Below are 56762 nucleotides of genomic sequence, written 5' to 3' on the forward strand. Positions count from 1 at the left end.
GATAGCATATTGCCTCACCAGAATGCTCCCTAAGCCCTGCTGAGCGCTGGTAGTTGTTCATCTTCGCCAGACTCGTTTCCGAATATCATTCTATGCGCGCGATCGCGACGCCAGGCTTTCACCCGTCGTTGCACCGTACGGATTAGTGCATCAGGATACTCGCCGGGATAAATGCTTTGAAGTCGCTCCAGTAGCTCCCGGCCGGTTCTCCATGGCTCAGCTTCAAACCAACTGTAAAGATCATTCGTGACGTTAACCAGCGGGTCAGGCCGCCGTCGCTCGCGTTTCAGTTTTGGCTTTGCTTTCGCGGTCGGACGAACTTCGCCCTCCGTCCACGCGATACGCAGGCTTCGCAAAAAGCTCTCGATATCGGGAGCCTCGCTTGAGGGTGCTCCCTGATGCGCAATGTCGGCAAGCCGCTGTTGTCCTGCACGAATGTTTCGGAGGAGCATCACAGGGTCGAGTTGCTCACTCATGCGCACCAAGGGGTCGCGTACCTCGACCGCCGTCCTTGCATCCGACAATAGCCGTTGATGTGGCGTCGCGGGAGAAGAGTAGAGCTTCTTGACCATCGCTCCATTTCGCTGCTTCTCGAGCAATTTAAACGACGGTTGAAAGAAGTTCACGAACAAGCGTACCGAACGATAAAGCTCCGCAAGTGTTGCTGCAGCTTCAACACCCTCATACCGATGATAGCCAACAATTCGGCGGACGACCGATCCGTTTTTCTGCTCCACATAAGCCTGATCATTTTTGCGATATGGCCGACAGCGAGTGAATTCGATATCTGAATGAACGCAATAGTCCCTGAGGGTCTCGTTGATGAATACGCTATCGTTATCCGTATCAAAGCCAAGCAGCGGGAACGGCATCATGCGGCGAAGCTCGGTCAAAACTTCCGTCAAGAGCTTCTGTTCGCGAACAATCAGAGGCGCGCACTCGGTCCAACCGGTCGCAATATCCGTAAGGACAAGAGTATGAATAAAGCTGCCGCGTGCGTTGGGACCGGAGTGCGACACAAGATCGGCCTCGATGAAGCCAGGTGCGGGATCACCCCAGTCGGAGAATTTTCGAATTGGGATACTCCGCTTCAATGCCGATGAAGCAACGGAACGTCGGCGTCGACGGCCGCCTGCTGTTTCTCGCACGCTTTTCAATGCACGGTCGATGGTAGCCGCACTCATCTGTAGCAGAAGTGTGCGGACCTGATCGTCTAACTTCAAATGGCCATGTTGTTCCATCGCCGAGATCAGAATTGGCAGCAAGGGCTTCAATCGTTTGCCGCAGATGCGGTCAGAGGCTTCCCACAGAACAATAAGAGACTGTCGGGTCGCCTCGTTATAAATCTGCGCCCGCGTTCGCGATTGCGGTTGCTTATCTGCCCCCCGCAATAAACGCATCGCGTGTTTTCGATGCATCCCACTGATCGATACGAACTGATCGAGGATCTGCGATTTTTCCTCCCGCTTTCCGGCCGCATAGCGCTTTGCCAGAGCAGCAACCAATTCCTTCTTCGTCGTCACGCTGATCAGCCTCATCTGATTTGCTCCGCACCCACAAATGCTGGGAGCAAATCAGATGAGGCAACGGCCAACAATCAGGGAACATTTCTAGTGAGGCAATGCGCGTCTCATCCTGATTGTCGCGCTATAGCCATTGCCTTCATCGCTGGATTGAAGCGCCCATCTTTCTCGCTTTTTCTTCTTCCCATCGCATTAATTTGCGCGTGGGGCCAAGTCGATGAACTCCATGATCCCTTTGTTGGTCCCGCGATCCGCGCTGAACTGGGCGGTGCATATTTCACTCACGGATACCTGTCAGCGATAGCGGGGATAGTTGGCCCTCTAATCGTCTGGGCGGTAATCCGGTTGTATCGGGTGAGAGCCAAACACTGACCGCCGCATTATCCCGTGTATCGGTTCAAGGCCTGGCTTTCTCGTGCGTGCACTCCCAAACGAATTTTCATTTAATGCAAAACGCGTGTTCTGATTGCCAGGTGACAAAAAGAGGATCGGCACCGGTCTGGATCAACGGACCCACTAAGTACTGGTGCTATTCGAAACGACGCAAACTCATCCGTTTTTCTCATTTGCGTCAACCCGTTGTCGACCGCATAAGCCATGGATGGTCGCCGCAAAAGATCGCGGGAGAATAAAGGCTCGTGCTGGTTTACGAAGGCAGAGACGAGCAACAAGTGCAGCGATTTAACAGTGGAAATCAAATCGACAGTCTATATAGGTGAAAGCACACAATTTCACGTATCATCATGACATCGGCAGCCATGCAGATAGGTTTTTACGCACCACTGAAGTCTCCCGAGCATCCCGTTCCCTCGGGAGACAGGAAAATGGCCCGCTTGCTGATCCAGGCACTGGAAACCGCCGGGCATGAAGTGGAGCTGATCTCGCAACTACGCAGCTTTCATGGAGCACCCAACGGCTACGCGGGATTGCACGACGAAGCAAATCATGAATTGAACCGGCTTCGCCAACGATGGAACACCGGGTGCAAACCAGATGTCTGGTTCTCATATCATGTCTATTACAAATCACCCGACCTGCTCGGGCCGGTTATTTGCAGGGAACTGGACATACCCTACGTGACGGCCGAAGCCTCCTATGCCCCAAAGCGCGATCGTGACGGCTGGCAAACCGAACAGCAAATTGTCCGGCAAGCGGTTACCACAGCCGCCCTCAACATCTGTTTCACTGAGCGTGATCGAGATGGCCTCGCAAAGCTCTTACCCAGCACCTCGCTGGTGCTCTTTCCTCCATTTATCGATGTGGCTCCCTATCGGCAGGTGCTGCCCGACCGCAATCCTGCGCGGCTCATAACCATCGCAATGATGCGAAGCGGCGATAAGCTTGCTAGTTATGACATGCTTGCTTCGGCTCTGGAACGGTTGAACAATCGAGACTGGACCTTGAGCATTATTGGTGATGGCCCGGAAAAAGAGGCCGTAAGAAAGCTTTTCGCACCGTTCGAAGGAAATATCGAATGGCTGGGTCAGAAATCCGAAGCTGAAATCGCCGCCCTGCTTCAGGCGGGGGGCATTTTTGTCTGGCCTGGCACGGGTGAAGCCTATGGCATAGCATATCTCGAAGCGCAGGCAGCCGGTTTGCCCGTGGTCGCACAGTCAACGGCAGGCGTGCCAGCGGTCGTCATGTCGGGAAAAACCGGTCTCCTGGTCGAGGAAGGCGACTTCAAGGCCTATGCCGATGCCATTCAGTCATTGCTCGATGACCCGAAGAAGGCTATGGCGCTTGGACAGGCCGCCCAGCGGTTCGTCCACAGCGAGCGGTCGCTCGAGCCAGCCTCGATCAAATTGAATGAACTCTTAAACGGTCTCTTACAAAGGCGTGAGAAAGGCGACAATGGTGGATGACCCCATATGGGCCCCCCTTCGGTCCGAGATGAAGCGATGGTCTCGTGCCGGACGTGTCGCTCAGTTCTGGCTGCGTGATGACGATGCTGTTGAGCCCACCCCTATGCTCGACCGTCTTGTCGAGCTCTCCAGCCATTATCATGTGCCGGTTACCCTGGCTGTTATTCCAGCACCAACGGGCGAAGAATTGGCCCAAAAGCTTTCAGGGATGGATCTCGTTACAGTCACCGTGCATGGCTGGTCACATGAGAGCTATGCAGGCCCCGGCCAGAAGAAGCAGGAACTCGGGCTTGAACGGCCACTCGCAATGGTTCTCGATCAGTTGAAAGCCGGACTTTCCAAACTGGAAACACTCTACCGCGGACAATTTTCGCCAGTTCTGGTTCCGCCCTGGAACCGGATTGACCGCGGCATTCGCATGGAGCTGACAATGACAGGCTTCCGCGCACTTTCAGTTTTCGGCATGGCCACAACGAGGCCGGGCGAAATCCAGTGCATCAACACCCATGTCGATCTAATAGACTGGCACGGGACGCGCGGTTGCCGCCCTCACGGTGATCTTGTGGCTGATATCGTAACCCAGATGAAACAGCGCTTTGATGGCAGTAACGAGCCGATCGGTATTTTGACCCATCATCTCGTACACGATGAAGTAGCATGGGCTTTTTTGAACCAGTTGTTCGAGGTGACCAGAACTATGCAGGGAGTTGCATGGAAGAAACTATCCGATCTCCTCGACTGAGCTGCCTTCGCCCTTAGAAACGTTCAGATCATTACGACTTGACGGTCGCGGGCCGCAAAAGCCATGGGAAACAGTTCTTGCGTTGCCCGCTCGCATTCGTCCAGCGCTTGATCTGTACGGTTCGGGGCATGATGAAACAGCGCGAAGCTTTTCACAGCTGCAGCCTTTGCCAGCTGAACGCCGTGACGCCAGGTTGAATGCCCGTAGCCAAAGCAGCGTTTCATTTCATCATCAGTATAGGTGCAGTCATAGACCATTAGATCGACATTCCCTATCAGAGCGAGCACATTTGGATCGAGCCGGTCACCGACATGCTCCGTATCATAGATCAGCGCCACCGATTTTCCCGCCCACTCGATACGATAACCGACGCAACCGCCGGGATGATTAAGATCCCCCGTGCGTATAATCACGCCGTCGCACGGGATCAGATCGTCGCCAGTTTGAAAATCCTGAAACTCGACATTCGCTTTCCATACATCTGGTGCAATAGGAAAGAACGGCGGGCGCATGAACTCATTGAGCAACTCTCTCGTTGTCTTCAGACCGTGCAGATGGCCGGACCAGAATTTCACTTGCACCGCCGGATTATAAACTGGCGAAAAGTAAGGCAGACCCATGATGTGATCGTAGTGGGAATGCGTGAAGAACAGATTGCACTGCGATACCCCCTCCGCGACCATCGCCTCTCCGGCTTCCCGGATTCCCGAACCGGCATCGAAGATCAGCCTGTGCTCACCACATTGCAACTCTATGCAGGGCGTATTTCCACCATAGTGCTCAAAATCAGGTCCTGAGACCGGAATACTGCCCCGCGTCCCCCAAAACCTGACCCTTATCCCTTTATCCGTCATCGTACCCACCACCCGGTTCTGCTGCCAGTATGCCCCATCTTAAAATGCCACGCTTGCATTTGGACGCACAATGGATCTCAGAATATATATCGATCAGTCTCGTGGCCGTTCCCCAATGTTCTAGCATCTCCACCAGAAACCAGGTTCAGAATGTTGAATTTATTCCGATACCCGTCAACAAGACCATCCGTCGAATTGCGAATCTAGCAGATTTTTCGTGTTGGACGTTTGAACACGCATATTTGTCCGACCGGGTTCAAGCCTCACAATCAATCCAGTATTAGTCGATAGCAATTTGTTTTTTAAGCTTTATGACATCTAATATCCTTTACCGACCGGAATAGGAATCTCCCGTTCATGCCCCTTGCAGAAATGCCGACCATAGCCGTCATCGCTGACGCCCACTTCCACGATCTGTACGGCGACTATGATTTCAAGGGAATTGAAACCGAACACGGTCACATGACCGCAAGGCGATTAACTGATACCGTCCGCTCAACACGCGTTTTCAACGAAAGCCATCATGCTTTGCACGCCGCGCTCGATGAAGTCGCCAGACAAGGGATCAGACATGTTATCCTGCTTGGCGATTATTCCGACGACGGCCAGGTCTCGACGCTCGCTGCTCTTCAACGCGTACTTGGTTTCTACCGACATGCTTACGGAATGATTTTCACAGCCGTTCCGGGAAACCATGATATTTTCGGTCCGACCGGGCGCCATCACGGCAAACGCCTGTTGAATGCAGATGGTAGCTACACCTTTGTGACCAGCAGTGCAGGGTTCATCGACCGGGAAGCTGACGGCCTTGTTCTCACGCCGAAAATGTACTGTCAAGGTTATCCCGAGGGCTTGCAGGCCATAACCGATCTTGGCTTCTTTCGCCGGAATAACGATCTCCACTGGGAGACACCCTTTGGAACAGACGACACGCCAGAGAGCCGCCGTTATAGCGTGACCTCACCAGATGGCAGCAATCGCTACGCCCTGATGGACGCTTCTTATCTGGTGGAACCCGTACCAGACCTCTGGCTGCTCATGCTCGATGCCAATGTCTTCGCGCCACGCGATGGAAGCTTTGAGGAAGGAGAAGCGCAAGCGTTCGTGGATAGCACGAATGCCGGCTGGAATGCCGTGGCAGAACATAAGCACTTCCTGTTCCAATGGATGCAGAACGTAGCCCGACGAGCACGTGAGAGCGGGAAAAGCCTGCTTACCTTCTCGCATTATCCAGCTATCGACATGCTGAACGGTACAAGTGCGGATGAATTATCGCTGATCGGTTCGACCGGGGCCGTAGAACGAACCCCTGCTCCGGCAACAGTGCAGGCAATTGCACGTACGGGAATTGGCGTTCATTTCAGCGGTCACCTGCATATCAACGATACGGCAAGGGCAACCATCGACGGGGACTGGCTGATTAATGTCGGTGTGCCTTCGCTCGTGGCATTCCCGCCCGCGTTCAAGATCGTCAGAATGGACGCTGACAGCATCTCGATCGAAACCGTAATGCTTGATGGGCTCGCCAGGGATCCCGGCCTCGATGCACAGTACAAAGTGGAACTGGCGCACACGCGAAAGGATGTCGGTGAAATTCTCGTTGCGCCGGACTATGGTTCGTTTCTCTCCGAACACGTGCATCAACTTGTCATCCATCGCTATCTGCGCAAGGAATGGCCGAAAGATCTTGCCTCCGTCGCAAGGGTTCTCAGGCTTACCGACCTGGTATTTCTTTTAAAACAGACCTCGTCCATGAGCATGAACGAGGCGACCGGTGTATTCACGACTATGCGGAATGATCGTGCTTCAGAAGATGACGTAAACGCGTTCTGTGCCGAAAATGCTCTCCATGGCGAGACGCTTTACGCCGTTTCGTTTCTGGAACTGCTGGGCGACTGGTACCGTCTGCGCAAAGCAAGCGAGCTGGCACTTGGATGGATATGTCCGAAACGGCTGCGCATCTATCATACGTTTATTGCGGTTTTTGCGTCCAGAACCGACGAACCCGGGAGCCTCCAGGAAAAAATCGGTATTCTGTTTCGCATGATGGGCTCTTATCTGGGCGGTCTGCCCTCGCGTAACTTCCGCATTGGACTTGCGGACGGCTCCGTTCACTCAATCTAGTGTCGACTCCGCTCCTGTGTTAGTTCCGCCGTTGTCTGGCTGAGCCTGCTTGCCAGAACCCGCATGATCTCGATCGTCATTTCGGGATAGTCGGTCAGGAGTTTCAGGAAATGTTCCTTGCTGATGCGCAGCGCTTCAAGTGTCGTCGAGGCTGTCACGGTTGCCGTACGAGACACGTCACAGAGAATGCCGATCTCTCCAACGATTGAATCATGCTGTGCCTCCGCGATCTTGATTGATCCGCCAGGCGTATCGACAAGAATATCGGCATTGCCCGAAAGGATGACATAGGCCGCGTCCGCAATATCACCCTGATGGAACAGCGACTGGTTCGCCTTGTAACTGACACGGTCAGACGTAAACGCCAGAAGCTTCAACTTTGCCGGCGCCACACCGGCAAAGAGAGGAACGCGTCGCAACAGCTCCACTTCGTCTTTTAGTAGCATGTACCCACCATTTCCTTCGCCCTGCCCTCTGTCCCGGTGGAAACCGATCGAACAAACTTATTGTGCAATCAATTCCTTGAACACGCCTTCCTCCTTGAGCAACGTCTCGTAAGTTCCGTCCTGAACCAGACGCCCCCCTGCAAATACGATAACGCGATCAAAATTACTGGCGAGTGGAAAATTGCTCAGTGTCCATATTATAGCAGGAGTATGTCCTTCTTCGTGAAGGTTTTGCATTATATTCTTTGCGATTTGAATTTGCACCCTTTGGTCCAATGCTGGCAAAGGTCTATTGAAAATCACATAATCCGCATGCTTGAGTAAAGCACGCGCGACATTGATCTTCTGCCGCTGAACACTTGTCAGTCGTTTCCCGCCTGAACCCACATCGAAATCAAGCCCGATCGAAAGAATCGCTTCCGATTGGCCCAAATCCTCGAAGAGGTCGATGAGGACCGTCCGGATACGTTCCATCGCATCGGCCTGACCGTAACTGATCTTGCCAAAAAGAAGGTTGTCGAGGAGGCTTGCGCTGGAAATGAACCTGTCTGGATGATATGTCTCGATCACAGCGCGCAGGTCGGGCGGCATATCCTTTGCGACCTGCTTTCGTGCCGCGACAATTCTGGCCTTGAGTGCATCGGTCAGCAGACCGAAACGATGGCGCGGTTCGATATACGCAAAGCTAAGGCGGGTGATACTGCCCCAGTCCTCCGGTGAAACAACCCCGACCTTGGAATCTTTCAATTTCTGCAGAAGCAGCTGATACGTCGGGATATCCTCCGGATGCATGAAAGTAAGCTGCTGGAAGAAGGGGTGGTCTGCCGGCAGATCCTGGAAAAGCTCGATCGCATTCTCCGCGATCTCAAGACCCATATGATAAAGGTCTCCGTAGAGATCGTTTTCGATCATGATTTTTTGAAAGAAGGGGTGCGCAGCCAGTTGCCTGATTGGCATTGTCGAACGGTCGAGCACACCAAAAAGCAGGTTTTCGCCAATGGTTGCCTGAGGGTTGTACTCGTCCGGCTCAAAGGGAACCACGAGGTCATCCAGGTCTTCCTTACCCAGTCTGTCACGCAATGCCTGCCGGAGTTCTACGATGTGTTCCACAAGCTCAGGATGAGCGATCGTGTCAACCTGCGACCGTAGCGCCAGATCAATGATGTCCTGCTTGATCAGAACAGCTTCCAGTACTGGGCGAACGACCTTATAGAGTTCCGTCGCATCCGATATTCCCATCGACGCATAATCGACCCAATCGCTGTTCAGGTCGAGATCCGGGTTCTTCGCCCTCATAGCTTCCTGAACCTGCCAGCGGCGCTGTGTAGCCGCAGCTCCCTCGTATCGGACCTCGGTCAACGGCGCATGCTTGAGGCCATATAACAGATTATCGCGCAGTGACCCGCTGAAGAAATAGGCGTCGGACGAGGCATAGGCAATACGACGACCAGTGATAGATTCCGGCAGCGAGAGAATATCCTGACCATCGATGGTAAGCCGTCCTGAATCGGGCCAGACAAACCGGGCCAGAAGCTCGGCAAAGACCTCACTGCCACTACCTGCCGGTCCAATGACGGCAACCGTTTCGGTCGGGCGGATTTCAATGTTGAGATGTTCCAGCAGGCGTCCGCCGCTGTCATCCAGAACGGTCACATTGGTGGCGACAAACGATTGGCCAAGGGGCTGAGTCGTCTTGTATTCGACAGCATGAATTTTTGGATCGATGAGATTGTCGACGCTGAACTGCTCAACGACCTGCGCATATTTAACCTGCACATCCTGCCGCGACTGATCCCAGTCGATCAGCTCCTTCAAGGGCCCGGGAAGATCCTTGTAGGCATTGATCACCGCCACAAGCTGGCCGATATCGAGACGGCCCTGCAACGCAAGGATGCCGCCAATCATGTAAAAAAGGAATGGCGTAACCTGTGCCAGGAAGTTATTGATGAATTTGACCAGAAACTTCCACTGATAAAGATCGTAGCGGATAGTGAAGATGCGTCCCAACCGCTCGGCGATATCTGCGCGCTCGAAATTGGAAGTATCGTTGCCATGGATGGTATTGATACCATCGACGATCTCACCCACACGACCTGAGAGCTGGCGGGCCGTGAGCTGGCGCTGGCGCCCTAGTTCGAGCAGGCGCTTGCGCATTCTGGGAATGATAATGCCTTGTGCCGCAACGATGACTGCGGCGATCATACCGAGCCAGAAATTTTGCATCAAAATAAAGATCAGCGCTGTCAACGCCTGACCACCCAGCAAGGCTGGCTGAACGAATGCGTCACCGGTGAAGCCGCCCATCGGCTCCACCTCATCCTTGATCATCGTAGCGATTTCCGCCGAGCGGACCCGCTTGAAATGATAGGGCGGGAAACGGAGAACCCGATCGATCAGCTCGAAACGGATACGCCGCAGCATACGCTCGCCAAGGCGCCCCTTATAGGTGTTGATGTAGAGCTTGAAGAGACCGTTGATGACGACGAGCAGGAGAAAAACCAGGCTAAGAGCCACAAGCATCTGAATACGGTTGAGCTGCAACCCGTCAAAAAATACCACCTCTCCAAAATAAGGGAGGTTGTAGGTCAGGCGCATGAACGCCTGTGTCGCACCCGGTGTTTCGAATCCTCCACCCTGGATCGGCCCGTTGATAATCTGCTTTGGCAGGTCAAATGACAGAAAATAAGGGATCATCGATAATGCGACGACCGCAAGAATCCAGACCTGCTGTAATCGCGTAGAGGACCAGATATAGCGGGCAAGTCTCTTTTCCATGAGTCACCATTTGTCAGAGCGACAGACTGCTTCTTTCTTCGTATATGCGATTAATGAAAAGTGCTCTATCTTTTTGTTTGTACCGATAAAATTGTCTGCTTCGCATAACGCATACTGGCTTTTCACATCATTGGACACAGGCAGCCTTCATACCAGTGAGGCGGCCTGCTCAGCTGAAACCACATAAACCCGATGCGGATTTGAACGCCCGCGAATCAAGATTTCCTCCGCGTCCAGACCTTCCACATGCATACCGGCAAGGACTGCGACCGGCTCCGATAGGACGATTGCGGCCTGTTGTGCCTTGGCGACACTTTCCAGCCTGCTGGCAACATTGACAGTATCTCCAACTGCCGTCAGCCCCTTCACCTTATCATAACCCATGGTTCCGACGATGGCGGGACCGACATGCACGCCGATCGCAACCCGCAACGGCAGCGAAAGCTCGTCGGCCATCTCCTCGTTCAGGAGCTCAATCTCCCGCACGATCTGCACCGCCGCCGCAAGGGCATTCCGACAGCCCTCCTCACGTGATCCCCGCAATCCGAACAACGCCATCGCGCCATCCCCGATAAATTTGTCCAGCCTGCCATTGGCCTGCTGAACTGCTTGACCGACAACTGCAAAGTAGCGGTTGAGGAGAAAAACGACATCATAAGGTAATTTGGTTTCCGCCAGTTGTGTAAAACTGCGCAGATCGCAAAACAGCACCGTAATTTCCCGCTCCTGCCCGGAAACCGTCAGCTGCGCTGCGTCTTCTGATGCTATATCGGGGTCGGGCATGAGCAATGGCACCACACTTACATTCCTTGCAGGACGCAACTGGCAGCCCAGGCGGACATCACGGTCGGCGCCGATGCGACGCAGCGTTTCTTCTTCGATCGAGCCGGCTAAAGGCAAATCATCACCGCCCTTGATCACCCGGACACGGCAGGTCGAGCAGCGGCCTTTACCACCACATACAGAGTAATGCGGGATCCCTGCAATCCGACTTGCCTCAAGAATGCTGAAACCCTGCGGAACGGTTACGATTTCACCGCTCGAATAGGTTATCCTGATCTGGTTCGCCCGTTGCCGCCAACTGCGCAAAGCACGAAACAGCAACAGCATTCCGAGACCAACGATGAATAGGCCATAAAGTGCCACCCTGATTTGAAACTGGCTTTTCTCATCGATGGTTCGCGAAAGCCGCATGTTTTCATCGCCGGACAACGAAGCCGCCTCGACAGGAATACTGGCAAGGTAACGACCAGAATTCGCAAAGCCCAGCAGTGCAAGAACCGGCAATAGAATGGCCAGACTCAAGAGAAGCGGTGCTGCGCGAAGAAACCAGCGACGCGGGCGAAGCCAGAAATAGATGCCGATGCATCCATGTACCCACGCCACAAGAAGAGCCACAGTCTGTTTCACGCCGTTGAAAGGAGAGGCCACCCACAGCGTATGGATGATATTTCGATAGGTATCACTATAACCGACCAGTTCGTGCCGAATACGCGTGCCGATCACATGCTCCATGATCAATAGCGGGATCAGCAGGCCGAAGAAAATCTGCATGGTTTCGCCAAACGGCAGCTTCAGCGAGCGCCGGTTGTATAGTGAGCGAAATACCAGGCTCAAATGGACGAAAATAGCACCATAGAGAAGCGTCGTTCCAACCGGATTGCGCCAAAGAAGCAGAAAGAGCAGCCTGCCCTTTTCCGCCGAATTCAGCGAGATCAGATTCAGCGCATGATTGCTCATGTGCAACGCGAGGAACGTTACCATGACAAGCCCTGATGCCAGCCGAGCTTTTCGCAACAGGCGCTCGGATGGAAAACGGGCTTTTGACGGTGCTTTCATTCAGGCTTTGAACCGGTTTCTGGCAGGCTGCTCATGTCAGCACTAATCTTATAACATCTCTCATGAAGAGGGTAATCCGCTTTCGCGAATATCTTATCGGAGTGACCGAAGATAGCAGGCCGTTTTCCGGGCTCCGTCGAGATCAAGCGCCGTCATCGGCGGTCGTGGATTTTCAAGCGCCGCAGAAATTGCATCGCTCAGAACCTGAACATCGAGGCAATCCTCGGAAATGGTTATGGCAAGCCCCATTTCCTCAAGCCGTTGGGCTCGCACCGCCTGTTCAGTCTCGCCACCCCGGGTGAAAGGCACCAGAATAGCCCGGCATCCCGCCTGCAACAGATCGCAGACAGTGTTATACCCGGCTTGCGATACAGAAACTTCGGCCCCTCGCAAAAGCGACGGGAAATCATTGCGGAACCGTACCACGTCTACATTGGGCGGGCTGTCTTGCAGGAGTTTCTGGAAATCGGTCTCTGGAAGATTGGGGCCAGCAATAACACACCACTTGTGCCGCGCATGCTGACGGGCAGCGCCAAGCGCAGAATGAACCAACGCAGCCCCCACTGCACCGCCACCTGCAGAAATGACAATATCAAATTTTTGCGTGATCGCCGGTGCTGGCGGAGCCGCGACCAGACCCGTATGCACAATTCGATCGGCAATCTCTTCCGCCAGCGGAAAACTACAGGACAACGGCACAAAATTCTCATCGCCATGCACCAGAACACAATCGAAATGAGCCCTGATCAGGGCTACCGTTTCCTCGTTCCGACCCGGTTTCGTCCGCTGTTGAACGATATCGCGCACAGATGTGATGAGCTTCGGGCGCGGCAGGGAGCTTTCGATGGCCTCGATCAGCGGAATGAGCTCAAACCGCATTTGCCGCCTTCCGAAAGGAAAGGCCTCGATGATTACCATATCCGGCTTTAACCGGTGAAATATTTCCAGCAGCCTGTCCCGGCGACAGGATAGAAACGTTTCATTCGCCGGTTGCCCCTCGCTATCTGCAAGGCCGGAAAAACCCGCATTACTCGCAACGACCGGAGGCAATGCGATTACTGAAATGCCATCTGCCGGGAAGCCGGGAACAGGAAGTCCTCCTGTAATCACGGTCACGTCGAAACCGTCGTCCTTCATCGCCGATGCTATACGGCTTGCCCGTGCAATATGCCCTATCCCCAAAAGATGCTGGACATAAAATAATGCTTTCGGTGCCAAGCTTCCGGACCTGCCACTCATGCCTTCGTCCATTCCCGTTCAAATAGTTCCGTCAACTGACGAATGCTTGCGTGGTAATCGAAATGATATCGGACACGATGTTCCGCCGCATTGCCCATCCGATGACGCAGCTGTGGATCATTGGCGAGCTGCGTTAGTGCAGCGGCAAGGGCTTCCGGATCTTCGGAAGGTACCAAGATGCCGTTGTCACCATCGCTCAACAGTTCCGGAACGCCCGAAATATTGGTCGAAACACAAACAAGGTTCTGGCTCGAAGCTTCAACGATCACATTGGGCAAACCGTCGCGGTCGCCATCTGCGGTGATACGACACGCAAGGGCAAAGATATCGGATTGACGATAGTGCTTCAGCACCTCTTCCTGCGCCAGAGCACCTTTCCATTCAATTCGATCAGCCAAGCCAAGGGCATCGGCGAGCGGCTTCAGACTAGCAAGCTGATCGCCACCGCCAATATGCGTGAAACGCCAGTGAATACTGAGCGGTAGGCGTGCCAGGGCCCTGAGAAGCACATCATAGCCCTTTTTGGGTACCGCCCGTCCGACACTGAGGATCCGTAACGGATCACGGGGATCGGTGCCATCCCTCAATGAACGCGGCTCCTCAAAAAGACCGAAGCGGTCGAGATCGAGCCCATGATAACTCAGATGAACCGCTTCCTCGCGCTCTGTCAGGCTTCGCATGTGCTCGTAGCCGGTTCGTGTACAGGTGACGCTCCAGCGCGCGCGACTGAGTTTCTCCGCCAGCTCCCAGTCCGGCGACGTCCAGATGTCCTTGGCATGAGCAGAACACGTCCATGGCACGCCGGTGAGAAGACTTGCGTAAGCCGTAACCGAGGCTGGCGTATGGATGAAATGCGCATGCAGCCACTCGGCCTGATCCGGCCATTCGTGGGCAAGCACCATGGCCTGTCCAAGGCGCCTTACGCGGTTTGGTGTAAAATCCCGCCGCAAGTCCTTCAGGAACTGGCCCAAAAGCGGGCGAAAGCCGGGGCGACGCAATGCCGTCCGCAAGCCACGCAAGACCCGCAGTGGCTCCTCATAAAGATATTCCGGCAGGTACACGACGCGAGCCTTGATCTCCTCATGAACTGGATGCCGCTTTTTGTCTGTGGGACGGCGCATGGAAATGAGTGTCAGGTCGAAACCAGCGCGTTCCAGTCCCAGGAGTTCTTGCGCGATGAAGGTTTCTGAAAGACGCGGATAGCCTTTCAACACGACAAGCAGTTTTCGGCGAATGGGCACCGGGGCCAGACTATTTTGCGGCAATGAGGGTCTCCGGGACGGTTCCCGAAAGCTGCACGCTCTCATCCAGCCATTCTCCGACAATCTGGGAAATATGTGGCAATCCCTCCAGACGCATCTCGCTATGGCTTGCCGACGGCGGCAACCGGTCTGGCAAGCGTTGCAGTACTTCTGCCAGACGTCGAGGGTCTTCTGCTTCGTGAGGAAGCAGAATTTCGATCAGATCGAGTTCTGCAGCGCGGCGGGCGCGGATGAGTTGTTCTTCACGTGGCTCGACGCGAGGAACGATCAGCGCCGGTTTGTCGAACGACAATATCTCGCAATAGGTATTATAGCCTCCCATGGAGACAACTGCTTTTGCGCCGGCGATCAGATCTTCCATGCGGTTGTCGAATTCGATCACCGCCAGATGAGGAATTTTTTGCGCACTTTTGCGCAACTTCGCCCGCTCTTTTGCAGGCATATATGGCCCCAGAACAATGAACGCACGGTGTTGGAGCTCCGGCACTTTTCGATAGGCATTGATTACATTGCGCACCAGATCCGCACCGTCACCGCCACCGCCAGTCGTGACCAGGATATAGTCGCCACTCGGAACATGTGGCGATAATACCTTATCGTGGGCAAGACTGCGCTGGAGGAAACCAACAAAATTCATCTTCCGCCGCACACTATCGGGCACATTCATGTCAACGAGCGGATCATAGAAATCAGGTGGACCGTACACCCAGATATTGTCGTAATACTGGTCCATTTTCTCAATAATGTTGTTCTTCTTCCACTCGGTTTCCAGAAGCTGCGGCGCGTCCATCACCTCGCGCAGTCCGAGAATAAGTTTCGTGCCCTGTGTCTTGAGATATGACAGCGTTTCTTCAACTTCACCCTTCAGCCCCATCGGCTCCTTGTCGACGATGAAAATATCAGGCTGGAAGGTCTCTGCCGTGTGCCGAATGATCGACCGGCGCATCTTGAGTGTGTCGTGTAGATCAATATGGCTGGCCAGCGAAGTATATTCGCCGTTGCGCAACTTGATCACGCTCGGCACTTTCACAAAATCAACACGGGCGCGATAATCGAAAGCCCCGGCAATCGTGGCACCCGATATGATCAGGATGTTAAGTCCACGATAATCCTCGACCAAAGCATGAGCGATAGTCCTGCAACGCCTTAAATGTCCCAGCCCGAACGTATCGTGGCTGTACATCAGAATACGCGCATCTTCAAAACGGCGCATCATGTTCAAAACCTTTCCGGTGCAGGGTGCGCTTGCAGCTCATTCGGGGCGAAATATCCAGATTTTTTAAATACGGCGATGCCTGAAAATTGCACGCGGTGTAGCCTCTTAGTTCCGTTTATCTGTAAGGATCCGCTGCATCGCGCAAGCCATCTCCCAAAAAATTGAACGCGAGAATGACAAGAATGACGGGAACCATGGGAAGCAATAGCCAGGGATAGAAAGCGATGACACTTACGTTTCGGGCCTCGGTTAGAAGAATTCCCCAGCTTGTAACAGGAGGTCTAAGCCCTAGCCCCAAAAAACTCAACGCTGTTTCCCCAAGAATCATTCCCGGGATCGAAATCGTTGCCGCGGCGATCAGATGCGACATGAAGCCAGGTACAAGGTGCAGACCGATAATGCGCCGACCGCTCGCCCCCATCAACTGAGCGGCCAGAACGTAATCTTCCTCGCGAAGTGCCAGAATTTTCGAACGAACGGCACGCGCGAGTCCGGTCCAGTCGAGCATACCCAGAATGATGGTAATACCGAAATAGATCAGGATCGGGCTCCATGAAACCGGCATTACTGCCGATAGGGCCATCCAGAGCGGCAGGCTCGGCAAAGCCTGCAAGACCTCGATTATCCGCTGGACGATCAGATCAAACCAGCCGCCGCGATAACCCGCAATACCACCGATGATAATACCAAGCACGAAACTGATGGTGATGCCCAGCAGACCGATAGTAAGTGAAATCCGGGCGCCATAAATGATCCGGGACAGTACGTCCCGACCGAGACGGTCGGTCCCGAGGAGAAACATCTGCCCGCCTGGAGCGGGACAGACGAGGTGAAGATTGCCGTTGAACAGTCCCCAGAAGCGGTAGTTGTCACCCCGGCAGAAAAAGCGTAGCGGCTGCACATCTGATCTCTTTTCACTATACACGCGCCGCAGCGTATCCATATTGAGCGTCATTTCGCGCCCATAGACGAATGGTCCGACAAGCTTTCCTTCGTGAAACAGGTGTATTCTTTGCGGAGGGGCATGGATGAAATCGACGTTTCGTGTGTGCAGATTGTAAGGTGCCAGAAACTCGGCAATGATGATGGCGCCATAAAGCAGGATCAGGAAGATACCGGATGCAAGCGCAAGTTTGTGACGCTTGAACTTCCACCACATCAGCTGGCGCTGCGACGCCAGATGAATTTTCGCCTGCGCATCCGTCATCTTCTCGACGGAATAAGGATCGAACGGCGTATCCGAAACGAAATGTGGAAGAGGTGCACCCGGAGGCGGAAGCATGGCACTCACTTTCTGTACCCCCCCTGCAGACGGATCCGCGGATCCAGGATCGCCAGTGCGATGTCGGAGATGAGCATTCCGATGACCGTGAGAAACGCAAGAAACATCAAGAACGAGCCTGCCAGATACATATCCTGGCTCTGTAACGCCTTGATCAGCATGGGCCCCGTCGTTTCCAGCGACAGCACGATCGCCGTAATTTCAGCACCTGATATGATAGTCGGCAATATGGAGCCGATGTCGGCCACGAAGAAATTCAGTGCCATGCGAAGCGGATATTTCACCAGAGCGCGGAACGGATGCAGCCCCTTGGCTCGCGCGGTCATGACATATTGTTTCTGCAATTCGTCGAGAAGATTGGCGCGCAACCGTCTGATCATGCCAGCAGTTCCGGCGGTCCCGACGATGATCACGGGAATCCACAAATGCTCCAGAATGGATTTTGCCTTCGCCCAGCTCATCGGTTCCGCGATGTATTTCTGGTCCATCAGGTGACCTATGGATGTCCCAAACCAGATATTGGCGAAATACATGAGTATCAAAGCCAGCATGAAGTTCGGAATGGCGATGCCAAGCAGGCCGAACAGTGAAAACCCGTAGTCACCCCAGCTATATTGATGCGTCGCCGAGTACATGCCGATTGGAAAGGCAATCAGCCAGGTTAAGATAATCGTACATACCGAGACCAGGATCGTGAGCCATAGTCTGTCACCTACGACTTCGCTGACCGGCAGCTGATATTCAAACGAGTATCCGAAATCCCCACGTAACATCCCGCCCAGCCAGTAGAAGTAGCGTATGATCGGCGGCTTGTCGAAACCGTACTGACGGCGCATTTCCTCGATTTCCTGAAGATTGACCGTCTCGCCCTGTGCTTGCAACTCGGCAATCTGGCTTTCGAAGAAATTTCCCGGTGGCAGTTCTATGATCGTGAAAACAAGCGCAGAGATAAGCAACAGGGTTGGGACCATGGCGAAAATGCGCCAGAGGATATAACGCAGCATGTCAGCGCCCCCTCTGTGGTGTGTCCGCCAGCCAGAAAGTATCCGGCATATACACGCCCAGGAAGGAGGTCGGATTGAAACCCCACAATCCTTTTTCCGGTACGTTACGCAGATACGATGTATGAAGGATCGGCTGCGGTGTGGAGTTAACGAGGCCGATTGAGAACACCTGATCGGTGAAGATGGATAGCATCCTGTGCCATATTTCGGTTCGCTCGTTCAAATTGACCGACGATCGCCATTGCTCCTGCAACGTACAAAGCTCCAACACCTCAGGCAGGTCGGGCGCCGTGCCCTTCGATCCAAGCGATAGCTGATACATGGCCCAGAGCGGCCACTGCAGCTGATCGTCCGAGCTTGGTGCCAGTTGGGCGGGATTCATGTCTGCGGTGGCAACGCCGTTCTCGATTCCGAACCATATGGACATCATAATCCGCCCGCCCATAGCGCGAGACCGGAAAATATCGCGCTGGCTGGTACGGGTAAATAAAGCGATGCCAATGTTGCGCCAATGATCGGTGACCAGCTCCAGCACGTCCGTATCCAGTGTGCTTTCGCCGGCCGATTCGATGGTGATCTCTGCGGGCCGCCCATCCGGCAACAGGCGGATACCGTTCGCCCCGCGCCTTTGCAGTCCAGCTTGATCGAGCAGTGCATTCGCCTGATCAGGGTCGTGCTGGATCCAGGCATTTGCATATTCAGGCCGATAGAGCGGGCTTTCCGGCAGTAAAGTGTCGGCGCTGGGCTTACCCAACCCATAGAACACCGCCATATTGATCTCGTGCCGGTCAATACCAAGCGAAAGAGCTCGTCTGACGCGGACGTCTTTGAAAAGGTTGCGCCACCCATCGTCCGCACAGTTTAGATTGGGAAGGATCGCAAGGCGCGATCCACGCGTCATCGTCCACAGATTGACTTTTACGGGATAACGTTTCTCGGCATCCTTCAGAAAGGCATAGTCTGTAAAATCGATATTCGTCGCCTGAAGATCACTTTCCCCGGCACCGGCCTTGGCCGGAATAATGGAGGATGAGCTGATATTGAGTATGACCCGATCAATATATGGCAGTTGCCGCCCGTTTTCGTCGATACGATGGAAATAAGGGTTGCGCTCAAAGACGAACTGCTCGGCGGGCGGCGCGGTCGTGTTGCGCCAAGGGTCAAGAACCGGTAGTTCAGGGTTCTCTGGCCGATACTGACGTGCCACCTTTGTGTGAAGCTCTGTCCATTTCTTGGCGCGATACTGTTTCATCAGCGACGAAAGGCGGAACGGATCCTGATACTTCCGGTGGAACTGGCGCAGATAGTGGAACGGTCCGAAAAGGACAATTGGTTGTGCGGCCGCCAGACCTGGCAGAAAATCCGGATTTGGCGATTGCCAGCGATAACGGACAGTGCGTTCGTCGATAAGTTCGAATTCCGGTAACCGGCCATCGATGCGCAGCTCAAGCGCACCTCCGTCCGGCGTCAGCTCCGGATTGAGAATGACGTCGTTCCACCAATATGCGAAATCCATGGCCGTAAACGGCTTGCCGTCCGACCAGCAATGTCCCGAACGCAAATGAAGGGTATAAACCCTGTCGCCCTCTGACTCATAGTTTTCCAGTATGTCAGGCTGCAATTCAAGCCGCTCATCATAGCCAACCAGACGCGCATAACCGTTGATGGTCATGTAACGGATATCTTTCTGGCTGCCGATGATCGTGCGTAGCTCCCCGCCATAACGGCCCGGTTGGCGTCCCATGTCCTTCAAACGAACAATACGGGGTTGCTTTGGAATCCGCTGCGCCAGCGGCGGCAAGCTGCGGGCGATCAACTCGGGATGAAAAAAATCCGGCTCACGTTCTCTATCCGCAAAGGCTGGAAGCGGGAGAAAGGAGCCGACCATCCCGCACAGCATGGTTCTGCGGGTAATCAATTTATCAACTCCCCGATAGCCGCATCGCGGCTTGCCAGTACGAGATGGCCACTACCAAGGTTAATCGGTGACAGTTCACCTTCCTCGCCCGAAAACGCTGCCCCCCAGAGATGTCGATCCGACGCACCGCTTGCACGCAGCATGTCGAAATCCAGTGGCTTGTCCAAATCCGGGAAAGGCACCGCAGCAAGCAGGGCTTTCGTGTAGGGATGAGCTGGCTTTCGGAGAATGATTTCGCGGGGTGCCAGCTCAACGATCCGCCCACCACACATGACAGCAATCCGGTCAGCCATATAGTCTACGACTGCCAGATTGTGCGAGATGAAAAGATAGGTCAGACCGAGTTCCTTCTGGAGGTCCTTCAGGAGGTTGAGGATCTGCGCCTGCACCGAAACGTCAAGTGCAGATACCGGTTCATCACACACCACAAGTTTCGGCCCAAGTGCAAGTGCGCGCGCAATGCCGATCCGCTGGCGCTGGCCACCAGAAAAACTGTGCGGATAACGGCTGAGATAACGCTCGTCGAGGCCAATCGCCCGTATCAGCATCCGCACTTTCTGTTGGCAGTAGGCTTTGTCGCCACGCTTGTGAATCTCCAGGGGCTCGCTCAAGATGCTGCCGATTGTCATTCGCGGCGACAAGGACGAGACCGGATCCTGAAATATCATCTGGATTTTTGTACGCAAATCCATCAATTGCGCACCGTCTGCAGCAAGTACATCGACCGGCCCGTCCCCGTCATCGAAGGTTACCGAGCCTTGATCGGGGGTGACGGCACGCATCAGAATCTTGCTGACCGTGGTCTTTCCAGAGCCGCTTTCACCAACAAGGCCGAAACATTCCCCTCGCCTTATATCGAAACTGACATCATCGACAGCACGCACCGAGGCCGCTTTGCTTTCAACAAACATGCCCGCTTTGCGGATGCTATATGTCTTGGTCAGATTACGGGCAGACAGCAACACTTCGGGTGCGTCCCCGCTTGTTGCCTTCTTCTTCCACAGCGTTTCAGTACTGACCGGAACCTCGCGCAAGGCTTTCAGCCGTTCACCGGGGCGCATGTCAAAATGCGGGACCGCAGCCAGCAGGCCTTTCAAATAAGGATGCCGCGGATTACGGAAAATATCTTCTACCGGGCCCGCTTCCAGAATCTGCCCATGATAGATGACCACCACTTCGTTAGCCAGATTGGCAACGACGCCAAGATCGTGAGTGATCAACAAAATTGCCATATTGAGTTTATGCTGCAGATTACGAAGCAGTTCGAGAACCTGCGCCTGGATCGTCACATCGAGCGCCGTCGTCGGCTCATCGGCGATCAGAAGTGCCGGGCGGCATATCAGGGCCATGGCGATCATGGCACGCTGGCGCATTCCGCCCGAAAGCTCGAAAGGATACATGTCGAAGGTTCGGGACGGGTTTGAGAAACCGACCAGTCCCAGCATCTCCTCCGCATTAGCGCGTCGCTCGGCTTTCGTCATGTCGGCATGAACGGTCAACACTTCGCTGATCTGATTGCCAACCGTGTGGAGTGGCGATAACGAAGTCATCGGCTCCTGGAATATCTTGGCAATACGACTGCCGCGCAGGGCGCGAATTTCAGGCCCCTCCTTCTGCAACCCGAGAATATCAGTCGTCTCACCACTTATCGGATCGGTGAATAAAATTTTCCCTTCTGCCTCGCCATTACGAGGCAGAATTCCCATGATCGACTGGCTGATGACGGATTTACCGGATCCGGATTCTCCAACAAGCGCGGTTACTTTGCCGGGCAGAATGCGCAGGTTGGCATCCTTGACCACGCTCCATTTGTTGCCCAGCATGGAAAAGGAAATGTCCAAGCCCTCGACGCGTAACAAATCCGTACCCGACTTCATGCGAAACTATCAATCCCCAAGCGCCTTCGCGGCCATAAATTTAGCCTAGCGCAGCGCCAACGGTGAGTCTAGAGCGCTAAGATGCTGACCGAATCCGGTTGTCCCACCCCAATAGAACGATGGGTAGGTCAGGCGGATTCATGCCTCCGATTGATCAGAATGACGGGCAGATTCGTGTATCCATTACGTCTTCGCAGCGAGGTGAACGACGAAAATGATCGTAATAAAGCGTCCAGTTCGTCTTGTCGGCAGCTCTGTAAGGCCCGAACTTGAAATACTGGTTGGCGCCAAGCCCCGGATCATTGTGTCCGATACGGCCCTTCACAGTGACGATCCATTTGTTGTTGGCGAATATTTCGATATGTCCGGAGCCGTCGGGACCCGGTTTCGTATAGATGGCGAAATCAATCCAGCCCGATTCCGGCGACGGCAACTTGTTGCCACGGTCTATAACGGTCATCGCGGTCGTCCGGCTGCTGAAGCGGGGATCATCGTGTGACGTCCAGTCACTCTGGGTAGCAACCAGCGCCCGCATCTGGTTGACATCAGGACGAAACCAGACCGGCGTCCCCTCTGTCCCGGAAAGCCGGGCATCTGCCGCAGCAGGCGTGACATAATTGGTTTCAACCGTCGCGAAAAGCTTGCCGTTGTTTAGCCGAAGCGCCAGAAACGGACTGAAATCACCCCTGGCATCCGGCCCGATCTCACGTTTCCATTGCGCAATCAGATAACGATGGTTGCCGCGGGGAACGGGATCGGCGAACTTGACCGCAAACCCGTACCAGATCCCCTGGTCGTAAGGCACACGCCTGTCGGTTTTTTCCCAGATTTCAGCACGCTCGCTGCAATTTTCCCCGGTCTGCGGACAATACGGTTTGACGCTCAGTTTCAGGGCGCCATTTCCCTTGAAGGTCACGTCCGACTGAAACTCGACATTTCCTGCGCTTTGTTCGAAATTGCGACGATAGTAAAGTCCGCCCGACGGAGAAAAGTCGGCTCCTTCGAAGTCGTCGACAAGAGGCGTATTCCAGGATTCCATTGCCACCGCCGATGGTGTGGGGATGAAGTTCGAGATGAACAGGAGCGCAGCCAGCCAGGTGATGACACGCTTCATTTTGACGACGTCTCCAGTACGCGATTGGGTTCGTTCGAACCGGCGTTGCGATGCAGCAGCATGATCTGTTCCGCTTCGGAAAGCTCATCGACGTTAGAATCGTCCGATAGTTTATCCGCATTGCAGCAAGCCAGCGATTTCGGACGCAAGACTGTCACTTTCTGCCCCACGCCACGCAGTTTTTCGTCACCGAGCTTCACCCAGTCGCCACCGCTATAATTCACGAAGTTCCCGCTGGCGATAATTTCCGACGAATATCGCTTCGTCAACCCTTGCAAACGTTGCACTTCATTGACGGCAGAACCGAAAGCAGAGAAGGTCAGCCGGTCACGCAGACCGACATTTCCAAACATCACATTGCCCACGTGAAGACCCACACCATACCGAATGGCGGATTTATCATTTTTTCGGCGTTCCTTGTTGAGAGCAGCCACATTGGCCTGAGCCTGCGCCAGGGCGGATACTGCCGCCTGACAGGCGATGACCGAAGGTTCCCGATGACGACCGCATGGATAGACAGCCAGAAAGCCGTCACCGATGAAGCTCAGAATTTCGCCGCCATTCCGGTTAAACGGTGCGGCCAGCGCATCGAAAAACTGATTGAGCGTCTCGATATAGAGCTGCCGCCCCTCTTTTTCGGCCAGAGCAGTGGACTGGCGCATATCGCCCATGACCAGCGCTGCGCGTATAGTTTCACCATCGCCGCGCTTGATCTGGCCGTTAAGAACACGACGGCCGGCATCCCCGCCCAGATAGGTGGTCAACATACTATTTGTTAGCTTGCCGAGCACGGCAATCTTGGCAGCAACCGCCAGCTGGCTTTGAAGCCTCAGAAGAGAAGCAATCATGTCATCATCGAAGCCTGAACGGCTGTCCGTCGACCATGATCCCATCATACCCTGCATGGAATCAGCGCCAAACGGTTGGATGAATGCCAGATAATCGGTCATGCCCTGTTGTTTCAGCTCCGTAAAAACAGGGAACTCGTCGGCTGAATCCGGTGTGAAGCGCCTGCGAAGATGATCCAGCTTGTTGGAAAGCAGATAGTAATATGGACTTGAAAGAAAGCGTTCCGGCTTTTCGCCCTGCTTGTGCCTGAACCCCTCTATGGTCAACCCCTGTGAACGATGCCATGTAAAACCAACGGCGTCGTAAAGTGGGTGAAGCATCGAGAATGTCATATGCGCCCGCGCAACCGGAAGACCGGCGGCAGCCAGGCGCTCGCAGAAACCCAGAAGTATGGTTTGCAGCGTCTCCCCCGCCATCGATGACCGGGTCAACCATTCGGTCGCCTTGTCAAGTAGAACGGCTGATACGCCGGTTTCGGTCTTTCTCATGATACTGACCTGTCCAATTCCACTTCCGGGAAAGTTTTGAAAATCCTCGCCTGGGAAAAAAATATTACGTTCGCCATCGACTTGTCCCGACATTCTATCATGGTTCGATTTCTCGCAGCAGGCAGTTCCCTGGTTCAGGGGAATATGGATTATGATTTACAGGCTTCCATCGTGAACCATTCTCAATTGATCGTGACCGCACCGGCTTGCGTTCTGTTTTCTCGCTGAATACCTGCGAGATATTTTGCGGGCAAGGCTGAATCACCGCAACTCGACTGCGATACAGGAACCGGCACATACCATCGGCGTCCTTGCCCCCACTGATATCCGGACTACGTCGGTTCAAAAAGCGGTAAGTGATCTCATCAAAGCGATGCCGTCACATCGAGTTATAACAGCAGATATGGACGTTCTTGGTCGCGCTGCAATTCTCCATGGGATAATTTGTCGTATTCAGGGCTACGGTGACGATCAGAGGTTACGGAGCCTGAACGATTGCACTATTTATCTCCGGCATTAAAATCTGGTCTTGCTCTTATATCAAGAAATATCTCTGACTTTTATTATTGCTTGAAGCTTATTCCAACGGCACGTATGTTATTCCATAGAACCTGGTTTATTGTTTCGCCATCAACGATACTCACTCATATCAAATAGTAGCGCAATGCTAACCACCGAGCGGTGACTCGACACCTTCATAAGGGAAGGCAGCAGAACCTGTGCATGCAGCGGATCCGAAACCCGCACGAAATGTGGCTTCACAGGCGCATTTCGATAAACGCTAGTTCGCTTCATTGGTCGCGTTGTTATTTAACCTGTTTCCCAATATGATCAGGTTGTCTGCGGGGGTAATCATGGACACTCGATCTGTTTATATAACAGTAACGCTCGTCATTCTTGCGAACGGCGGTGTCCTGACAGCGGTCCTGGCTGATCTTCCCCAATCCCTTCGCCCCGCTGCTCGTATATGGCAAGCAGCTACTCTTCTGGTAGCGATTGGCTGCGTTACATTTGCTATCGAAGATCACATCCCATATAATTTGGCAACTGCTCTGGCCAATGCGGTGCTATTAATCGCCCTTTGTTCATATCACGCAAGTATTAGAAGGTTTCACGGTCTTAGTGTCTATACTAATGCCTTTATTTTTCCCGCGATTGGAACGATCCCATATGCCTATTATCTTTTTGTTGCCCCAGATATAGGAGCGCGAATATTTATTGTTGCGATTCTTTGGGGATTCATTACCTGCGCGTCGGCCATTATACTAATTCAGAACATCAGAAAACCGGAATATCGTTCCCGGGGCAGTCTTTCGATGACTGTTATTTATGTTGTGGTCACAATCGCCAATCTGACACGCACGCTCATTTATTTGTTTTATGAAAACCATGGTGTGAACACTGTCGCCGATAACGGACATTGGATGAATGCGATTACTCCGATGTTTCTCTGTATTATGCCTGTCATCGGCACGACCTCATTTTTGCTGATGTGCTCAGATCAGGTAAAGAAGCGTTGGGAAGACGCTGCATCGCGAGACCACCTGACAGAACTTCCCAATCGTCGCTCGCTTGTTTCTTACGGGCAGGCAAGCCTGGAGAATGCTCACACTGGCAAAAATGATCGAGCACTCGCAATGCTCGATATCGACGAATTCAAAAGTATCAACGACGATCACGGACATCAATCTGGCGACAAGGTCCTTCAGGAGATCGCGAAACGTATTGTCGACGTTCTTCATCCGAGCGATTTTATCGCTCGTTCCGGTGGAGAGGAATTCGTCATCATTTTCGGTGAAAAAGGTAGCATGTCACCGGAAATTTCTGCCGAAAGGATTCGTCAGGCCGTTGCCGGCAAATCGTTCCGAATTGGCGTTATTACCATTCAGGTAACGGTTTCTATCGGCGTTGTTTTATGTGGCGAAAACGCTAACTTTTCTGAAACTCTCAGCAGAGCCGATAAGGCCCTATACGCGGCCAAGAATAAAGGTCGAAATCGGGTCGTGTTCGCCGCGTAGCGTGGATGGCGCATATAATCAATTCTTCGCCTTTCTGGTGTTATCTTGATTGTTTGAATATCTGGAAGACGCTCCTGTCATCATGGCTTGAGAGCGCGAAGCAGCTCCAGTAGCCCAGCTTTCAATGCAGCGACATCATCCGCTTCCGCCCGAAACGCAATCTCGTTCATCGCCCCGTTGAACAGCACGGCGAGTACCATGGGACCGGTCGAGAAATGGATATTGCCTTCGCTAATTGCCTCCTCAATGCCGATCCTGAGGAGATCAAAGGAAAGTTCGCGATCGAGCGCTTCCCATTGCTCTCGCCCCAGCACCCCCGGCGCATCGACCACGAGTATACGACGGTTTTCGGGACGAACCATAAAGTCTATCCACGCGATCGAACCCTTTTCCAATGCCTCGACAGGCACGAGCACTCCCTTGGTTGCTATCTGGATCGTCTCCGCCGCCCTGGCGGCGAGGTCGCGGCAAACCGCTTCAAACAAATCAGTCTTACCGCGATAGTGATGATAGAGAGCGCCGCGCGTTACTCCCGCCTCGGCTATGATCGCATCCGTACTGGTTTGGGCGTAGCCGTCACGGGCGAAGAGTGTCTGCGCTGCGGTGACCAACCGCCCTTTCGTTTGAAGCGTACGCAAGTCGTTTCTGGTCATAGTCACCCCTCCAGATTCCGTTGACAGTCAGTCTGGTTGTAAATATTTTGCATAAAACATACCAATAATCTGTTTGTTTTAATCTGGCAAGGAGACCTGTCATGCGATTTTCCGACCGCTACCCGATCATAGTTACCACCAAAAAAGACGAGGCCCGCGATTTCTGGCTGAAATATCTGGGGTTTGATGTGACTTTCGATAGTCAGTGGTTCTGTCTGCTTACTGCAGAGGATGGCACTGCTTCGATCGCCTTCATGACACCAGATCATCCTTCGTCACCGCCCGGTCCCGAATGCTTTTCCGGAACCGGCCTTTGCTTCGAGATGGAAGTTGCAGACGCGAAAGCTGCTCATAACGAACTGACAGAGAGGGGACTAACTGTTACTTACCCGTTGACCGACGAGCCGTTCGGCCAACGCCGCTTTGGATTTGAAGACCCGTCGGGCCTATGGATCGATATTGTCGAGCAGATCACACCGCAAACCGGTTTCTGGGACAAATACCTGGTTTAATCGTTGAGCCCCATTCGTTACCTCTATAAACCACGTCCACATGGATGTTGCGGCTTGTCGTAATTCACGATGGTCTGAAGAGTTGAATTTGTTGCGTGGAAAATAATGAAGATTGTAAATGGGATCATGGATTGAAGCGAACCGTTGCACATGTCGTGCTGACTTAAAGCGCTTCATGATCCGCTCTTGTCGTCGAACCGGCTGATGGGAATTCTCAGCCCGATTGTTCAAGCCCTTGTGTTGACGATGCTCGCAGACACCAAGACCCAATTTTCGTTTAGCTGCACCATAAGATCGCAATTTGTCTGTGATCATGACACGCGGTGAATAGCCATGGCCCGTTAGAAGTTTTCGCATGAAGCGCTTGGCAGCCTTGGTATTGCGGCGCTTTTGAACCAGAACGTCGAGCACAAAGCCATCCTGATCAACCGCTCGCCACAGGAAATGGCGCTCTCCCTTGATCGTAATAACAACCTCATCCAAGTGCCATTTATCACCAAGGCGAGGTGTGCGACGGCGAATGGAACAGCATACGCTCTTCCAAACTTCTCCGCCCATTCCCGCACTGTCTTATGCGTGACAACAACTCCACGGTAGGCCAGCATGTCTTCAACCATCCGCAAGCTGAGCGGAAACCGATAATAAAGCCACACCGCATGCCCGATGATTTCTGCAGGAAAACGATGGCCTTTGAAGTGAACAGGCTGGGTTTCGGTCATGCTCCTTGAGTATCGCAGCGCTTAGCAAAACCGGGCAAGGTGACACCACCCCTTCACCTGGCGCTGTAAGTTGTTTGCACCGCTTCAACTTAACATTTATTTTCTCGCCGGAACGGCCTTGTAGTCGCAAGGGCGCGAAAGTCAGGTGCAAAAGTTCGACTTGCGCGACTGACTTTTGCGGGTCGCTTGGATCAACGGCATATGGCCGCCCTGATGTTGCTCAAATTCCTTTTTGCACACCCCTTTCCGTCAAAATTCTCATCGGAAAGCCATACCGCGAGTACGGCCTTGGCATCGGACCATTCCGTATCGAGAAGCGAAAATATCATGGTGTCGCGACTGCGACCCTTCACCAGCATATGTTGCCGCAAATGCCCTTCCTGCCGGAATCCGAGGCGCAGTGCCGCCCGTTCCGATTTCGCGTTCTGGCTGTCGCAGCGCCATTCGCACCGCCGAAGTTTCAGCGTCTCGAACGCGTGGCGCATTAACAGGAACAAGGCTTCCGTTCCCCCGCGCGTTCGCTGCAAGGCCGGGAGGAAAAGGACATAGCCGATCTCGACCGAACGATGCTCGGGATTGAACTTCATCAAGGCTGCCTGTCCGAGCACGGACAACGAAATGCGATCGATAATGGCGTAGCCGGAGAATTGATCGGAAGCGCAGAGCCGGACGAGGTGATCCCGATGGGCTTGCATATTGGGAAACGGCCCGTCTCTCAGGTAGCGCCACAAAGCATCTTTCTCCGCTCCATGCGAGGCGCGGTGTAGCGCTTCGACATGACGGTCGGGATCGAGTGCGACCAGTTCGACACATTGACCGGCCAAATGCTCCTGCGGGGTAGCCGTCATACCAGTGCCTGTACGGTGAGAATTGCGAGGGGGATGGCGAGCACGGCAAGCGCGGTCTGGATCGAAATGATCGTCGCCATAAGCGGCGCATCACCTCCCATCTGCTTTGCCAGAGGAAAGCCGGCGGGAGAGGTCGGGCAGGTTGCGAAGATCACCGCGATCGTCGTCATATCGGCGGAAACGCCAGTATAACGGCACGCCAGAAAGGTGACGAGTGGAAAGACCAGCATCTTTGCCACGACAGACAGGATGACCGGTCGGGCGACCCCACCCAACCCGCCCATGCGCAGGTTCGCGCCGATCACCAGAAGCAGGACCGGCAACGTCGCGCGTCCGAGCATCCCGGCAAACTCATAGAGGATGAAATCCCTTTCGAGCTTAAGCAGGCTGAAGACCAGTCCCGCCGCAATGGAAAGGATGATGGGATTGCGTAAGATATCCTGCACGATCCGGCGTTTCCCCGTCGCCTTGTGGAGCATCGACGCCAGAATGATGACCACAACGACATTGGAGAGCGGCACGAGAGACGCCGTGGCGACGGTCCCGATCGTTGATCCGGTCGTCCCAAAGAGTTCGCCGGCGACGGCCAGCCCGATAAAGGTATTATGCCGCCCGGCCCCCTGAATAATCGAGGTCAGCGCCGGGCTTTCAAACCTGGTCAATCGCCCGGCGGCAAAGGCAAAGACAATCGCGGCGGCAAAGCCCGCGATCAGGGAAACAGAGTAGGTGAGGATATTCGGGCTTGTAAGATCGAGCTTGGAGGTTTCGACAAACAGGAATGCCGGGAACAGTACCCAATAGGCAATCTTGTTGATGCCGTCCCATACCTCAGAGCTTTGCACCAAAGTCAGTTGAAGGGTTTTTCCTAGTATAATGACCAGAAAGATCGGCAAAACAAGCACTATGAGCGAAGGCACATTACATCCTGTTGGCTGACTGCAACGCTACCCGCGCCAGTTCATATATGTCGTAAAAATCCCACAGACCGTTCGAGAACTCTTCGAAGAATCGAGGATAGTTCGATTTAGGCGTGAACGGCAACTTTTCGCGCGAGTTTCACGGCCTTCTGTTCTGAGCATGTTGGTGGCGTTGAGGGGTGCTGCGACGTCTGGTTGGGCAGAGAGCGCCTTAAAACAAGCCGCTCTATTCCTATAGGGCTTCGATCAAGCCGGGAACGCCGACGAGAGTGATAACCCGCCTGATGTTGTCGGCAAGCGCAATCAGGCTGAACTCGCCGCGGACATTGTCGAGCCGCCGCATCAGGAACGCGCCTGGTTCATCCATTGCCTGATCGTGCCGAAGAGATGCTCGACACTATCACGCCGTCTGTCGAGGATGTCGGGTTGCGCGACAAGTCGCACTGCCATGCGGTCGAGAACGTCCTCGTTCTCCGACCGGGAGACACGGCGGAGACTTTTGGTGAAGCGCTCGCGCAGATGGCGCGCCTTGCAGGCGGCTCGTTTGGTGTAGTCGATCTTCACGTTGTCGCGTGACTTGCCGTAATGACGCGGCAAGAGCACATGGTCGCCCCGGGCAGAGATAGATGTCCTTGTCCAGATCGTAGCGGAATTCCTCCTTGGAAAGGAAGCCGTGAGCGACGGTCGGTCCGCGGATCGGCTCGGGCACGTAGGCGGTGATGCCGTTTGCCTCGCAGGCTTCGATATCCTCAATCTTGAAGTAACCGCGATCGGCGACAGCCTCTATCTTCTCGACGCCGGGCGTATCCATCGCCGCTTTGACCGTGGGAACCAGAAGACCAAGGTCGATGACCTAGTTGCAAACCTCCTGCTCGGCGATCATCTTGTGCTTCGTGTCCACAGCAAGCTGGACGTTATAGCCGACGCCGACTTTGGTCGTGCGCGCCATGGCGCGGGCGTCCGGATCGGTCAGCGAGATCTGGTCTTCGCCGCTGCGGTCCAGTTCCTCCAGCATAGCCTTGTGCCGGGTGCGCTTGTCCCTGATCGCCGCGATCTTCTCGGCGAGCTTGCCGCCGGAGCCGCCGCTTTCGCCGTCAACATGCTCCTCCTCGGCATCGCCGTCGTCGAGGCGTTTCATGTAATCGGCCAGCTTCTCGTCGGCCTCACCGATGAACTTAGACAGAGCGGAACGGGCAAAATTGCGGTCTTTGTTATTGACCGCCGTGATGCGCGTGCCGTCCACAGTGAGCAACTCGCCCTACAAGGTCGAGCTGGCGGCACAACACGACGAACTCGCGGAACACTTTCCTGAAGGCCGAACGATTCGCCCGCTGGAAGGCTGCTATGGTACATCCGGTTTCAGGTGCCGTAGCAGCCAGATCATCTCGATGTTGCGATGGCATTCCGCCTCCAGCCGTCGGCTGGAGCGTACCCGGTTCAAATACCCATAGATGTAGAGCTTCAGCATGTCAGCGGGATCGAAGCCTGGTCGACCGATATCCTTCGCGTCAGCCCGCACGAAGCCAACTGCCTTGAGATTGAGGCCATCAACAAAGGCCCCGCTATAGCGGACCGGATTGTCCGGTCCCACGTAACCGTCAACCGCTTCCGGCAAAAGCAGCAGTTGCGAACGATCTGTTCCTGAAAGGTGAACCATGGCAAATTTTAACACAACAGAATTTTCTCTGGAATCGCCGAGGGAGTTTTGGGACAATCTCCCTGACTTTCGCATCAAAATCGCCGACGCTGACTTTCAGGGAAGTACCCGATGAACTCGCAAGGATAGAAAATGTCAGAAAACATGGAGATGCTGGAAAGCATTGCGCGGGCAATCACGGATGACATCAATGTCTCCCGTATTGACTGGACTGAGCTATCGATCGTCTTCTCGTTCGAAGACGATGGTTTCTGCTCAGGACATTTTGGGTATGCCTATGACGGGGACGGGCGACCCACGCCGTTTACGCTTAACAGCATGGATGCAGAGATATCGGCCAGCAATTATCGCGAATGGCTTCGGCAGGACGATGATAGGGGCATGATCAAGATGCTCTTCCAGTTCAACCGGCAATCGCGGAAAGTCCAGGCGGCTTTCGAGTACGATAATTCCTCACGGTGGCAAGTAACGCCGGCAAATATCGACGTCATAACCGATGAGCTCCGACCCGACCTGGACGCGGGGTAAGTGGCGATGCAGCGGATTGCACCATGGGAAACCGAACTACCCGATGATTTGACGCCTGCTCAGGGCTATCAACTTGCACTTGACCGCATCGCATGGCGTGCGGCGGGCCGGCCCGACCCGGCTACGCTGGATGAGTGGCCGGACGATGATGATCTCGATTACCTGCTCAGCCGACATTCGCACGATACACTCGACCTTAATAGTCTGAAGCTGCGTAAGGTGCCCGACGAGCTCTACCAGTCGGAGGGCATCACGTTTCTGTTTCTGCTGGACAACAGAATCGAGACCATTCCCGAGCGGTTCGCGGAGGTACTTCGGCTTGAAGAGTTGTCGCTTTTCGGAAATCCTCTGCGCGAGGTGCCAGCATCGCTCCTGTTAATGGAAGGTCTCAAGGGCCTCTATCTCGGTCGCAGCGCGCTTACCAGGCTGCCACATCTCGACCGCCCGTCAACCAGCATCAGGACGCTTGGGCTGGAGCGCACCGAATGGCTGGAGATTCCCGAAGGCTATCTTGCCAATTTCCCGAATCTCAGAAGCCTGTCCTTGGGCCACTCGTTCCGGCGCAAGATCCCGGAGGAGGTCTTTGGCCTGTCCGAACTCATTCAACTCGATTTCGAGGGAAACTCGCTCACGGTGCTTCCCGCGCAAATAGGAGGGCTGACCAAACTGTTCAGTCTCCAACTTCGCGACTGCAAGCTGGAGACGCTGCCAAAGGCGCTCGGGGAGCTTACCAAACTCGAAGAAAAGGCGGGAAGCGGCCCGTTTGGCCTCCATATCTCCGGCAACCCGTTCAAGGACAAGGAGCTGAAACGCATCGCGAGGTTGAAGAACCCGCAGCAGACGATCGAAGCACTCGCATGGGCCCGTTCCAATGGAAGTTGAAGATGGTCACCTGCATATTTTTCTCGCGGCCTTCCCGAGTGAAGCGGATGCTTTGGTTTTCTCGCAGAAGCAATGGGAGCCGGAGCCGGGCGAAGATGCATCAGACGAGGAGTACGCCGCCTGGGAAGATCGCAATCCATCTTGGCCGATGAGAGCCGAACAGGGCTTTACCTATCTCGATGGAGACTTCGTGGAGACGATATGGGGCACCGGGCCAACTGGTTCCGAAGCGAACTGGGGCTATCTTGCCTCACTGCTCGATCCCGATGATGTCGGCAGGTGCAAGGACCTGGCTCCGGCGCGTTCGAACACCCTGATCGTGATCGATGAACGAGCGCTCGGAGGCTTTGATTTCACGTTTCGCACGACTGCAACCATCACCTATTGCGGTCGTTATCGACGGCGCCGGACCTGAACGAACAGGGGTGATGTCTTGTAGAGAGTGCCCTTCTCTTGCTCCGTTCCATTGCCAATATCGGAGCGCGATTGATGATCGGCCTTGTTGGCGCATCAGCCGCTTTGCCGGCACTGGCCGACGATGCAATCACCATCGCGTTTTCTGCCGATGGGTTGCTATCCACTCAAGCAACCGGTGCGCCTGGCGTCTCCCGAAAAGCCATCAATTTGCCGGTCGGGAGAAGTCAGCAAGAATGACGTAGATCAATACAGAACCTCGACATTATGATTGATGCAAAGAGCCCGGGAATTAGGGCGAACCAGGTAAATCAAGAAAATGCCTTGATCAGGGAAATCAGCGAGAATGAATCCGCCCCATCAGGAAGATCGAGGGGTGTTGTCAGCGGTCCTTTTTCAGCGGCGAACCGCGCCCTAAGTACAAGTCCCCTGACGACTGAACATTAAACGAACTCAAAGTGACGGTAAAAGCAAAAGCCACTTCAGAGGCTAGGCTGGAACAGCGATTGGAGTAAAAGCTTGGTGGATTCTCTCTTTGAACAACTGAGTTCTATCGAGACGATGATCGAGGCAGAGCAGGAAATCATCGCGCTTGGCGACGCCGCGATTCCACTGCTCAAGACCCTGTTTGATGGCAGCGCCCGAAACGAATGGGGTGTTTCTTACCGGGAGCTCGGCCTTCCACTGAGATGCGGGTTTGAGATTATTATGCGCCTGGGCTCCAGGGCAAAGCCGCTTGAACCCTACATACATGTCGAACTCCCGGGATCGGAAGCTGCGGCACGAGCGCTCCGGGCACTGCGTGAGCTAACTCCACCTTCTGTTGAAGCCCTCGCGGATGCTTTGGAAGGTGATTTCAATGTTGCAAGAGAGGCCGCTTTTGCACTGATTGCATGCGGACAGGATCGCTCGCCGCCTGTTGAAAGCGTTGTAGAACGATCACGTGAAGCGAGAGAGTTGCTGGAAACCGCGCGTAGGCTGCCCCGTCAACAATTCCCCAGCCTATCGAGCTTGTAACGGTTTTTTGGTCATCGAGATACCCTTTTAGGAGGCAATTGCCGTTTGACGTGGAGCACACGCATGGCGTTTACCCTAACGTCACAGATCAAACAGAAACTTTGATGCTCAATCAGTTCCCGTGAACCTGTCCGCCTGCCGGGACGGCCTAGGGACGGATGATCTACCAGGCGGTTGGCTTTCTCTGAAAATCGCTCATCGAGCGCCCGCGCAGCCGCTGGATTGTCAGTTTCGATATAGTGGTAAATATCGTCGCGACGTTGTATCGCCTCTGGCGTTCAGTAAAATTACGATTCCATTACTTGGAGGCTTCAAGTTTGCAGCGAATTTCAGTTCGCCTGGCCGCAAACCTAGCCTCCCCTCGCTGGGCATCCATCTTGACCGGACCAAAACCAGTGGCACCGATCTCGATGAAACGGTTTTTCTGACTGACGGCCCTGTCGACGCCCTCACCCATCGGGTTTAGGCGCACACAGCACCGACCGCCCCTACCCTCTCTACCTATCCACCTCGGTCGAACCGACCCAAGATCTGAATCGACCTTGAATACTGACGGCAGGAGTTGGTCGTGCAAAGACCAAAGTCCAACGATCACACCATGTGATCGAAGGGGATCTTCCATGTGACTGATCGGATGAGCCTATTTTACACCTCGATTGAGGCCACTGCCGTCGGCATTGGCAGAGTATTGCCATCCCCATGGTTTACCCCCTACGAAATTGAACGTGATTTTCACTGGACCGGAGCGCGGTGTCTCACCCCACGAACGTCGGACGTGTATTTCAGATGCACCGCTCGGTTCATTTCCGTTCATTTCAACGAAATCAGCCTTTGCCTCTTCCCAGATCGGCAGAATCTTTTCCCACGTGACATCTTCCAGAGAAAACTCCTCTTCAGTTGATCGCGGGTAGAGTGCATGGTTCTTCGAGCCCCAATTGTGAACTTCACCGTCTGTGTACTGTAAAAGCGACGTCCGGATTTCCCCGGGCACAAGCGGGGCCCTCGTATAAATCATTCCGGAATTTATCGTCACATCCGTGACCTGATTATGACCGGCTTCGTCGCGCAGGGCCTCTATTGCGAGCCGGAGCTTTTCGGGTGCGCGAAGATCGGCGTGTTGTCGACCTTGAAGCAACACGTCGATCTGATCGCTGATAGCCGCACGTTCGGGATATAGTGAGAGAAAGATACCTGCAACAACGAGCGGCAAAAACGTGAAGGTTTGGAAGGCGCGAAATTTTCGGCTTGCAGGACGGAGCCCCCGTTGCTCTGCTGGCCGGATTATCGTGACAGACCCTCGGCCTATATTTTGTGTGACAAGTTCATGCCGCAGTTGGATCGCTGAAGAAATATGCAGAAGGGCACAGACCATGGAGTTGATGGCAAGGAGTGCAATCCCGACCACGAGCGCCCAGTAGCCTCCACCATTCGGCAAGAAAAAAAATGATACAAGAGTGCCGATGATTGTCCCGATACCAAGACGTGTTGCCAAGACGCACAGGATGGAGAGAAAGCCAAGCATGCCCACAGTCTGCAACACCTGCCCGTTCCCGGTCAACAATGCATTCGATGGACGTATCGTATCTCAAATCAACCTGCTGGCGTAGATTTCAACCTTCGAGTTATTGAATATCCGACAATGCCAGGCGGCGCAGTGCTTCACGGATGCTTAAAAGTCAGGCAATCTATCTTCAAAATGCTATAGCTTCCGGCAATCGGGATCTGTACGCTTGGTCCTTTCGAGGAATAAGAATTCTGACAGAACTTTATCGGGAGGTTGTCACGCCAAACGTTATCGATAGCCGTCTCGTTAACGCTTTCTTCGACAAAGCGATGTTGTCGGAAATCAATCCTTTGCCGAAGCCACTCTTGCGCCAGATCGATGACCGTCGCCGCAAGCAGGCTGGATTGTGGGTCGGCGGCAAGTCCTTGTTGACCACCACAACGCTTAGCTTCAGCCCAAACGAAATGAACCGGGCATTGCATGTTCGTCCCAGCGAATTGGAAATCGAGATTTTGTTGTCGAGTATAAATGATATTTCAGTTCAGCGAAGATTGATTACAAACGTCATAACTGTTCGATTTGAGACAGGGGTTCTGAAAATCCGGTGTTTTAAAGCCATTTCCTTTGTCGCAGCGATTGAGGAAGCACGGCTCGCTATGCGTTAATTGCTTCGATACCGAAGGCGGTTCGCCATGCAGAACCGTTCAGGATGGCATCGCCTTCACCTGGCTATGAATATTTAGAGCCCGAGTGACTCGTCGTTTATACAGCCAGTGGCATCGCTATCTCACGCCAGACGTTGTTGGCACCGGCGCGAAGATCGCGGTATTTGGCAGCGTCGAGATGTTTTCTACTGAGATGATACAGATTGGAAACCTGACCCTGGATCGAGACGAAACGCTGGCACTGGCAGGCTGACTTGAAACTCATGATGCGTTTCTGACGTCGTCGCACCGGAAGGTGCGAATTCTCATCCCTGTTATTCAAACCTTTATGTGAGCAATACTCAACACCTGGCATAATCTCTTGCTTCGCGGCATCGTAAGGGCACAGCTTGACCGTCACCATGGCGCGCGGCGCGCAGCCCTGCGACCTCAAGAGCATTCGCATAGGCCTGAGAGCTGGCCCTTTTGTCTCTATGATGTTGTACAAGGGCGTCGAGAACGTAGCCATTTTCATCGACGGCACGCCACAGCCAGTTTTTCCTGCTGTTGCTGGAAATAACCATCTCGTCAAAATGCCATCTGTCTGAGAAGTTCCCGCGGGTACGGCGCCGTAGCTTGCAGGCCGAATTTTACCATCCACTCCGAGATCGTCTGGAACGACACGATAATGCCGCGCTCGGCCAGAAGGTTTTCAACGTCGCGAAGACTGAGGGTTAAACGATACTGGCTGTCTGGTTGTGAGACCTCATTGGCATAGAAGATGACATCATCGACTTTTCCCATGATGTCATCCTGCTTTATGGGTTTATAGCGTGGATTGGACATCTGCGACGTTGAACCGATGGGTTGTTCGCTACTCTCCTCTGATTGCCGCACAGGCGCAGATGCGCAAACGACATACGGCCAGATACTGGAGTGTTGACGAAACCCATCTCAAGGTTCGGGGCGAATGGGTGTATTTGTATCGTGCGATCGACCGCGATAGCCAAAACCTGATTTCATGCTCTCCGAACGCCGGGACATGGCCGCAGCCAGCAGGTTTTTCAGGAAAGTCATTGCAGCCAACGGCGTTCCCGAGAGGATTTTCATCGACAAGAGCGGAGCCAATCTGGCTGAGTTGCAAGCGGTCAACACAATCCTGACAATCACCGGAACCGGAGGGATCATTGAAATCCGACAGGTCAAGTATCTCAAGAATACCCTTGAACAGGATCATCGCTTCATCAAGCGGCTTACAAAACCGATTATGCGCTTCAAGGCGTTTCATTCGGCGTCGGCTACCCTTGCGGGCATCGAGGTCGCCGACATGATCCGCAAGAACCAGTTCGCCAATGACAATCGCTCGCCATTCAAGATCTTCGTCGAACTTGCAGCATGAATCCGTCTATAGTTAAGGCCGACCGTACCCCAAACGAACATTTGCGACAGAGCCAGGCGACTTTGCCTCAACGGCACCGCTATCCCTCAAACAACAATTCTCAGCGCTCGCAGCGTAATTGCGTCTCCAGATAGAGCACGTTCCCCGCTAAACAAATTTTTGCGACACAGCCATTTCGACTAAGTCAGATAATCATCGTTAACCGCTTGGCCGTGCCACAAGATCAATTTTTTGAAGGCAGGCCGAGGATTTGACGAACACCATCCTTTGAGAACGGTTGCGCCAATTGCGCGAGAAATCCCTTTGCAACCTGCCCCTTGATGCCAATGTCTGCGGATGAGGGTCTATCCGGATTGTGATAGGTCCTGAATATCTGGTCGAACAGGACAATGTTCTCGCCGTAATTGGTGTTTCCTTCGCGTATGTCCTTTGAATGATGCCAACGATGGAGGCGAGGCGTACTAAAGACGTTGTCAAGTATCCCCGTCCTCATGTCGACGTTGCAATGGGTGAGAATGCCTACAAAGGCAGTGACCGCACCTAACCACCAAAATATCTGTAGTGGGGCACCCAGGAAATAAAGTGGGGCTTGGCTCAGCGCTACCTTGAAAAGGGAGTCGATAACGTGAAACCGGCCGGTATTGACGACCCACAGCCGGGTCACAGAGTGATGCAATGCGTGGAATCGCCAGAAGAACAGACGTTCGTGCGCGACGCGATGAGACCAATACAGGCCGAACTCCGCAATGATTACGGCCAATGCCACCTGTAGCAAGAAAGGCAGTGTGGACGGCCAGAAGCTAAACTGAAGCGTAGCCAGCGGCTGCACGAATCCAGCAGCTATCATGGGGAACAGCGCCGCAGCAAGTGCGGCGACTTGAACGAGCCCCTTTGTCAACAAAGTATGGGCGATATCGTTCCAGGTCTCGCCATCCGCCTCAAGCCAGCGGCCTTCATACGGAATTAAGCGTTCCATAATAAACAGCATTGCGACGGCGATGGCGTACACCACGGTGAACAATGCCATTGGGTGATCGCTGTCGAAGGCGAACCTGGCACCAACCAGCCCGGAAAAGAACACCGATGGCCATCCGCAATATCGCAATGTCCATCTGAATAGCTCGAAGTTCAACATTACTTTGAAGCTCCTGTCTGGGCGAATTTTCAATCGTTCCGGGCACGATTGGTACAGCGGGATGTGCTGACCGCTCAGCAAACAACACTGGACCGCGTCGGCTTTTACATCGCCAGGGCACATTTCTACAACCGGTTCAGGGGAGCGTTCAATCCCTGTCAGGAGAAAGTCATTGCGCGCCTGTTCGAAGCAGGACCAGATGGTTTTATCGCTGGCCCAAGCGCGGACAATTATCTGGCCATAACAAAGACCTCACGCGCAACCGCCACCCGCGATTTGCGGGATCTGGTCGACAAGGGCGCGTTGACGCGCAGCGGTCAGCTTCGATTCACCCGATACGGGCTGAACTGGCAATCGCATCAAACGGGTGTCGTGCAAGGAATTATGTAGGTAAGTCGCCTATTACCCTGTATCTCCGCCATTCCAGAGGCAACTTGACCGAAGACGAGTAGCGGAACCCAAACAATATCCGGTACGCGGTAGCCGCCTATGCACATCGACTGACATCCGTTGACGCCTGCATAAGGCCCGGTCCAATAGGCGACATCACCAGTTTAAACAGACTATGACCGCGACCAGTGTTGTTGTGGCAAGGCCAACAGGCAATCCTCAACCTGTTTCACTCATTCTATATAATGCTCAGTTCATCTTCGTGACATCACTGACGGTAGTGAACCTTGGAAAGGCGCCCATTAGCGATTTTGACTGTGACGACCTTCTCATGAGCATTGAGCCTCCTCTTAAGGGTGGCAGAGCCCACTTAGGCCTTTTACGAAATCCTGCTGCCAAAATGACCAATGGTAGCTGTTCGCACTGTCTGAGGAAACAACACCCGCAGGAACGAGCACCAGGTGATAGGGCTGGGGGCCGTAAGCGGCACTTCCCGGGTCAGGGCTGCCGAAGGATATCGCATACTGCAATAACCAGAACGACGAGTAATCGCCTATCGGAACGTAATTCCGGCAGTGGCGAAATTTTGGTATGAACAACTGGTACCCTTCTGGTGCGATGAGCGCCGCACGATGTTCTATCTTCCAGGATATGAATACACTTGCCATTAGCCATGCGATGAAACTGGCAACGATCATTCCGAAAAAAGCCAGCCCGATCGATCGCACCGATTTCTGAACGCGCGCACGAAGCAACGGGGGCAAAATAATTGCGGCAACGATGTTGGTGAGAATAAATAAATGGACGACGTTCGGAACTCCCGATCCATCCGGACCTACGGTCGATGAGATGATACCGATCATTATCGCGAGGCTGAGAGGTCCCCACAAAAGGATTGAAACACGGACAGCTTTCCAAACGCGCAGAGAGATCTGGAAGTGGCGAAGCGGAACAAGGCTGAGAAGTCCGGCCAAAAACAACGGCAGCTGCAACACCACCATGATCAAATAGTACCGATCCAGTGGGGCTGAGCTGCATACCCCTTCGGCAATAAAACACGGTATGATGATTTGACTGAATTGAATAACCGGGAGCGCTAGCAGCACTCCGCCTATCCAAAGCCGCCATCGTGCATCATCCTGCGTTGACTCTGTCTGCATTTTTTCGCCTTATAGGTTCAGTCGTTCCAAGCCTGCGACTTGGCCATCCTTTTGTACTTGCAATGCAATATTGCGCCCATTGACAATCTGAACACCGATAAGTGCAATAGGTATTGCCCCTCTCCTCACCTCAACTGCGGATTTTCCGCAGTACTCGCCAGAATGGGCAGCTAAAGCGCGTTTAATCGTTGGACCGTTTACAATGCATTGGGAGTGATCAGCGCAACCGTCGGATAGTATGTCCGGTAACGCCCGACATCTCGAGTCAGAAGTGGCATTTTTTGAACGGCTGCATGTGCACCAATGAAAAAATCGGGCAGCACACCAGTTCGCGAGCCCCCTGTCCTTCGATATCCGGTAAAGACTTTGCCTGCCAGAAAAAGTGCTTCACTGGGAAATGATGCCATTTGAAGACCGGCAGCCTCAATAAAATGGTCCAGGGCCTCTATTCGCTCATAACGAACTGCGAGTTCTGCATAGATCACTTCATTAATAAGCAACGGTCCCGTCAGACTGGCGGTTTCAAGTTGCCCGGTCGACCATTCCGCCCACTGTGAATCATCTGTCGCAACATCCAGAAGAACGTTTGTGTCAACCAGAGTCACGTTTCACCACGTGTCAGCGCCATAATTGCATCTGTATCGAGCCCCTTGCCAGCGTGACCACGCAGCTTCTGAAATCGATTTAATGTTTTTGGCCCATCAGCTTTAACAAGGAATACTTTCCCGTCAGGGGTTCGATGAAAATCCACTTTGGTCCCGGGCCTGATCCCAAGCAATTCCCGAACTGCTTTTGGGATCGTAACCTGGCCCTTCGATGTCACTGTGGTTGCCATTTCTGCACCTGTGTAATACTGATTATATACAAGGTATTACCGTCTTGGCGCTATTTCAACCGCCAAAGTGATTCTGCAACTGTCTGAACAGCTGGTGAAACAAAGCCAATCCGTGAAAATCAAAACGCGGCAAGGGCAGGAACGTCGGCCAGATCGTTTCAGAGTGAACCTGACCAAGGCTTCGGGCCTCTCCACCACTCCAACATTCTCTGTACGGCGAAGAGGCGCTTGCTGCGAAGTTGATATGTCGACATAATTCGAATTCATCGACATATTCCTCCAACCTGTCGATGCTAACGACATATCGACTCAGACATGTCGATCACAGCAAGGAACATCGACATGCCGTTTCAACCGGATCGCGCCTCTAACGACCCCCCGCCGCTACCGCCGCAAGCCGAACGACAGAAGGTGCATGGGAAGAGTGAATCCTTTACATGCTGGCGGTCGTGCAAGAGAGCACGATCTGGTCGACCGATCGAATCCGGGCGATCCGTTATCTTCTCGATCAGATAACTGCTCGTATCCGGGGCGAACTGCCTAAGATCTATTCGCGTAGATTCGCTGAGGTCTTTTTCGTCAACCCCTATTATCGAGTCAGCGATTTGGTGGCCGCCGGCATCGCCAAACGCCAGTCAGCGGCGGTCTATCTGAAATCACTTACCGATCACGGCCTTCTCCAGGAAACGAAAGCGGGCCGAGAAAATCTCTATATCATTCCGGCTTTGCTCACGCTTCTCAGAGACCGCCCGACGGTGGGAGTTGAGCGCTGAAACAGCGGCTACAGGGGCAGAAAGGCGAAATGGTCTACCTCACCTCATCGACAAGGCTCGACGCACTAGTCGCCCCAGATGAGCAAGGACAGGAAGCGCGTTCTCGGCTAACTTAAATTGGGTGCATTACGCCGAGCTGAACGTATCAATCAGCACGATGACAAAATACAAAAGGACGCATGAGCACACGAAGCATGTATACAATCCTGTCTATTGCCTACATCACCCTTCTTGCGGCGGTGGCCTATATCGGCCAGCACTGGGAAGTCTTGTCGCCAGGGTTTACGTCACCAACGGATAATGGTCCCTCCTTCTGCAAGGAACTGTTCAGTTCGGGCAGTGACGACGATGCGATGATGGGTGCATTTATGCTGTTCGTGCTTCCGCTGGCATTGCGACTTTTTCGCCTGCTTCGTCCCGTAGCGAAATATGAGGTTTGGCTGTTCTACATCTGCGTCAGTCTCGCCATCTTCTCGCTGATGCTGGCAAACCTCGATTGCGCCGATATTATCTATACTGCGTTTGGCATTCCTGATCTCGTGTTGGCATTCGTGCTTATCGCCATGCCGCTAACTGCCTTGCTGCTTTTCTATCTGCGCACAAATCATGCCGACCGAGCCGGTTGACCTCAGTCCGCCTGTCACCGCTCTTTGATTTCGCGCCAATGCGGCTCGCCAAAGAGGGAACCGTTCGCTCGACCCGATGGGCGATGATGCGTAACAGAGGTCGCGACCATCTTCCCGATTGGAAGCACATTTGCGGCGAACTGATGCCTGATCCTGCTGAGCACAGTGCGTTCGCAGCTACGCTTGCCATGTTTGCCGAACATCTGCGCCAGGCTCCGGCCATGGCAAAAGAAATGGGAGCGTCTACGAATATTCTGGATCGTGCAATGGGACGCTGTATCGCGATAGCGGACAGCGTTCTGGCCGCGTGTCAATGATGGCAAAGGACCGCTAAATGGCTCGATGGAAGAAGCCGACGACAGAGGAGATACTGGAAAACCGGCGAGCACTGGCGGAACTTGCTCGAACTGGGGATCTGAGGCTGCCCGATGCTGAGGCGGAGATCCGTAAAGGATTCGGCATGACGCAGGAAGAGTTTGCAAAGACGCTGTCGCTGACTAGGCGACACGTTGCGGAGATCGAAACTGGCGTGGCGAACCCCACGCTTGGGACTTTGGAGAAGATCGGTCGGCTGTTCGGGTTCGGAATCGGTTTTGTACCAAAAATTAGATAGCATTAGCTTTAATGCGTTACACGAAAGAACGTTCGCAGAAGTGAATGCGATCGTGAAAGGTCGCTTCGGCCTCCGACCCCATTGCGGTCATTCAAGTACTCTGCCATTGTTTCCCTATGGATCGCGAACTCGATATCCGTCAACGCCTCCCGGTTTGGACCGTTCTAAGCGAGTTGTTTCTCGATACGTCGTTTGACGAGACCGACTACGATCGTATTGCAGCAGTGCTTTTACGGTCGCCTTATCAGCGTGACGAAATCGAGCAGATTCTGCGTCATGAGGTATCTCCGGCGTTTTCTGGCAACCTCCTTTCCATTGCAGGGGAATGGGCGGGTTGGTCGGAAAGCGACGTTAAGCAAATCATGGAGCAATGGCTCAACCGGCAAGCTGCCAAAGGTTGGCTGCCTTGGATTGAGGCACGATTGACTGTGAGGGTAATTCCCGCAGATTGGTATCCTGTCGCCGCACGCCTTAGCGCCCGCAAGCCACCCCAAAGCCGCCTCGACGACCTGCTCCCATGGAACTTCAAGCCGTCAAGCTAAAACACAAGTGGCCTCAGCGAACGCTTACCAAGCTTCCATGCCTACGAGGCAAGGCTGCAACTTGCGAAAAAGTCCAACACCTGTGATCGACGCAGTGCCCGACGCACGATCACAGCACCTTCTTCGGTGATGCCATGAACCTGAAAAACGGATTTGGCCAGATCGAGCCCGACTGTGGTGATCTTCTCCATGGAAAGGGCCTTCTTCTTTGTGGCGTTCCAACACGACCACGTTAGGCACTTGATGCCGTTTGAGAAGGGGCGTTCCGGTGGCGTCGTGTCTGGATGGCGCCCGCTTGGCAAGGTGATTTCGGCGATGTTTGAGCTTTGCGGGTCGGGTGCAGTCATGTCTCCGGCCTGTAAGCGCGGTTTGATATGACCGCTGGCCCTGATGTTTTGCGCTCAAACCGATCCCTATCACCTTATCGCGCTTTGACGCGCTATACGCTACCACGGGTCCTTGGGTTCGTGCGGTCCATTCCGCTTGTGCCTTCACATCACTCCTTCGTCACGCCGCCAACTTTTGTGCCTCTTGGGCAGTTCGGGTAATGCTTGGTCTATTGGGTCGCAAGGTTTGGTTGGTAATGCCCGGCTCTGGTCATGATCGCCCATGCGATCCGCGCCATTTTATTCGCCAGCGCGACAGCTACCAGTTTGAAGGATTTCTTCGCCAGCAAGGCTCTTGCCCAGTCTGCCAGCGGCGATTTGGTTTTACCATTCTTGATGCTGTAGAGCGCCGCATGTGCGCCAACCACCAAGAGCTTTCGCAAATGTCGGTTACCCATTTTGGAGATCCGGCCAAGCCTCGGCTTGCCGCCGCTGGAATATTGCCGAGGCACCAACCCGAGGAATGCTGCGAACTCTCGTCCACCCTCGAAAAGTCCCGGATCCGGGATACTTGCTGATAGAAACGACGCCGTAACCGGCCCGATACCGGGGATCGAGGCAAGACGAAGACTGACGGCATCCTTGCGATGTATGGCGAGGATCTCCTTGTCGAGTTTGGCAATCTCAGCTTCAATCCCAATCAGGGCGTTCGCCAGCGGCTGCAATGCGAGCCACATTGTTTCTGGAAGAGCCTTCTCATTGGAACCCTGTCCCATTCTTTCCAGGATGAGAAGAAGGTCTCCAACATTGCGAGCGCCTTGCGCGACCACTATGCCCAGCTCTGCAAAATGGCCACGCAGTGCATTCATCAGCGCAGTTCGCTGCGAGATCAGCAGTTCCCGCGCACTGTGCAACATCAATGTCGCTTGCTGTTCTTCACTCTTCACTGACACGAACCGCTTCGCAGATTGCTGCCGCATCGGCGGCATCGTTCTTATGCCTTTTGACGAAAGGCTTGACGTAGGCCGGTGAGATCAACCTGACCTCATGTCCCAGTTCCATCAGTGTGCGGGCCCAATGATGGGCTGTCGAGCAGGCTTCCATGCCGATCAGGCAGGGTGGTAGTTTTGTGAAGAAAGCGATCATGTTGGCGCGGCGCAAGGCTTTGCGCAGAACGACCTGCCCCTGCGCATCGACACCGTGCAATTGGAAAACATTTTTAGCGATATCAAGCCCAATTGTCGTAATATCGTCCATGGTGGGTGGCTCCTCTCTTGGGTTTTGCAAAAAACCATTTTGGCACATTCGATGCCGTCGGAGGGCGCCATCCACCACATCACCTTAACGGATCTTCGAAATATTGAGTGCGTTTAGGTGGAATTTTCGGCTTTGTCGCAAACTTTTCATGTCTGAACATATATGCGATGAGTTGCGTCGGTTACAGATTGACGCAAGGCATTGAACATGGTCGATTTCAAGGGAACGCATTTCCCCCAAAGTGTCATTCTGTATGCCATTTTCTTCTATGTTCGTTATTCAGTTTCGTATCGTGATCTTCAGGAAATAATGGTTGAACGCGGCGTAGAGATTGACCATGCAACATTGAACCGGTGGGTCGTTCGATACGCGCCGCAGATTGCTGCACAGGCACAGAAACGTAAACGACCGACGTCTGGTTCATGGGGGGGTGATGAGACTTATATAAAGGTCAAAGGGAAATGGACATATCTGTATCGGGCTGTTGATCGTGACGGTCAGACCCTTGATTTCATGCTCTCTGAGCACCGAAACCTCGGTACTGCACGGCGTTTCTTTAAATTGGCTATCGCAAGCAACGGCGTTCCGCACAAGATTGTCATTGATAAAAGCGGAGCTAATTTGGCTGGTGCGCAGGCTATAAACAATATCCTTAAGACCACTGGTACAGACAAGCTAATTGAGATTCTTCAGGTCAAATACCTGAACAACATCCTTGAACAGGATCATCGTTTCATCAAGCGGGTGACCAAACACATGTTGGGCTTCAAAGCGTTTCAGTCAGCCTCAGCTACCATTGCTGGGATCGAAGTAGCACACATGATCCGCAAGAACCAATTCGCAAATGACAATCGCTCTCCATTCGTAGTGTTCGCGGAGCTCGCAGCATAATTGCGTCCACGGATAAGGCCGTATTTAACCTACTGAAAAATTTGCGACACAACCGAGCCAGACTGCATGCGCGATGATTTCGGCTGGAAAACGGTGGCGGCGATAGTGAAGCTGGTGTTCTTCGGTAATGCACCGGGCGTATCATCCAACTCCGCACATTTCCGTTAAGGCGGCGCTACCTTCCACGCCGTTCGATAATCTGGTTCTGGCAACGAATGACGCGCTCTGCTGGTAGTGAGAAGTCGCCTTTAATGCTGTGACCCTCTCGATTTAAGTCATCCAAAGCATTCAGTGGAATAGCCCCCTAATTGCCCGGACAGTTTCTGCCACTTAAATAAGTGATAGGACTACTGTTCACATTATGACTGGTAATAGCATTAAGATGGAAATTCTTTCCGACCCTGAGCGGCGTCGACGCTGGAGTACAGCGGAGAAGCTTGCGATTGTCCACGAAACCTACGAGACGGACGCGACGGTCAGTCTGGTCGCCCGTCGTCATGGCATTGCGCCTAACCAGCTGTTCGCGTGGCGCAAACTTGCCTCACAGGGTGCATTGGTTGCAACGGCAGCCGAAGAGGAGGTTGTCCCTGCCTCGGAATACCGGGCGCTTCAGGCTCAGGTGAAGGAATTACAGCGCCTGCTGGGCAAAAAGACGATGGAAGGGGAAATCCTCAAGGAGGCCCTCGAAATCGCCAACGGCCCAAAAAACGTATGGCCCGCCCCGTTGCAAGAGGATTTTACGGTGTTCTGATCAGTCTGCGTCAACGTATACGGTCTCATGAGCAAGCTCATGGCCAAGATGGACATCCGCACGTTCAGAGCCCCAATAAAGACTTCGGCAACAGGTGCCATTTTTTTGGCCGGGCTTTCCAAACGCCGTTCGACTGTCAGGCCATCTTCACGATCCTTCCTGCAAACTTCGTTGGCTACGCGTTCCTTGTATGTAGCCGATCCTATTACACAGCCGCCGGGTAGCTGCGGTCGAAACCAGTTTCCTTGCGCAGGGCAGCCCATGCTATCCGCGCCAACTTGTTTGCTAACGCTACAACCACAGCGTTACGGTGTACGCCGCGCTCGATCATGGCCTTCAGCCATTGCCCCAGAGGCGTGTCACTCGTTGAAAGTGACGGTAACGCTGCGCGAGCACCATGAATGAGCAGAGTGCGTAAATAGGTGTTTCCACGTTTCGATATTCCAAGCAGTCGGGGTTTACCGCCAGTACTGTACTGTTTGGGAACCAGTCCGAGCCAGGCACCCAGATCGCGCGCTTTCTTGAAGCTGCTTGCATCTCCCACCGCAGCCACCAGGGCCGTAGCATTGAGCACACCTATACCGGGGATAGATGTCAGCCTGCGCATGGCGGCATCATTGCGTGCCAGTTGGATAAATTCAGTATTCAAGGCTTCGATCTTCGTGTCGAGGTCCTTCCATTCCACACGCAAATCGCCAACCAGCTCATACACACGCGGTGACACGACCTCTACAGCCTCGGCAAGCAAGCTATCCACGCCAAGTTCGAGTTTTCGCCGTCCGACCGGGAAGATGATCCCACGTTCCAACAGAATTGCGCGAAGCTGATTGATCAGATTCCTTCGCTCTGCCACATGGCGAGAACGCACCCGATGCAGTGTCTGGATATCCAGTTGCTCCTGGCTCTTAAGATCGATGAAACGCATGGTCGGTCGAGATGCAGCTTCGGCAATGCCCTCAGCGTCCCGATCATCGTTTTTCTGGGCCTTGATGTACGGGCGAACATATTCCGGCGACATCAGCCGGACCTCGTGGCCTTGTGCCGCAAACAACCAGCCCAGGTGATGGGCGCCACAACATGCTTCCATCGCCACAACGCAAGCCGGGAGTTTCGTTACGTAATCAATTAGCGTCTGACGGCGCATCGTTCTGCGAGCAACCACCGCGTCAGTTGCATCAACACCCACAACGCTACAAGATGTCTTGCCCAGATCAACTCCGAGGATCACAATAGTCATTGGCTCGTTCCTTTCTTCTTCGCACACGACAGCATCCTAACAGACGCTGGGGAAAGGGGCGGGCCATTCCATAACGACTGCTGCACTCAATCTCGCTGCCGAAGGACGTTTTGCGATGAAGGCGCTATGCGAGACGTTAGGCGTTGCCCGGTCGAATATCGCTGCGCGCGCCACAGGCACCCTTTCCAGAGCCCGAGGGAGACCTCCGCTTCCCGACGCTGATCTGGTTGCTCAGATCAAGGCGGTCATTGAAGAAATGTCGACCTATGGCTATCGGCGCGTTCATGCCATTCTAAGGCGCAAGGCCCGTGAACAGGGGCGTTCATGGCCGAACGCCAAACGTGTTTATCGCGTGATGAAGCAGCATGATCTGCTCCTTCAGCGCCATACCGGAGCTGCCGGTGAACGCAGACACGACGGGCAAGTGACCGTTGAGCGCTCCAATACCAGATGGTGCTCCGACGGCTTCGAAATCACGTGCGACAACAAGGAAAAGGTCCGCGTTGCTTTTGCGCTCGACTGCTGTGACCGGGAAGCAATCGCTCATGTGGCCACGACAGAAGGCATCAAGAGCGAAGACGTGCAGGATCTTGTCATCACGGCGGTAGAAAACCGCTTCGGGCGCATCAATATGCTGGCAGAGCCCATCCAGTGGCTTACCGACAATGGTTCATGCTTCATTGCGAAAAGCACCGCGTCCTTGCTCCGGGATATCGGTATGGAACAGTGCAGAACACCAGTGCGTAGCCCGCAGTCAAATGGAATGGCTGAGGCTTTCGTCAAAACATTCAAGCGCGACTATGTCCGGATCAACCCGACCCCAGATGCCGAAACCGTCATGGCTCAACTGCCATTATGGTTCGAGCACTATAACAATCTTCACCCGCACAAGGCTTTAGGATATCAATCTCCACGAGAGTTCCTGAGCCGAAATGCTCAATCCTGAAAATGTCCGGTTTTTAAGGGGCAACTCCATTCAGCAGCCGGAACTGGCTGCCTCGACAACAGCCTGAAGGACCAGAAGACCGGCAAGGTTGCGGCGATCCACTTATCACTACAAATGATAGGGCCATTCACATAAATCATACTAGCAGATAGTAATGCGCTGCAGCAAATTGTGGGCAAATCCAACTTAAACGGGAGATTTGAAATGAACTGGAGTCGAACTGTTCTGCTGCTGACGATTGGGGCGTGCGCGTCGTCCGGGACCGCCAGATGATATCCGAACAAAACATGGCATCTTCAGCGGAAGCCGCGCATCCGGCTCTCGGGTTGTTGCGCGCGCGGCCCGATTATCGTGCCTCGTCAAATCGTGCGAGCTATCCACCAATTCCGAAGATCAGGGCCTTTTTCCGAAGGCTGCGCCCGTCGGCACCGGGGCTCAGATTAAGAACCCGACAAGGAGCTAATTTGTGACCATCTGCCCCAAACATCAGCGTGCAGACGCGCTATCCCTTCGCCGACGCCATGTCCTGGCTGTCGGTGCGGGGGCCGCAATATCGACGTTCCTTTCACCAAATCTTGCCTTGGCGGCTGAACAAGCGCCCACAGCGTCGGTAAACGCCCACAACATTGGAGCAACCACTATGTCTGCTATCGCTACTTCACACGGAACGCACATCTTCTACAAGGACCTGGGCCCGAAGGATGCTCAGCCCATCGTCTTTCATCACGGCTGGCCGCTCAGTTCGGATGACTGGGACGCACAGATGCTGTTCTTCCTGTCGCAGGGTTATCGTGTGGTCGCCCATGACCGACGTGGGCATGGGCGGTCGGACCAGACGAATACGGGCAACGAGATGGACACCTACGCTGCAGATGTTACAGAACTTGCTCGTGCGCTTGATCTGAAAAACGCCGTGCATATCGGTCACTCGACGGGCGGTGGCGAGGTTGTGCGCTATGTTGCGCGTGCCGAGCCTGGACGGGTTGCAAAGGCAGTCGTGATCAACGGCGTGCCGCCAATCATGCTGAAGACCGAGACAAACCCCGACGGTTTGCCTATTGAGGTGTTCGATGGCTTCCGCAAGGCGCTGACTGCGAACCGGGCACAGTTCTTCATCGACATTCCCTCAGGGCCATTCTACGGCTTCAATCGGGAGGGCGCCAGTATCAGCCAGGGGCTGATTAACAATTGGTGGCGCCAGGGCATGGCAGGTGGTGCCAAGGCACAATTTGATTGTATCACCGCGTTTTCGGAAACAGACTTCACCGAGGATCTGAAGGCGATATCCCTGCCGGTTCTGGTAATGCACGGGACCGATGATCAGGTGGTTCCGATCGACAATTCAGCGCACAAGGCAATCAAGCTTTTGAAGAACGGTACGCTCAAGACGTATGAGGGGCTGTCTCACGGGATGTTTGCAACCCACCCCGACCTGATCAACACAGATCTGCTTGCCTTCATCCGGGCATGACCGGGACGTTTGCCGGGTCGATCAGATCGGCCTGGCAACAAAAGTCTTGACCCAGTACTTTGGTCGTCCGCTCGATGCGACGCTGAACCGATGGGTTGTTCGTTACTCTCCTCTGATTGCCGCACAGGCGCAGATGCGCAAACGACATACGGCCAGATACTGGAGTGTTGACGAAACCCATCTCAAGGTTCGGGGCGAATGGGTGTATTTGTATCGTGCGATCGACCGCGATAGCCAAAACCTGATTTCATGCTCTCCGAACGCCGGGACATGGCCGCAGCCAGCAGGTTTTTCAGGAAAGTCATTGCAGCCAACGGCGTTCCCGAGAGGATTTTCATCGACAAGAGCGGAGCCAATCTGGCTGAGTTGCAAGCGGTCAACACAATCCTGACAATCACCGGAACCGGAGGGATCATTGAAATCCGACAGGTCAAGTATCTCAAGAATACCCTTGAACAGGATCATCGCTTCATCAAGCGGCTTACAAAACCGATTATGCGCTTCAAGGCGTTTCATTCGGCGTCGGCTACCCTTGCGGGCATCGAGGTCGCCGACATGATCCGCAAGAACCAGTTCGCCAATGACAATCGCTCGCCATTCAAGATCTTCGTCGAACTTGCAGCATGAATCCGTCTATAGTTAAGGCCGACCGTACCCCAAACGAACATTTGCGACAGAACCATGTTGCGTCCATATGCAGGCTGCTGCGCCCTTCCACTTTAAAATCTCGATTATGCGTCAAGGCAGAATTGACATAATGGCCATTCTATAAAGTAGCGCTCGCAATCACTTTACTTATGTGCCATTACGTTAAACATGAGTGGACAAACTGAGACGAAATTAAAGCTGCTCCTTCAGAAAGTACCTCCTGGTTTCCTGGTGGATTCGGGCTGGATGACCCGCCACGCCATCTCGCGCCAATCCGTTTCCGGGTACGTCAAGCAGGGCTGGCTTGAACCTGTCGCGACCGGCGTTTACCGTCGCCCGTTTTCATCAGATGCCCATCTGGAAGCTGTCAGTGGGTGGAAGATACCGCTGCTGTCCGCCGTCTGGCTCATGCAGCACAGATTTCATGTCGGCGGCACGAGCGCCCTCTCGTTGCGCGGCCACACGCATTATCTGTCCTTCGGTGGCGAGTTTGCTCTCTACCTCTATGGCTCAGACGTCCCGTCCTGGCTGTCGAAGATGCCGATGGACGCACACGTAACGGTCAAGAGCAACACGCTGTTTGGGGAGGAGACGAGCGGGGTCGAGAACACCGATTTCGACCTTTCCGATGACGGTGATCAAGGGCTCGCGCAAAGCCCATGGCGCTGGCCGATGCCAATGTCGTCGCCTGAACGCGCGATCCTCGAAATACTTGACGAGGTCCCGAAGGGAGAGAGCTTCCACAATGTCGATGTCGCGTTCGAGAGCCTCGCCAATCTGCGCCCGAGGTTAATGACGACATTGCTCGCTCAATGCCGCAGCGTGAAAGCCAAGCGGCTCTTTTTTGTCTACGCCGACAAGCACAGTCACGCCTGGCGCCGCCACATCGATATGTCGGGAATAGATCTCGGCAAAGGTGATCGCGCGCTTACGCCGGGTGGTCGGCTGCATCCCGTCTACCGGATCACAATTCCTACCGATCTCATGCCGAAGGAGACCCCTCATGGCTCGTGAGCGATACATGCGCCAGGTCGAGCTTCTGGTGCGAACCTTGCCATTCATCGCCCGTTATGATGCCTTTGCGCTGAAAGGTGGCACGGCGATCAACCTGTTTTATCGCGATATGCCACGGCTCTCAGTCGATATCGATCTTGTCTATCTTCCGGTCGAGGATCGTGAGACGACAATGAAGGGCATTGACACCACCCTCGAGCACATCCGTGAAGACCTTCAGCGCAATCTGCGCGGTGTCGCCGTCCAGCGGATCGCCGGCGGTGGCAACAACGACACCCGGCTTCTCGTCCGGCAGGGCAGCGCCGAGATTAAAGTCGAGACGTCCCCTGTCACACGGGGAACCGTTCACGCCCCGGAGATCCGCCGTGTTTGCCCGTCAGTCGAAGACGAGTTCGGCTTTGCTGAGATGCAGGTGGTCTCGTTCGAAGACCTCTTCGGGGGAAAACTGCATGCGGCAGTTGACCGACAGCATCCGCGCGATCTGTACGATGTGAAGCTGCTTTATGAAAACGAAGGACTGACGGACGCGCTGTTCCGTACCTTCCTCATCTATGTCGCGAGCTCGGGCCGCCCTCCGCACGAACTGGTACGGCCCTCGCTATCCGGGATTGACGAGGCATTCGCCAAGGAATTCGAAGGCATGACAATCGACGCTGTGAGCCTGGACGAGCTGAAAGCAGCGCGGGCGAGGCTCACGGCTGACCTCCTCGCCCGCCTCGACGACAAGGCGATGCGCTTTCTGCTTTCTCTCCACGATGGGGATCCACACTTCGAGTCGATTGGCCTGCCACAGGCGGCAAACCTTCCCGCAGTGCGCTGGAAGGTCCTGAACCTGCAGAAACTCAGAGAGCAAAATCCGGAAAAACATTCCAAGCAACGGCGAGAGATCGAAGCACTTCGGTCGTAACGTTGACTATGTCCGGAGAGGCCGGCCAACCCGCTGCGTCGTGATTTTGCCCGACAGGGGCACAAAGTTGAGAGAAAAGGCTACTTATGGTGGTGGTGTCGACACTGGATGAGAGGGGCAGACGCAAAAAGATCGTCAATGTTGTCCAAACCGTCCTCAGAAATCACGGCGTCCAGCTAGTTCAAGGATATTATTGAGATACTTGACCTGTCGGATTTCAATGATCCCTTCAGGCCCGGTGATTGTCAGGATTGTGTTGACCGCTTGCAACTCAGCCAGATTGGCTCCGCTCTTGTCGATGAAAATCCTCTCGGGAACGCCGTTGGCTGCAATGACTTTCCTGAAAAACCTGCTGGCTGCGGCCATGTCCCGGCGTTCGGAGAGCATGAAATCAGGTTTTGGCTATCGCGGTCGATCGCACGATACAAATACACCCATTCGCCCCGAACCTTGAGATGGGTTTCGTCAACACTCCAGTATCTGGCCGTATGTCGTTTGCGCATCTGCGCCTGTGCGGCAATCAGAGGAGAGTAACGAACAACCCATCGGTTCAGCGTCGCATGAACAACGACTATGCCGCGTTCAGCCAGAATCTCCTGAAGCTCACGACAGGAAACCGGATAGCGGACGTAGAAGAAGACTGCGTACAGGATGACACTTCTGCGAAAATGAACGCCCTTGCTTCGACTGCCATCCGCTTCACACTCTCCTCGACCATGCATCGCTCAGACGCATAGCGCGGACGATCTGAAAAATTTGTGACAGATCCATTTAATATCCACCCGTACCATTGCGTTGTGCGCAAGCCAATTAATTATGATTGTCAGTCAGAAATTTGCTTATTCCGCTCCCGAAGGGAGCGTCAACTGTTGTTCCGGCATTGCTGGGCCCGAGTAATTTTTGGAACGCAGGGCGACACATCGCGGAATGGTGACGAAGCACATATCTATACGTCCAGTCCGCAACCCTTTTCTGCCTGGGAATTGCAAACAGATACTGATTGAATGCACATAATTATGCGCATATAATTGCCAGTCAAAGGAGCATATCTTATGCAACAGCAGGAACCCGCCCGGACATTCAAACGCGCAACCAATCTTTCAATCGATAATAAGCTTCTTTCTGAAGCGCGTCGCTATAAGATAAATATCTCGCGTGCAGCCGAGAGTGGGATTGAGCAGGCGCTTGCTGCTGCAAAATCAGCGCTTTGGAAAGAAGATAATCGACCGGCGATCCAAAGTTCCAATGCTTACGTTGAAGCAAATGGCCTACCTCTCGAACGTTATCGTCAATTCTAATGGCGAGATATGACGTCTATTCCAACCCGGGCGGCGGCTATGTGCTCGACGTACAGGCTGATCTACTGGATGAGCTTAAAACACGTATTGTCATCCCTATTATTAATAAAGCACTGGCCCCTATTCCGGCGAAGCGGCTCAATCCAAGCTTTGAGATTGAAGGAGAAGAACATGTCTTGGTTACACAGTTCATGTCGGCAATTCCGGTGTCAGCATTGAAGAACCCAGTCACGAACCTTTCTGCTTTGCATGACGAGATCGTATCCGCGCTCGATATGGCGTTTCACGGGTTTTGAGCGCTACCGTTCGGTTAACCGTCTGGATGAAAACACTGAGTGCCAGTCCAAAAGCAGCGGCCTGATTGTAAATTTCCAGAGCTTCTGCTGCCGGTTAGTTTGGCGATTTGTCAGAACAATCTGCTAACTTCGAAGACCAATACGCCGTTCGATCCTTTCTGCTTTCCCAACAGACTTCGAACTCTGGAGATCCGCCAAGACGACATCTCGCACGTCTTTCGGCAGATCTGCTGCCCGTGGATGCTTCCCTTCTCGACTCACGTGCATCAAGAGTTGCTCGCAAAGCGCCAATATCTCCCCATCGGCATTGAACAATCTCATGAATACATGCAAACGTTTGTGATCAGCATCGATCAATGCCAATTCTACCTGCAATGTTTCACCGGCATGGCATTCTTTCAGATACGCGATACGACTATCGAGCGTGTAGAGCGTAGCATTATTTGTTGCACGATAAACAGCGTCGATTCCAATTCGATCCATATAAGTGGTCGCCGCGTCAGAAAAGACAATTCCATAGGCATAGTCCCCCATATGGCCATTGTAGTCTATCCAGTTCGATGAAACGCTTGTGCGATAAATCGGTAATGCTTCGCTCATGCTCATTTCCTCCGCTCTAGCCATCCATAGAACTCGCCTACGATTCCCTTACGGAAGAGGAGGACGCATGCCATGAAGATGACGCCCGTCACGATCGTTACCGGGAAGTCGGATGTTGCGAGATAGTTCTGCAGCGCAACGACGAAAGCAGCGCCGACGATGGGGCCTATGAGTGTTCCGATACCGCCCAGAAGCGTCATGAGGATCACTTCGCCCGACATCTGCCAGCCGACATCGGTCAGCGTTGCAAACTGGAAGACAAGCGCCTTCAGGCCGCCTGCAAGACCCGCGAGTGCTGCCGACATGACGAAGGCTGCAAGCTTGTAGCGGTTGACGGAATAGCCGAGCGAAACCGCGCGGTTCTCGTTTTCGCGTACCGACTTCAGGATCATGCCGAAGGGCGAGTTGATGATGCGCCAGATGACGAAGACGCCAAGGACGAACACGGCCAGCACGAAATAATACATGTTCATCGGCTGGTTGAGGTCGATGATGCCGAAGAGATATCCACGCGGCACACCCTGCAATCCGTCTTCGCCATGGGTGAAGGTGGCTTGCAGGCAGAAGAAGAAGAACATTTGCGCCAATGCCAGCGTAATCATCGTCGAATAGATGCCCTGACGGCGAATGGCGAGATAACCGATGACGAGGCCAAGGGCGGCTGCGGCGAGAACGCCGAGTACGAGACCGAGTTCCGGCGTGACGCCCCAGACTTTCACCGTATGGGCTGTGATATAGGCAGCGCCGCCGAAGAAGGCCGCATGGCCGAAGGACAGAATGCCGGTATAGCCCAAGAGAAGATTGAAGGCGGAGGCGAACAGCGCAAAGCACAACATCTTCATCAGGAAGATGGGGTAGACCATGAAGGGTGCAGCCAGCAGTCCCACAAGGGCGATGCCGAGGACGATGACCGAGAGGCT

General features: G+C 53.9%; 52 protein-coding genes and 12 pseudogenes (1 of these 64 running past the window's edge). 29 read left to right on the plus strand and 35 right to left on the minus strand.

From position 1 onward, the window contains the following. Nucleotides 1-29 precede the first annotated feature (29 nt). Nucleotides 30-1538 carry an integrase catalytic domain-containing protein gene (locus tag AAE521_RS23350; protein ID WP_342062163.1) on the minus strand — a complete coding sequence of 503 codons (1509 nt, stop codon included), beginning with the start codon at nt 1536-1538 and terminating at the stop codon, nt 30-32. A 743-nt stretch (nt 1539-2281) separates the two neighbouring features. Here AAE521_RS23350 and AAE521_RS23355 point away from each other — a divergent pair. Together AAE521_RS23355 and AAE521_RS23360 are read left to right on the plus strand one after the other, a co-directional pair. Then, entirely contained in the window at nt 2282-3385 is a 1104-nt protein-coding gene (locus tag AAE521_RS23355; RefSeq protein ID WP_342062690.1) for a glycosyltransferase family 4 protein, read from the plus strand. After that, nucleotides 3375-4127 (plus strand): polysaccharide deacetylase family protein, encoded by a 753-nt coding sequence (locus AAE521_RS23360; protein ID WP_342062633.1) that lies wholly within the window; start codon nt 3375-3377, stop codon nt 4125-4127. Before AAE521_RS23355 ends, AAE521_RS23360 begins: the two co-directional genes overlap by 11 nt. Before the next feature lie 23 nt (nt 4128-4150). On the opposite strand, the gene AAE521_RS23365 is transcribed toward AAE521_RS23360, so the two are convergent. Continuing rightward, nucleotides 4151-4981 (minus strand): MBL fold metallo-hydrolase, encoded by an 831-nt coding sequence (locus AAE521_RS23365; protein WP_342062634.1) that lies wholly within the window; start codon nt 4979-4981, stop codon nt 4151-4153. A 357-nt stretch (nt 4982-5338) separates the two neighbouring features. On the opposite strand from AAE521_RS23365, the gene AAE521_RS23370 reads away from it, so the two are divergent. After that, nucleotides 5339-7105, plus strand: coding sequence for a metallophosphoesterase family protein (locus AAE521_RS23370; RefSeq protein WP_342062635.1), 1767 nt, complete (start codon nt 5339-5341; stop codon nt 7103-7105). On the opposite strand, the gene AAE521_RS23375 is transcribed toward AAE521_RS23370, so the two are convergent. The 12 genes from AAE521_RS23375 to AAE521_RS23430 form a co-directional block, all read right to left on the minus strand. Next, complete coding sequence (locus tag AAE521_RS23375) at nt 7102-7551, minus strand: cyclic nucleotide-binding domain-containing protein (protein ID WP_342062637.1); 450 nt, start codon at nt 7549-7551, stop codon at nt 7102-7104. The two genes, AAE521_RS23370 and AAE521_RS23375, sit on opposite strands and share 4 nt — an antisense overlap. Before the next feature lie 57 nt (nt 7552-7608). Continuing rightward, a complete protein-coding gene (locus AAE521_RS23380) occupies nt 7609-10326 on the minus strand; it encodes an ABC transporter transmembrane domain-containing protein (RefSeq protein WP_342062638.1) in 2718 nt (905 codons plus the stop codon). 147 nt (nt 10327-10473) lie between these two features. Further along, the gene (locus AAE521_RS23385) at nt 10474-12165 is read right to left on the minus strand and encodes an adenylate/guanylate cyclase domain-containing protein (RefSeq protein ID WP_342062639.1); all 1692 of its coding nucleotides are present in this window, start codon (nt 12163-12165) and stop codon (nt 10474-10476) included. A gap of 93 nt (nt 12166-12258) precedes the next feature. After that, nucleotides 12259-13404 (minus strand): glycosyltransferase family protein, encoded by a 1146-nt coding sequence (locus AAE521_RS23390; RefSeq protein ID WP_342062641.1) that lies wholly within the window; start codon nt 13402-13404, stop codon nt 12259-12261. After that, on the minus strand, nt 13401-14645 hold the full coding sequence (locus AAE521_RS23395) for a glycosyltransferase (protein ID WP_342062692.1): 1245 nt from the start codon (nt 14643-14645) through the stop codon (nt 13401-13403). Before AAE521_RS23395 ends, AAE521_RS23390 begins: the two co-directional genes overlap by 4 nt. Before the next feature lie 10 nt (nt 14646-14655). Further along, nucleotides 14656-15882, minus strand: a complete 1227-nt coding sequence (locus AAE521_RS23400; protein WP_342062642.1) for a glycosyltransferase family protein — start codon at nt 15880-15882, stop codon at nt 14656-14658. 115 nt (nt 15883-15997) lie between these two features. Beyond that, entirely contained in the window at nt 15998-17164 is a 1167-nt protein-coding gene (locus AAE521_RS23405) for an ABC transporter permease (protein ID WP_071632405.1), read from the minus strand. Nucleotides 17165-17169: 5 nt separating this feature from the next. Next, entirely contained in the window at nt 17170-18168 is a 999-nt protein-coding gene (locus AAE521_RS23410) for an ABC transporter permease (RefSeq protein ID WP_342062644.1), read from the minus strand. A 1-nt stretch (nt 18169) separates the two neighbouring features. Then, a complete protein-coding gene (locus tag AAE521_RS23415; RefSeq protein WP_342062645.1) occupies nt 18170-20086 on the minus strand; it encodes an ABC transporter substrate-binding protein in 1917 nt (638 codons plus the stop codon). Next, nucleotides 20083-21963, minus strand: coding sequence for an ABC transporter ATP-binding protein (locus tag AAE521_RS23420; protein WP_342062647.1), 1881 nt, complete (start codon nt 21961-21963; stop codon nt 20083-20085). Before AAE521_RS23420 ends, AAE521_RS23415 begins: the two co-directional genes overlap by 4 nt. Before the next feature lie 154 nt (nt 21964-22117). Continuing rightward, nucleotides 22118-23077: a polysaccharide lyase family 20 protein gene (locus tag AAE521_RS23425; protein WP_342062648.1), complete on the minus strand. Its 960-nt coding sequence runs from the start codon at nt 23075-23077 to the stop codon at nt 22118-22120. Continuing rightward, nucleotides 23074-24414: an adenylate/guanylate cyclase domain-containing protein gene (locus AAE521_RS23430; protein WP_071632482.1), complete on the minus strand. Its 1341-nt coding sequence runs from the start codon at nt 24412-24414 to the stop codon at nt 23074-23076. Before AAE521_RS23430 ends, AAE521_RS23425 begins: the two co-directional genes overlap by 4 nt. An 854-nt stretch (nt 24415-25268) precedes the next feature. Here AAE521_RS23430 and AAE521_RS23435 point away from each other — a divergent pair. Next, nucleotides 25269-26432, plus strand: a complete 1164-nt coding sequence (locus AAE521_RS23435) for a sensor domain-containing diguanylate cyclase (protein ID WP_342062650.1) — start codon at nt 25269-25271, stop codon at nt 26430-26432. 80 nt (nt 26433-26512) lie between these two features. Here the strand turns inward: AAE521_RS23435 and AAE521_RS23440 are convergent, their stop codons facing one another. Then, nucleotides 26513-27085 carry a TetR/AcrR family transcriptional regulator gene (locus AAE521_RS23440; protein WP_071632399.1) on the minus strand — a complete coding sequence of 191 codons (573 nt, stop codon included), beginning with the start codon at nt 27083-27085 and terminating at the stop codon, nt 26513-26515. A 101-nt stretch (nt 27086-27186) separates the two neighbouring features. On the opposite strand from AAE521_RS23440, the gene AAE521_RS23445 reads away from it, so the two are divergent. Next, on the plus strand, nt 27187-27597 hold the full coding sequence (locus tag AAE521_RS23445; RefSeq protein ID WP_071632398.1) for a VOC family protein: 411 nt from the start codon (nt 27187-27189) through the stop codon (nt 27595-27597). Here the strand turns inward: AAE521_RS23445 and AAE521_RS23450 are convergent. The 4 genes and pseudogenes from AAE521_RS23450 to AAE521_RS23465 all read right to left on the minus strand — a co-directional run bounded on the left by AAE521_RS23450 (nt 27532) and on the right by AAE521_RS23465 (nt 30448). Further along, a pseudogene (locus AAE521_RS23450) lies at nt 27532-28316 on the minus strand (IS6 family transposase). The gene AAE521_RS23445 and the pseudogene AAE521_RS23450 overlap by 66 nt on opposite strands. A gap of 191 nt (nt 28317-28507) precedes the next feature. Beyond that, nucleotides 28508-29164: a GNAT family N-acetyltransferase gene (locus AAE521_RS23455; RefSeq protein WP_342062651.1), complete on the minus strand. Its 657-nt coding sequence runs from the start codon at nt 29162-29164 to the stop codon at nt 28508-28510. After that, nucleotides 29161-30081 (minus strand): AEC family transporter, encoded by a 921-nt coding sequence (locus tag AAE521_RS23460; protein WP_342062653.1) that lies wholly within the window; start codon nt 30079-30081, stop codon nt 29161-29163. Before AAE521_RS23460 ends, AAE521_RS23455 begins: the two co-directional genes overlap by 4 nt. Before the next feature lie 232 nt (nt 30082-30313). Then, nucleotides 30314-30448, minus strand: coding sequence for a hypothetical protein (locus AAE521_RS23465; protein WP_342062655.1), 135 nt, complete (start codon nt 30446-30448; stop codon nt 30314-30316). On the opposite strand from AAE521_RS23465, the gene AAE521_RS23470 reads away from it, so the two are divergent. Beyond that, entirely contained in the window at nt 30448-30657 is a 210-nt protein-coding gene (locus AAE521_RS23470) for a hypothetical protein (RefSeq protein ID WP_342062656.1), read from the plus strand. The genes AAE521_RS23465 and AAE521_RS23470 overlap by 1 nt on opposite strands. A gap of 277 nt (nt 30658-30934) precedes the next feature. Here AAE521_RS23470 and AAE521_RS23475 read toward each other — a convergent pair whose 3' ends face one another. After that, nucleotides 30935-31324, minus strand: a complete 390-nt coding sequence (locus AAE521_RS23475) for a hypothetical protein (RefSeq protein ID WP_342062657.1) — start codon at nt 31322-31324, stop codon at nt 30935-30937. Between the two features lie 99 nt (nt 31325-31423). Further along, nucleotides 31424-31738 carry a transposase gene (locus AAE521_RS23480; protein WP_342062658.1) on the minus strand — a complete coding sequence of 105 codons (315 nt, stop codon included), beginning with the start codon at nt 31736-31738 and terminating at the stop codon, nt 31424-31426. Between the two features lie 132 nt (nt 31739-31870). Between AAE521_RS23480 and AAE521_RS23485 the strand changes: the two genes are divergently transcribed. The 5 genes from AAE521_RS23485 (at nt 31871) to AAE521_RS23505 (ending at nt 34579) form a co-directional block, all read left to right on the plus strand. After that, the gene (locus AAE521_RS23485) at nt 31871-32266 is read left to right on the plus strand and encodes a hypothetical protein (RefSeq protein WP_342062660.1); all 396 of its coding nucleotides are present in this window, start codon (nt 31871-31873) and stop codon (nt 32264-32266) included. Nucleotides 32267-32272: 6 nt separating this feature from the next. Continuing rightward, nucleotides 32273-33148 (plus strand): leucine-rich repeat domain-containing protein, encoded by an 876-nt coding sequence (locus AAE521_RS23490; protein ID WP_071632394.1) that lies wholly within the window; start codon nt 32273-32275, stop codon nt 33146-33148. Next, complete coding sequence (locus tag AAE521_RS23495; protein WP_342062661.1) at nt 33138-33563, plus strand: hypothetical protein; 426 nt, start codon at nt 33138-33140, stop codon at nt 33561-33563. Before AAE521_RS23490 ends, AAE521_RS23495 begins: the two co-directional genes overlap by 11 nt. 74 nt (nt 33564-33637) lie before the next feature. Beyond that, nucleotides 33638-33802 carry a hypothetical protein gene (locus AAE521_RS23500; RefSeq protein ID WP_167375548.1) on the plus strand — a complete coding sequence of 55 codons (165 nt, stop codon included), beginning with the start codon at nt 33638-33640 and terminating at the stop codon, nt 33800-33802. A gap of 279 nt (nt 33803-34081) precedes the next feature. Beyond that, nucleotides 34082-34579: a hypothetical protein gene (locus AAE521_RS23505; RefSeq protein ID WP_342062663.1), complete on the plus strand. Its 498-nt coding sequence runs from the start codon at nt 34082-34084 to the stop codon at nt 34577-34579. Nucleotides 34580-34590: 11 nt separating this feature from the next. On the opposite strand, the gene AAE521_RS26790 is transcribed toward AAE521_RS23505, so the two are convergent. Beyond that, entirely contained in the window at nt 34591-34845 is a 255-nt protein-coding gene (locus AAE521_RS26790; RefSeq protein WP_374865224.1) for a type II toxin-antitoxin system RelE/ParE family toxin, read from the minus strand. Between the two features lie 83 nt (nt 34846-34928). Between AAE521_RS26790 and AAE521_RS23510 the strand changes: the two are divergent. Next, a pseudogene (locus AAE521_RS23510) lies at nt 34929-35030 on the plus strand (recombinase XerD); the annotation flags it as partial. 189 nt (nt 35031-35219) lie between these two features. On the opposite strand, the gene AAE521_RS23515 reads toward AAE521_RS23510, so the two are convergent. After that, nucleotides 35220-36101, minus strand: coding sequence for a hypothetical protein (locus tag AAE521_RS23515; RefSeq protein ID WP_342062664.1), 882 nt, complete (start codon nt 36099-36101; stop codon nt 35220-35222). Between the two features lie 143 nt (nt 36102-36244). Here AAE521_RS23515 and AAE521_RS23520 point away from each other — a divergent pair, with 143 nt between their 5' ends. Next, on the plus strand, nt 36245-36748 hold the full coding sequence (locus AAE521_RS23520; RefSeq protein ID WP_071632389.1) for a hypothetical protein: 504 nt from the start codon (nt 36245-36247) through the stop codon (nt 36746-36748). 97 nt (nt 36749-36845) lie between these two features. On the opposite strand, the pseudogene AAE521_RS23525 reads toward AAE521_RS23520, so the two are convergent. After that, nucleotides 36846-37471 (minus strand): annotated as a pseudogene (locus AAE521_RS23525) (IS6 family transposase); the annotation flags it as partial. A gap of 104 nt (nt 37472-37575) precedes the next feature. Between AAE521_RS23525 and AAE521_RS23530 the strand changes: the two are divergent. After that, a pseudogene (locus tag AAE521_RS23530) lies at nt 37576-38126 on the plus strand (IS6 family transposase); the annotation flags it as partial. Nucleotides 38127-38349: 223 nt separating this feature from the next. On the opposite strand, the gene olsE reads toward AAE521_RS23530, so the two are convergent. Continuing rightward, nucleotides 38350-39261, minus strand: a complete 912-nt coding sequence (gene olsE, locus AAE521_RS23535; protein WP_342062665.1) for an ornithine lipid hydroxylase OlsE — start codon at nt 39259-39261, stop codon at nt 38350-38352. A 63-nt stretch (nt 39262-39324) separates the two neighbouring features. Here olsE and AAE521_RS23540 point away from each other — a divergent pair. After that, nucleotides 39325-39651, plus strand: a pseudogene (locus AAE521_RS23540) (DUF4172 domain-containing protein); the annotation flags it as partial. A gap of 350 nt (nt 39652-40001) precedes the next feature. Here AAE521_RS23540 and AAE521_RS23545 read toward each other — a convergent pair. The 3 genes from AAE521_RS23545 to AAE521_RS23555 all read right to left on the minus strand — a co-directional run bounded on the left by AAE521_RS23545 (nt 40002) and on the right by AAE521_RS23555 (nt 41646). Beyond that, nucleotides 40002-40811 carry a hypothetical protein gene (locus AAE521_RS23545; RefSeq protein ID WP_342062666.1) on the minus strand — a complete coding sequence of 270 codons (810 nt, stop codon included), beginning with the start codon at nt 40809-40811 and terminating at the stop codon, nt 40002-40004. A 197-nt stretch (nt 40812-41008) separates the two neighbouring features. Then, nucleotides 41009-41416 (minus strand): type II toxin-antitoxin system VapC family toxin, encoded by a 408-nt coding sequence (locus tag AAE521_RS23550; protein WP_342062668.1) that lies wholly within the window; start codon nt 41414-41416, stop codon nt 41009-41011. Beyond that, a complete protein-coding gene (locus AAE521_RS23555; protein ID WP_342062669.1) occupies nt 41413-41646 on the minus strand; it encodes an AbrB/MazE/SpoVT family DNA-binding domain-containing protein in 234 nt (77 codons plus the stop codon). Before AAE521_RS23555 ends, AAE521_RS23550 begins: the two co-directional genes overlap by 4 nt. 437 nt (nt 41647-42083) lie before the next feature. Here AAE521_RS23555 and AAE521_RS23560 point away from each other — a divergent pair, with 437 nt between their 5' ends. From AAE521_RS23560 to AAE521_RS23580, 5 genes are all read left to right on the plus strand, one after another. Then, nucleotides 42084-42419, plus strand: coding sequence for a hypothetical protein (locus tag AAE521_RS23560; RefSeq protein ID WP_342062670.1), 336 nt, complete (start codon nt 42084-42086; stop codon nt 42417-42419). Between the two features lie 179 nt (nt 42420-42598). After that, the gene (locus AAE521_RS23565; protein WP_342062672.1) at nt 42599-43045 is read left to right on the plus strand and encodes a hypothetical protein; all 447 of its coding nucleotides are present in this window, start codon (nt 42599-42601) and stop codon (nt 43043-43045) included. 83 nt (nt 43046-43128) lie between these two features. Then, the gene (locus AAE521_RS23570; RefSeq protein WP_235817648.1) at nt 43129-43362 is read left to right on the plus strand and encodes a hypothetical protein; all 234 of its coding nucleotides are present in this window, start codon (nt 43129-43131) and stop codon (nt 43360-43362) included. 17 nt (nt 43363-43379) lie between these two features. After that, nucleotides 43380-43658 carry a helix-turn-helix transcriptional regulator gene (locus AAE521_RS23575; protein ID WP_342062674.1) on the plus strand — a complete coding sequence of 93 codons (279 nt, stop codon included), beginning with the start codon at nt 43380-43382 and terminating at the stop codon, nt 43656-43658. A gap of 116 nt (nt 43659-43774) precedes the next feature. Next, entirely contained in the window at nt 43775-44200 is a 426-nt protein-coding gene (locus tag AAE521_RS23580; RefSeq protein ID WP_342062675.1) for a DUF7079 family protein, read from the plus strand. A 30-nt stretch (nt 44201-44230) separates the two neighbouring features. On the opposite strand, the pseudogene AAE521_RS23585 reads toward AAE521_RS23580, so the two are convergent. After that, nucleotides 44231-44391 (minus strand): annotated as a pseudogene (locus tag AAE521_RS23585) (IS110 family transposase); the annotation flags it as partial. A gap of 365 nt (nt 44392-44756) precedes the next feature. Then, nucleotides 44757-45783 (minus strand): annotated as a pseudogene (locus tag AAE521_RS23590) (IS110 family RNA-guided transposase). Nucleotides 45784-45990: 207 nt separating this feature from the next. On the opposite strand from AAE521_RS23590, the gene AAE521_RS23595 reads away from it, so the two are divergent. Further along, nucleotides 45991-46674: an IS6 family transposase gene (locus tag AAE521_RS23595; RefSeq protein WP_342062677.1), complete on the plus strand. Its 684-nt coding sequence runs from the start codon at nt 45991-45993 to the stop codon at nt 46672-46674. A 178-nt stretch (nt 46675-46852) separates the two neighbouring features. Here the strand turns inward: AAE521_RS23595 and AAE521_RS23600 are convergent. After that, nucleotides 46853-46966 (minus strand): annotated as a pseudogene (locus AAE521_RS23600) (IS3 family transposase); the annotation flags it as partial. 69 nt (nt 46967-47035) lie between these two features. Between AAE521_RS23600 and AAE521_RS23605 the strand changes: the two are divergent. Continuing rightward, nucleotides 47036-47380 (plus strand): annotated as a pseudogene (locus AAE521_RS23605) (transposase); the annotation flags it as partial. 250 nt (nt 47381-47630) lie between these two features. Here AAE521_RS23605 and AAE521_RS23610 read toward each other — a convergent pair. Beyond that, a complete protein-coding gene (locus AAE521_RS23610; protein WP_342062678.1) occupies nt 47631-48662 on the minus strand; it encodes an IS110 family RNA-guided transposase in 1032 nt (343 codons plus the stop codon). 73 nt (nt 48663-48735) lie between these two features. Here AAE521_RS23610 and AAE521_RS23615 point away from each other — a divergent pair. The 5 genes and pseudogenes from AAE521_RS23615 to AAE521_RS23635 form a co-directional block, all read left to right on the plus strand. Beyond that, nucleotides 48736-49608: pseudogene (locus tag AAE521_RS23615) on the plus strand (IS3 family transposase); the annotation flags it as partial. Nucleotides 49609-50248: 640 nt separating this feature from the next. Further along, nucleotides 50249-51079, plus strand: coding sequence for an alpha/beta fold hydrolase (locus tag AAE521_RS23620; RefSeq protein ID WP_342062679.1), 831 nt, complete (start codon nt 50249-50251; stop codon nt 51077-51079). 76 nt (nt 51080-51155) lie between these two features. After that, nucleotides 51156-51706, plus strand: a pseudogene (locus AAE521_RS23625) (IS6 family transposase); the annotation flags it as partial. Between the two features lie 189 nt (nt 51707-51895). Beyond that, nucleotides 51896-52741, plus strand: a complete 846-nt coding sequence (locus tag AAE521_RS23630) for a type IV toxin-antitoxin system AbiEi family antitoxin domain-containing protein (protein WP_342062680.1) — start codon at nt 51896-51898, stop codon at nt 52739-52741. Next, nucleotides 52731-53648 (plus strand): nucleotidyl transferase AbiEii/AbiGii toxin family protein, encoded by a 918-nt coding sequence (locus tag AAE521_RS23635; RefSeq protein WP_342062681.1) that lies wholly within the window; start codon nt 52731-52733, stop codon nt 53646-53648. Before AAE521_RS23630 ends, AAE521_RS23635 begins: the two co-directional genes overlap by 11 nt. Before the next feature lie 180 nt (nt 53649-53828). Here AAE521_RS23635 and AAE521_RS23640 read toward each other — a convergent pair. Further along, nucleotides 53829-54370: pseudogene (locus AAE521_RS23640) on the minus strand (IS6 family transposase); the annotation flags it as partial. 330 nt (nt 54371-54700) lie between these two features. Here AAE521_RS23640 and AAE521_RS23645 point away from each other — a divergent pair. Beyond that, nucleotides 54701-54946 (plus strand): type II toxin-antitoxin system CcdA family antitoxin, encoded by a 246-nt coding sequence (locus tag AAE521_RS23645; RefSeq protein ID WP_342062683.1) that lies wholly within the window; start codon nt 54701-54703, stop codon nt 54944-54946. After that, on the plus strand, nt 54946-55242 hold the full coding sequence (locus AAE521_RS23650) for a CcdB family protein (RefSeq protein WP_342062685.1): 297 nt from the start codon (nt 54946-54948) through the stop codon (nt 55240-55242). The genes AAE521_RS23645 and AAE521_RS23650 overlap by 1 nt, the downstream gene beginning before the upstream one ends. 123 nt (nt 55243-55365) lie before the next feature. On the opposite strand, the gene AAE521_RS23655 is transcribed toward AAE521_RS23650, so the two are convergent. Then, a complete protein-coding gene (locus AAE521_RS23655; protein ID WP_071632375.1) occupies nt 55366-55842 on the minus strand; it encodes a thioesterase family protein in 477 nt (158 codons plus the stop codon). A 2-nt stretch (nt 55843-55844) separates the two neighbouring features. Further along, nucleotides 55845-56762 carry the 3' portion of a branched-chain amino acid ABC transporter permease gene (locus tag AAE521_RS23660; RefSeq protein ID WP_342062688.1) on the minus strand. Its footprint extends 75 nt past the window's final position, so the window shows 918 of its 993 coding nt (coding positions 76-993); its start codon lies beyond the right edge, outside the window; the stop codon is at nt 55845-55847.

The organism is Brucella cytisi, assembly GCF_038433355.1.
Taxonomy (GTDB): domain Bacteria; phylum Pseudomonadota; class Alphaproteobacteria; order Rhizobiales; family Rhizobiaceae; genus Brucella; species Brucella cytisi.

Bases quoted from the DNA above. Each gene is read 5' to 3' on its own strand.
- AAE521_RS23350 (WP_342062163.1), bottom strand. From the start codon at position 1,538: ATGAGGCTGATCAGCGTGACGACGAAGAAGGAATTGGTTGCTGCTCTG.
- AAE521_RS23515 (WP_342062664.1), bottom strand. From the start codon at position 36,101: ATGCTTGGCTTTCTCTCCATCCTGTGCGTCTTGGCAACACGTCTTGGT.
- AAE521_RS23365 (WP_342062634.1), bottom strand. From the start codon at position 4,981: ATGACGGATAAAGGGATAAGGGTCAGGTTTTGGGGGACGCGGGGCAGT.
- AAE521_RS23430 (WP_071632482.1), bottom strand. From the start codon at position 24,414: ATGAGAAAGACCGAAACCGGCGTATCAGCCGTTCTACTTGACAAGGCG.
- AAE521_RS23650 (WP_342062685.1), top strand. From the start codon at position 54,946: ATGGCGAGATATGACGTCTATTCCAACCCGGGCGGCGGCTATGTGCTC.
- AAE521_RS23500 (WP_167375548.1), top strand. From the start codon at position 33,638: ATGATCGGCCTTGTTGGCGCATCAGCCGCTTTGCCGGCACTGGCCGAC.
- AAE521_RS23375 (WP_342062637.1), bottom strand. From the start codon at position 7,551: ATGCTACTAAAAGACGAAGTGGAGCTGTTGCGACGCGTTCCTCTCTTT.
- AAE521_RS23580 (WP_342062675.1), top strand. From the start codon at position 43,775: ATGGATCGCGAACTCGATATCCGTCAACGCCTCCCGGTTTGGACCGTT.
- AAE521_RS23390 (WP_342062641.1), bottom strand. From the start codon at position 13,404: ATGAGTGGCAGGTCCGGAAGCTTGGCACCGAAAGCATTATTTTATGTC.
- AAE521_RS23620 (WP_342062679.1), top strand. From the start codon at position 50,249: ATGTCTGCTATCGCTACTTCACACGGAACGCACATCTTCTACAAGGAC.
- AAE521_RS23380 (WP_342062638.1), bottom strand. From the start codon at position 10,326: ATGGAAAAGAGACTTGCCCGCTATATCTGGTCCTCTACGCGATTACAG.
- AAE521_RS23425 (WP_342062648.1), bottom strand. From the start codon at position 23,077: ATGAAGCGTGTCATCACCTGGCTGGCTGCGCTCCTGTTCATCTCGAAC.
- AAE521_RS23655 (WP_071632375.1), bottom strand. From the start codon at position 55,842: ATGAGCGAAGCATTACCGATTTATCGCACAAGCGTTTCATCGAACTGG.
- AAE521_RS23420 (WP_342062647.1), bottom strand. From the start codon at position 21,963: ATGAAGTCGGGTACGGATTTGTTACGCGTCGAGGGCTTGGACATTTCC.
- AAE521_RS23560 (WP_342062670.1), top strand. From the start codon at position 42,084: ATGCTGGCGGTCGTGCAAGAGAGCACGATCTGGTCGACCGATCGAATC.
- AAE521_RS23440 (WP_071632399.1), bottom strand. From the start codon at position 27,085: ATGACCAGAAACGACTTGCGTACGCTTCAAACGAAAGGGCGGTTGGTC.
- AAE521_RS23565 (WP_342062672.1), top strand. From the start codon at position 42,599: ATGAGCACACGAAGCATGTATACAATCCTGTCTATTGCCTACATCACC.
- AAE521_RS23595 (WP_342062677.1), top strand. From the start codon at position 45,991: ATGGTCGATTTCAAGGGAACGCATTTCCCCCAAAGTGTCATTCTGTAT.
- AAE521_RS23355 (WP_342062690.1), top strand. From the start codon at position 2,282: ATGCAGATAGGTTTTTACGCACCACTGAAGTCTCCCGAGCATCCCGTT.
- AAE521_RS23645 (WP_342062683.1), top strand. From the start codon at position 54,701: ATGCAACAGCAGGAACCCGCCCGGACATTCAAACGCGCAACCAATCTT.
- AAE521_RS23455 (WP_342062651.1), bottom strand. From the start codon at position 29,164: ATGACGGCTACCCCGCAGGAGCATTTGGCCGGTCAATGTGTCGAACTG.
- AAE521_RS23435 (WP_342062650.1), top strand. From the start codon at position 25,269: ATGGACACTCGATCTGTTTATATAACAGTAACGCTCGTCATTCTTGCG.
- AAE521_RS23385 (WP_342062639.1), bottom strand. From the start codon at position 12,165: ATGAAAGCACCGTCAAAAGCCCGTTTTCCATCCGAGCGCCTGTTGCGA.
- AAE521_RS23485 (WP_342062660.1), top strand. From the start codon at position 31,871: ATGTCAGAAAACATGGAGATGCTGGAAAGCATTGCGCGGGCAATCACG.
- AAE521_RS23570 (WP_235817648.1), top strand. From the start codon at position 43,129: ATGATGCGTAACAGAGGTCGCGACCATCTTCCCGATTGGAAGCACATT.
- olsE (WP_342062665.1), bottom strand. From the start codon at position 39,261: ATGTTGAACTTCGAGCTATTCAGATGGACATTGCGATATTGCGGATGG.
- AAE521_RS23400 (WP_342062642.1), bottom strand. From the start codon at position 15,882: ATGATGCGCCGTTTTGAAGATGCGCGTATTCTGATGTACAGCCACGAT.
- AAE521_RS23520 (WP_071632389.1), top strand. From the start codon at position 36,245: ATGCTTAAAAGTCAGGCAATCTATCTTCAAAATGCTATAGCTTCCGGC.
- AAE521_RS23445 (WP_071632398.1), top strand. From the start codon at position 27,187: ATGCGATTTTCCGACCGCTACCCGATCATAGTTACCACCAAAAAAGAC.
- AAE521_RS23545 (WP_342062666.1), bottom strand. From the start codon at position 40,811: ATGCAGACAGAGTCAACGCAGGATGATGCACGATGGCGGCTTTGGATA.
- AAE521_RS23555 (WP_342062669.1), bottom strand. From the start codon at position 41,646: ATGGCAACCACAGTGACATCGAAGGGCCAGGTTACGATCCCAAAAGCA.
- AAE521_RS23630 (WP_342062680.1), top strand. From the start codon at position 51,896: ATGAGTGGACAAACTGAGACGAAATTAAAGCTGCTCCTTCAGAAAGTA.
- AAE521_RS23370 (WP_342062635.1), top strand. From the start codon at position 5,339: ATGCCCCTTGCAGAAATGCCGACCATAGCCGTCATCGCTGACGCCCAC.
- AAE521_RS23360 (WP_342062633.1), top strand. From the start codon at position 3,375: ATGGTGGATGACCCCATATGGGCCCCCCTTCGGTCCGAGATGAAGCGA.
- AAE521_RS23490 (WP_071632394.1), top strand. From the start codon at position 32,273: ATGCAGCGGATTGCACCATGGGAAACCGAACTACCCGATGATTTGACG.
- AAE521_RS23635 (WP_342062681.1), top strand. From the start codon at position 52,731: ATGGCTCGTGAGCGATACATGCGCCAGGTCGAGCTTCTGGTGCGAACC.
- AAE521_RS23410 (WP_342062644.1), bottom strand. From the start codon at position 18,168: ATGCTGCGTTATATCCTCTGGCGCATTTTCGCCATGGTCCCAACCCTG.
- AAE521_RS23575 (WP_342062674.1), top strand. From the start codon at position 43,380: ATGGCTCGATGGAAGAAGCCGACGACAGAGGAGATACTGGAAAACCGG.
- AAE521_RS23610 (WP_342062678.1), bottom strand. From the start codon at position 48,662: ATGACTATTGTGATCCTCGGAGTTGATCTGGGCAAGACATCTTGTAGC.
- AAE521_RS23480 (WP_342062658.1), bottom strand. From the start codon at position 31,738: ATGGTTCACCTTTCAGGAACAGATCGTTCGCAACTGCTGCTTTTGCCG.
- AAE521_RS23495 (WP_342062661.1), top strand. From the start codon at position 33,138: ATGGAAGTTGAAGATGGTCACCTGCATATTTTTCTCGCGGCCTTCCCG.
- AAE521_RS23405 (WP_071632405.1), bottom strand. From the start codon at position 17,164: ATGCTTCCGCCTCCGGGTGCACCTCTTCCACATTTCGTTTCGGATACG.
- AAE521_RS23465 (WP_342062655.1), bottom strand. From the start codon at position 30,448: ATGGATGAACCAGGCGCGTTCCTGATGCGGCGGCTCGACAATGTCCGC.